The organism is Bacillaceae bacterium S4-13-56, assembly GCA_040191315.1.
Taxonomy (GTDB): Bacteria; Bacillota; Bacilli; order Bacillales; family JAWJLM01; genus JAWJLM01.
The window spans coordinates 1-53,710 of sequence record JAWJLM010000031.1 but is presented as its reverse complement, the minus strand read 5'-3'; the positions used below and the strand labels follow the sequence as shown (position 1 = coordinate 53,710).

The following is a 53,710-nucleotide window of genomic DNA, read 5'->3' as shown; positions in this document are numbered from 1 at the left end:
TCCAATATGTTCTTTACACTTTCTTTGTACATTCTTCCCGAATTTATGTAGTTCGTATTCAGAAAATCCATAGAGCGAACGAATATCTGACAGTTGCTGATCCCGTTCTTTAGTTTTAGGTTCTTTAAGGAGTTGACGATATTTTTTATCCGACTTCACGACTTTGTTTCTCTTTAAGGCTTCCCCTAGGCAAGAATTATAGACTTGTCTAGCGATTTTAAACTTCTTTTCCAATCGGTGTTGTTGCCAAGGTTGGATATAGAGTGGAAGTTCAATGGTATAAGTAGGGGTTGTCCTTTCTAACTTCTTTTCTTTTGATTTTCAACATATCTTTTTATGGTTTCGGAAGAAACATTCCCTGCAGTGGACACAAAAAATGAACGCGTCCATAGGCTAGTCAAGTGCTGAAGGTGCGGGAACTCCTCTCTTATTTTTTTAGAAGTGAATCCTTTCATTTTAGCCATGATCTCTGAAGGACTTCGTTTTGGGGGCGCGTATAAAAAATATGGGCATGGTCCTTTTCGCATTCGATAGCCACAAATGTGTAAAAAAAATGAAATCTTCAAATACTTAAAGCACCACAAACCATCAGTTTGACATGTGGTACTCCGTATTTGACCTCACTCTCCTCAAGGAGTGGGCTTTCTCGTTTGGAAAATCTGTAAAAAAAGCTAGAGTTCTCTCTAGCTTTCTTTGTTTAACCATATGTTAATTACTACTTACTAAAATGTTCATTCATTATGTCATCGATTCCTTGGATTGCATCCTTCTCGTCTGATCCGTCGGCAATAACCTTTACAGTTGCACCTTTAGGAATGCCTAATGACATAACACCCATTATGGATTTAAGGTTTACTTTTTTACCATTATATTCTAATTCCAATTCTGATTGGTATCTACCAGCTTTATTAACCAAAAGAGTTGCCGGTCTAGCGTGAATTCCAGTATCACTTAAAATCGTATATACTCGTTCTTCCATTGGATTCATTCCTTTCCCATACTTTCAATTGTATCATACCTTATATTACATATCTTTTCCACTTTAAACTACAAATATGAAGGGTGGACAAGGTGCATCTTACCAAAAAGAAAAAGCCGAAAAATCGGCTTAAAAACGCAAATTTTTATTAGCGTAGACTCCATCTAGCCATGCTTCAATTTGATAAAGACGATTTTTGACTTCTAGTTGTTTCACATGATCACTGTAGTCATTCAAAGCCGAAATAAGAGCAGTGCGCTCATCCTCTAACCCTTTTAACCATACATCCAATTCTTGAACCTTTTTACTTTCCATCATAATCCCCCCCTAAGTTTATTTTAAACGCTTTCATACCTGTGAGAGCGTAATTTTTTCGAATTTTTTGTGAAAGTTAATCCTTTTTTACTGATTTGTTTTCTAGAAACCGATATGATACGTTATTAAGGTAGGAAATTAATGAGGAGGAAATAAAATGAGTGTGCATATCGGAGCAAAAAATGGAGAAATTGCTGACAAAATATTGTTACCAGGCGATCCGCTACGCGCTAAATATATAGCCGAAAATTTTCTAGAAAGCCCAACCTTATACAACGAAGTTCGCGGAATGTATGGTTATACAGGAACTTATAAAGGAGAAAGAATTTCTGTACAAGGGACAGGAATGGGTGCCCCTTCCATTTCAATTTATGTGAATGAACTCATTCAGAGCTATGATGTCAAAACATTAATTCGTGTTGGATCTTGTGGAGCTATACAGAAAGATGTCAAAGTGAGAGATGTAGTACTTGCCATGACTTCTACGACAGATTCCCAGATTAATCGTATGGTGTTTGGTGGTATTGATTATGCACCTACTGCTCATTTTGGTCTCTTGAAAAATGCATATGACTCAGCTATCGAAAAAAACCTTTCTGTTAAAGTGGGCAATGTTTTTACTAGCGATTCTTTTTATCGAGATAACCCAGAGATTTTTGCTTTGCTTGCAAAATATCAAGTACTAGCTGTTGAGATGGAAACTACTGCGCTTTACACAATTGCAGCTAAATATGATCGGAATGCTCTATCTGTTTTAACTGTAAGTGACCACATTCTTACTGGGGAAGAGACTACAGCTAAAGAGAGAGAAACTACTTTTAATGATATGATTGAAATTGCATTAGATGCAGCATTAAAACAACAATCATCTATCTAACGGTAGATGTTTTTTTGTCCCGCATGAATGATCAGTAATACCTCCCATCTCAAGTCTTTAAGGAAGCGAAAAGAGTAGGTGGGGGGTATTACAGTCCGTAAATGTCCGATTGGTCCAAAGAGCTTTAGGTCATACCCTTGGGTGCTAACAATCAGTGAGGGATGGCCACTGATTGAAGTCTCTTTATTTTTATTGTTAACCAATATATTTAAATAGTTGACAATAAAGACCCTCCTCGTATAGGATATTGTTTAAAGGGGTGGGGGAAATGGAGAAACTTAGAACAATTGATTTAACCTATGGGGCTGTTTTTATCGGATTAATGGCAATCGGTGCAAATATTTCAACATGGTTACCTTTTTTAAGTGTTCCTATTGGTGGAACCATGGTTCCGGTATCCTTGCAAACATTTTTCGCTATTTTAGCAGGTCTTCTGCTTGGTAGTAGGCTTGGAGCTTTTTCTATGCTTGCTTATTTGTTGGTAGGTGTTGCTGGTGTCCCGGTCTTTGCTCAAATGAAAAGTGGCTTATTTGAAATCGTTGGTAACACAGGAGGGTTCTTGATTTCCTTCGTGTTCGTTGCATGGATTGCTGGAAAAGTTGTAGAGTGGAGAAAAAATGAAGAAAAGTCAACCTTATTCCTTGCTTCATTTGCAGGATTAATTATGAATTACGGCATTGGAACGAATTTTATGTACATAGCCTTAAATACTTGGTTGGATGTAAACATATCTTTTTCTGCAGCTTGGATAGGTATGGGGCCCTTTTTTGTAAAAGACTTTGCACTTGCTATTTTGATTGCAGCATTTTTACCAAGTTTTATTACAAGACTTCGACAAGCAACATCATTACCACAATTTTATACGAAAGCAAGTTAAGACCGGGCTATAATCGCCCGGTCTTCTTGTTCTATTAACTGATTTCCTCTTCCCGTTAGAGACTATTCGTCCGTACACACTTTATATTTACCAATTTTCTCTCTTCACAGGCAATTATTCGTTAATAGAGGTACCCTATCTTGAGAAATGCTTATTTCTGTCCTTTTAAAATATAAGCTGCCAACGATTTAACCATGACACCTGTTGGGCCTTTTGGACCTAAATCATATTCTTTATCTGACGTGGAAGTCCCTGCAATATCTAAATGAATCCAAGGAGTGTTTTCAGCAAATTCAGCAAGAAATGACCCTGCCATGATTGGATGGGCTTTCCTTCCTGGTGAATTATTCAAATCTGCTAACTCACTTCCCCGAACTTTTTCTTGATATACAGGTAGGTATGGCAATTGCCAAATGGGCTCATCCGTCCATTTAGTAATTTCTTCAAAGGACTGATAGTACTCTTGATCATTCGTCATGGCCCCTGTTATCCAATCCCCTAAGGCTACAATGACTCCGCCTGTTAGTGTTGCCACATCAATCAACCTACTTGCCCCATGATGTTTTGCATAAGTGATGGCATCTGCTAAAGCAAGCCTTCCTTCAGCATCAGTGTTTAACACTTCAATTGTCTTTCCGCTGAAAGAGGTAATCACATCATCCGGCTTAAATGCAGAACCACTAATCATGTTATCGGTTGAAGGTATAACCGCGACTACATTTTCCTTTGGCTTTAATCTTCCTATAATCTCCATAGCCCCCAATACGGAAGCTGCTCCTCCCATATCGCTCTTCATGCCAACGATACCTTCCTTACTTTTGAGAGAATAACCACCAGTGTCAAAGGTGATTCCTTTCCCTACTAATCCAAGGACGTCCTCCCATTTTTCCTTTCCTTGGTACTTTAGAACAATCATTTTAGGAGGCTCTACAGACCCTTGGTTGACAGCTAACAACGCCCCCATTCCTAAACGTTCTAAATCTTCCTTTTCTAAAATTTCAATGCCTAGTCCTAGATCATGAGCAAGGTGTTCCGCAAAATGGGCCAAATCGGTTGCAGTAAGGAGATTACCAGGAAGTTGTACTAAGTATCTTGCTGTATTAATTCCATCAGCATAAGTATGCCCTTCATCAAGTGCCTTTTGAATAGGCTTATCTGTAATTACAGAAATTGATTCAAAGCCAAAGGGTGGTTTTGAATTATTGGTTTTATAATTGGGGAAGTCATAAATAGCTGTTAATGTAGCTTCAGCAAAGAGTGTAGACACTTCTTCCTCTGAAAATTGGTCACTGACAAAACTATCCAAAACAAAAGAAAACTGCGTAATACGATCCTTTTTTAATTCCTTGGCTAAATGTCCAATTGCCTTTATGTAAGATGATCTTGTTAGCTCTTTTTTCTTCCCTAGTCCTAATACATAAATTCTTTTTGGTTCAATTCGACCAAGGGTGTATACTTTGGTAACTGCCTTATAATCATTCGACAAATCTCCATGCTTCACATACTCATCTAATACTTCTCCTAATGCAGAATTAATTTCTTGATACACTTTTTGTTGATGGCGATTTTCATGGTAGAGCCCGATAACAATGGCTTGGGTTGAATCAAAAAGTTGCTCTTTTGGTTTAACTGTAAACATGAAGACCCTCCTCGTAATGAAAAATTGGAAAAGCGTTCCTTGTGCTAGACCCTTTTAACGTATGTTATAATGTTGAAAAAGAATTACTACTTGAATGTTGAAGTGGCAGTAAAACGTAGAATCTTACACGTCGGTATAACTCTATGATAATGGAAATAGGATTTAAATTACAAATGTGGACACTTAGCAACATAATTTAGCTTTATATTTTAGAGAGGATGTTATCAATTTCATGGAGCTTTTTGAAAATATCCCGCTGTTGGCAGCTTTATTTGCCATCGTTTTTGCACAAGTTGTCAAAATTCCTATTCACTTTTTTACATCAAAACAATTCAAACCTGGATTAGCTTTTAGTACAGGGGGAATGCCTAGTAGTCATTCGGCAGCTGTTACTGCATTAACAACTTCCATTGGATTTGAAAATGGTGTGGATTCACCATTGTTTGCGGTTTCCACTATATTTGCAATTATTGTTATGTTTGATGCAACTGGAGTACGAAGGCATGCAGGAGAGCAAGCCATAGTAATTAACAGGTTAGTAAAAGACTTCCAACACTTTGTCGAGGAAGCTAAAATATGGAACCAAAAAAAGGAATATGAAAAACGACAAGAGTTAAAAGAATTATTGGGTCATCAGCCTATAGAAGTGTTCTTTGGAGGTATTACTGGCATCCTTTTGGCATTGATTATGTATTCCATTTAAAAAACCATCCCAGTTTGGATGGTTTTTTAGCTTTCTCTTATTTGTTCTCTAAACACTTGTAATGACTCTGTTTCATTTAATGTTTGTAAATCATCTTCTGTAAGAATTCCATTTCCTTTTTTCACTATATACACAGTCGTACGTTTTTTGCCCCATTTATCATAGACATCCTCTACCGTGTCATAGTAAAGATCGATTTTATCCCCCTTAATAGCCGAACCTTTGTCAGCTACAACTCCATATCCGTAACCAGGAATATAAAGGATTGTACCAATTGGGAATACAGATAGGTCTGCCGCTATTGTAGAATATAAATCTCTCTTAACTCTCACGCCAGAATAAGTAATTCCATATTCTGGGTGTCCTTTGCTTTTTCCCGTAGATTCTATGCCAGCTGTATAACCAGTTGCAACAACAGATGTTTTTGGATATTTTGTAAAATCAATGGCATCCTCTATAGATTCTGGCTCTTCTACTTTTTCACTAGAAATATATCTTTTCATAGCATGAATATTATTATATTTCTGCTTCTTGAATGCTAAATCTCTATTGTAATTTTGTGTCAATACTTCATAAGCACCGATCTGATCTCTCTGATTTTCAAACCAAAACTTTAAATCTTCCCCAGCTACGTTTGAAATAGAAGTATAGGTCGAGAATAAAGCAGCAAAAAATAACGCCGTGAAAAAGCAATGTTTACCCAGTGATTTTACCACTTTCATCTTAACACCTCTTTCCATGTCATCCTTTCCAAAATTTGATTTTTTTATACATTTGGAAATTCAAGGAAAAAGGTGTTCGGAAAAATCAGCTTATCTTCAAGTCCTAATAGCAAAAGCCTTAGTTACACTTATGCAGATAGGAAAGTGCAAGCGCCCTTGATCATCGACGTAAGGCGGTGAGGCCCACAGGATGTGGGTCACGTAGGCGTTGCCACACGATGTGGCGGTTTTAGCCTACGATCCTCCGAGATAAAGGAAACACGGTTCACGAGGGCTCGCATCCTGCGAGTCAGTTCGGTGTTGCGACAAATGTTTTCGGTGGGCCGAGTAATCGGATGTCGCGTTTTTAACCGAACCTCCTTCATCGATGTTGACTTATCGATGGAGAGGAGGGAACCGTCTCTAGTCGATAGGGCGCTGGAGCTAGACAAATTTTATACTTTCTCCTATCTTGAAAAAAAAACTCGCCCTAGGGCGAGTGCTAAAACATTTGATATCCTTGTTTTCTTAGGAATTTTATGACGAATCCTGATATGATGGTACCTGCTAATCCAGATGAAAGAATAAAAACATCTGCTGCTTTCAAGTTTATGACGTGATCCCACAAATCCGAAAAAGCATACAATGTATCTGTAAAATAAGAAGAAACAGGTACGGTATCAATTATGAAAATAAGAATGATTGGAAAAAAAATAGCCATTAGCCATGTCTTCCTTAGTAACATGTTTAAAATAAAAGATATTCCAAAAAACAAAACAAAAAATAAGAGCATCGAAACAATTAATCTCGGTAGTATCAATGATTTACCCCTTTCTATGGACGAAAAATTTTATAACGTTTGTATTCAAACTGGTGACCTGGATTTACTTGATTAAATTCTGAGACATGTTCCTTCTGATCTCTAAGTAAAAATTTGATCAACCTCGACGTATGAGTTTCGAATAAAAGTTCTTGAGGTGACAAATATTGGATGATGCTTTTCTCATCACTTTCCTTTAGCTTTCCACCTACTGGTTTCAATGAAAAAAGAATTAAATGATCACTAATTCCATCTTTTAGGAGACCTGTACGTATTCCAACAATCCCCGATGCAACAGACTCAATGCCTGTCTCTTCCCGAACCTGTCGTATGGCCGCCTCATCCAAAGTTTCATCATCATTAACAAAATCTGTTGGTAAGGACCATTGGTTAATTAAACTCCCAAACTGTTTTTTTACCACTAGCCATTTGTTTTCTTCGCTTATCACAATTCCGGCCACTTGTAGCCAAATACTTTTTGAATCCCCTACCATACTAATCCCCCTAACAAAAGATTACCCTTTACTGAAGATTAGTTTACCACATAATTTATAGCCATTCGATTAGAAATCTCGGGATTCGTCAATTTTTGGTGAAGACATTTCTCGCGCTTATCTGTTAAAAAAGCAAAGATAGATTTAAACTACCTTTGCTTTTAAATTTAATGAAAAATATTAAATTTCCCCTTCTTAAGAAGTAATCCTAATCCACCCAATTTAAGCAAGTATCGGTTATCAATGATTTTTTTCATGACAGAAGCAGTCCAACCAAATAGCTTTTTCCCACCAAATACAACTCCAATGGCTTCCCCTTCTCCTAACGATGCAACCGTTCCTTGTATATTTGGCTTAAGTGTTTCCAACTCACTACCACCACGAACTAACACCTTAATATTATGGGCCACAGTATCTGCCATTTGGATAGCAATTTGTGCTGTCGGAGGGTAAGGGCGATCAATTTCTTCATTAATAAGTAATGCACAATCCCCAACGATAAAAATGTCTTCATGGTTCGGTACTCTTAGATGTGGATCAACCTTCACGCGACCACGCATAGTTTCAAGATCAGATTCTTCTACTATTGAATTCCCACGTACACCTGCAGCCCAAATAACAGTTGCAGATGGAATTTCTTCTTGGATCCCATCCTTTTCAACAATAAGACCATTTTCATTTGCTTCTTTGATGGCAGTTCCAATCTTAAATTCTACCCCTTTTGACTCCAATAGGTTCATTGCATACTCGACTAGTGCAGGATCAAAGCCAGGTAGCGCTGTTGGGGCTGCCTCAACATTAATAATACGAACCTTTTCGCGTGGTATATCATATTCTTTGCATAACTCAGGTACACGGTTAGCCAATTCACCAATAAATTCAATTCCTGTAAAACCTGCTCCCCCTACAACGATATTCAATAAATCCTGACGCTCTTCGGGAACGTTATTGTATTTAGCAAAACAATACTCAATATGCTGTCGAATTAGACGTGCACTATTAATTGTGCTAATTGTAAAGGCATGTTCCTTTAATCCCTTAATGCCAAAGGTCTCTGCTTCAAATCCTAAAGCTATGACTAGATAATCGTATGTTAACTCCCCATTATCCAATACTACTTTCTTTTCTTCTGGATGAATGGATGTAACAGTATCCTTTATAAATTCAACCTTGTTAAAATCGACAACATCCTTAATTTTTATTCTTGTACGATCATGATGTAATGTACCTGCACTATTTTCGTGTAACCATGTCGTTTGGTAGTGGTAATCATGTTTATTAACTAGTGTGATTTGGGCTTCATTAACACCCAACTGCTTCTGTAAATTAACGGCAGACATGATTCCACCATATCCAGCACCTAGAATGACAATTTTAGGTTTTTGCATTTCGTATCACTTCCATTTTAAAAGTTTTGATCGTTCTTGAAAGCAAATGTTTGTGACTCAATTCACGTACTAAAAGGTTAGAAAACATGGCATTTTAGCTTTTGAGGTCCTTAGTGCCCTTATGAAAATAGGGAAGTTTATATTCACCTATCTGCGAAAAAAATATTATTAAATAAGTGTGAATTTGTCACAAAATCGTAACATCTTTCCTACCCAACATAATAGTCGTTTTTAAATGAATTTGCAAGCCAAAGGAAGGGATTTCAAATATTCAGTTAATCTCCTTTAGTTTGCACATATTAATGATTGATACAACACGGAATTAAATTTTATGTTAAAATAAAAACGATTTCATTTCATATTACTATAAAATGACTACAAAATGAGTTGGGGGTAAGAGTTGTGTCAGACAAAGTTTATGATGTTACTGTTATTGGAGGAGGACCAGTAGGATTATTCACAGCCTTTTATGCTGGTATGCGTCAAGCAAGTGTGAAAGTCATTGAAAGTCTACCACAATTAGGGGGACAGCTTTCCGCTTTGTATCCAGAAAAATATATTTATGATGTAGCTGGTTTTCCAAAGGTACGTGCCCAAGAATTAATCGATAACTTAAAGAAGCAAATGAGTAAATTTGAACCTACGATCGTTTTGGAACAAGAAGTAGAAAATATTGATAAACTTGAAGATGGAACTTTTAAGCTAACCACTAATAAAGGAGAACATCTTTCAAAAACCATTATCATCACTGCCGGTAATGGCGCTTTCCAACCAAGAAAAATTGAAATTGACGATGCCAATCAATTTGAAGGAAAAAACTTGTATTACCACGTGGAAAACATGCAACAATTTGCTGGTCAAAACGTCATGATTTGCGGAGGCGGAGATTCTGCAGTTGATTGGGCTCTCATGTTAGAACCTATTGCCAAACATGTAACTATTGTGCACCGACGTGATAAATTCCGTGCCCATGAACACAGTGTGGAACTTCTTGAAAATTCTAAGGTCAATATTATGACACCATATTTTCCTGAGCAAATCATTGGTGATGATGAAATTAAGCAAGTAGTTCTAAAAGCTGCCAAAGGTGAAGAAACTAAAACAATTGATGTAGATGCATTGATTGTAAACTATGGATTCATTTCTTCCTTAGGTCCAATTAAGGAATGGGGATTAAATATCGAGAAAAACAGCATAGTTGTAAATTCCAAAATGGAAACTAATATTCCTGGGATTTATGCAGCCGGTGACATTTGTACTTATGATGGAAAAGTAAAACTTATTGCTGCAGGATTTGGTGAGGGACCAACTGCCATAAATAATGCAAAGGCATATATGGACCCAGATGCTAAAGTACAACCTAAACACTCTTCCAGTATGTTTTAAATCTTATAATTATCTAATGAGTGGCTTGGAAAATATCCAAGCCATCTTACATTTCTTAAAAAGGTTGAAATCATAAAGTGAAACTTCAATCAGGCCCCCACTGATTGTTAGCACCCAAAGGGTATGACCTAAAGGCCCTTGAACCAATCGGACATTTACGGGCAATATATAAACTGAGACAAACATGTATTTTAAAAAATGAAATCTTCAAATACTTGGAGCACCACAAACCATCGGTTCAACAGTGGTACTCCATATTTGACCTCACTCTCATCCCACACCTAAAGGAGTGAGCTTTCCCGTTTGGAAAATCTGTAATCCTTTTGCTCTAACGGCCTGAGGACAAGCCTTTCTGTTTCAGAAGTAATATCAAATTTCCCATTTTTTAATCACATCACAATAAGAAAATAAAAAACACACGATTTTATATGTTTTCTCGTGTGTTTAAAATTTTCATTTTGTTTAGCAACCTTCTGGTGACCCTGCTTCTGTTGCCGTTCTAAACGAAGAACCACATCCACAGGAAGCAATCGCATTCGGATTATCGATCGTAAATCCGCCACCCATCATATTTTGTTTAAAATCAATCGTTGTACCTTCAATGATTGGAACATCTTCTTTTTTTACAACTATCGAAATCCCATTTGAATCAAAGGTGACATCATCTTCTTCAACGTTTGCATCGAATCCTAATTTATAGGATAGACCACTACACCCTCCACCTTGGACTCCAAATCGAAGGTGAAGTTGATCTCCTTCCTCTTCTTTAAGCATTTCCTTCACTTGTAAACTTGCATTTTCACTAATTGTAATGACCATCAACTAACCCTCCCTTACTTTATTTTATAGTATACAGTGAAAATCCGTCTCCATCAATTTTAACGATTGGGATACCATTGGTAATTTCCTTTAGCGACTGTTGTGGCTGCCCCCGTCATCCATACCTGGCCATCTAAGTCCCATTTGATGATCAAATCTCCACCAGCCAAATGAACCGTTATATCTTTATTTCGATGAGAAAACCCATTTAGAATAGAAGCAATCGCAGCTGCACACGCCCCAGTCCCACATGCCTGAGTAACCCCTGAGCCACGTTCATAGACACGGAAATTGATTTCATCGGGCTGAACCACTTCTACAAACTCAGCATTTACTCCTTCTGGAAAACGAGGATCTAATGAAACTTTTGCTCCAATGTCATATAAAGGAGCTTGATCAATATCATCAACAAAGAAAACAGCATGAGGGTTTCCCATGGAAACAGCTGTTATATTAAGATGGTTTTCTCCAATTTCAAACTTTTCATTTATAACTTCTTCGCTTTCAGGTCCTATCATAGGGATGATGGCTCGGGTAAGACGTGGTTTACCCATATTAACAGTTACTTCTTTAATAACTATGTTGTCTTGAACATGAACAGTCGCTTGAACAACTCCAGCTAATGTCTCAATCTGAAAGCTTTCCTTTGAAACAATATTGTTTTCGAAGGCGTATTTTGCTACACAGCGTAAACCATTTCCACAATTTTTGCCTTCCGATCCGTCCTTGTTAAAAATCCTCATTCGGACATCAGCTTTCTCAGACGGCATGATTAAGATGAGACCATCTGAACCAATTCCTGTATAAATAGACGAAACATCTTGAGCTAAATGAGAATAATCTTTTTCGTCTAGTTTATCGAATGAAAAAACATCAATATAAATATAACTATTACCTAACCCGTGCATTTTAGTAAAAGGAATGTTCATGATTTGCTCCCCTTATTCTTAAATATGTATAACATTATATTATTTAAATTCAAAAATTGAAAAGAATGGTTGTGATTGTAATACTCTTCTAGTACGTATAAGTTAGGCCAACAGAAAGGAATCTCTCAATAGAAGCTACTATTTATCCATATATGGTTAGAGTGTAAAGGCTCCCAAATTGGGAGCCTTAAAACATAGGATTATCTTCTATATATTGATAAATGTTCTTAACCAGCTCTTCTGGAGTTTCTCCTACAACTCTATCCCCATTAACTAGTGCAAAAAGAGATCGAGAACAAAGACCGCAATGACTCAAGCATCCATATTCTATGACATCTAAATTCGAATCCTTTTCTAGTTCCTCAAATGCCTTGTGAGAACCACTAGCTAAGTTATTGCTACAAAATTCTATAATAGGGTTCATTCTTTCACCTCTTGTTGCCCTCTGTATTACAAGGTATCATATCACACTTACTAGTATGTTACTAAACAGATTACATGATAGGTTTTAGACCTTTATCTTCCAGTTCCTTGAAAATGGTTTTTAATCGAGGGTTCCCTTCCCCTACAACTTCATCATTGACTAAAACTAAAGGATAGAAGAATTCTTCATCAGCTACTCTTCTTGCCATTTGATTATAGGGAGCTTGATTAGGAGGATTATAAATATCCACGTATTTATAAGTAATACCCGTTTCTCCAAACTTGCGGGCAATCGCTGCTTGAAGCCATTCATATGTTTCTTTTGACCCTGGGGCATTCACACAACTTGCACATAGTTGATCTGCCCCATAAACGATAATTTCTATACCCATTTTATAATCTCCCATCCATTACATTTATTTTATTTATAGAAAATACCTATATTTTCATTTTACAAAAAATTAAAAAGAAGATAAAATGAAAAGTGTTCTCAATTAACATTAAAAAATGATACTGATTCATAGATTTTTTTAAAGGAACCTATTATAATAAAGAAATAAGAAAGGGGAAGATGGATGATGCAAACACAGGTTCAGGATGTAATAAATAAGTTACGTCCATTCTTACTCCGTGATGGCGGAGACGTGGAGTTAGTGGATGTTGAAGATGGCATTGTTCGCTTAAGATTAATGGGAGCATGTGGAAGTTGCCCAAGCTCTACAATTACCTTAAAAGCAGGAATTGAACGCGCACTCATCGAGGAAGTACCTGGTATCCGAGAGGTTGAGCAGGTTTTCTAATGGAAATAAGAAAAGCACAAGTGCCCTTGACCATCGACGTAAGGCGGTGAGGCCCACAGGATGTGGGTCACGTAGGCGTTGCCACACGATGCAGCAGTTTTAGCCTACGATCTCCTCTGAGATATAGGAAACACGGTTCACGAAGTGAATCGATGTTGACTTATCGAATGAGAGGAGGGAACCGACTCTAGTCGATAGGGCGCTGGAGCTAGACAAATTTTATACTTTCTTATCTTTGTAAGAAAAGCAAACAGCTGGCAATTAGCCAGCTGTTTTTTCTAGTAAGTTCACACTCCCACAGTTAAAGAAATGGGATTCTAAAATGCTATTCCCTTCTCAGTCCATTTCTGTTTTGAACTAGCCTTTGTGCCATGACCTCATCCTGCTTCGTTCTATTTGCCTTTGAGAAATATGTACCTAACAGGCGGTGTTGCTGTGGCCACAACACTAGATTTAGGATGCTTTCTTGTTTTTTTTCTTTTCTGATAATCCTTATCGATTTGAGAGGAAGGAACCGACTCTAGTCGATGAGCTGCCCCTTGAAACAAGAAAATTACTTGTTTCGAGGGACGCTTGTATTTTTCTTAATCCCCTTCTTTACATACCTCTACTCCTGTTTGACTTACATTCATTTCCTCAATCAATATATCAGGAAACGATGCCTTCCACCGAGTAATGTTCTCCTTAACGACTTGAGGAGAAACAAAACTGATCATCGTTGGACCTGCACCACTTAAAAATGTACCAAAAGCTCCTTCCTTTTTCATAAAGGATTTAATAGCTAAAAAATCTGGCAAAATAGACTTTCGATACGGTTCGTGGAATATATCCATTTCCGACATTTCACCAACCATTTTCCAATCAGCATTTTTTATTCCCGCAACAAGTAGATTAGCAACTGCACTACCACGGATTGCATCACTATGTAAAAGTTCTTTAGGTAAAATTTCACGAGCTTCCTTTGTTGGGACATGGTAGGCAGGAACAAATACCACTAAAGAGACACCAGGACATAAAAATCGGTCATAAAAGAGTTTTCCTTCTACCCATAAAGCAATAACTCCTCCACCTAAAATGGCTGGTGCCACATTATCCGGATGTCCTTCATAGTCAGTCCCGATTTTAACTTTTTCTTCCGGTGACAATCCCAATTGATGTGCCTGATTGGCTAATTCTATTCCAGCTACAATAGCCGTAGAGCTACTTCCTAGCCCTCTTGAAAGAGGAACTTCACTTTTAACAGATACTCGATAACCCTTCTTCCATTCTGGACAACCAATCCATTTTTCAGTAAAATGAAAGGCTTCATAAATTAAGTTATCCTTTCCACGAGGAAGTTGAGACAATTCTTGGTCTTTTGAAAAAAACTCCCACTCTTCCTGTTCCTTCGCTTCGATTTCAAGATACCGATTAATGGCTAATCCGATTGAATCAAATCCAGCTCCTAAATTTGAAGTGCTTCCTGGAACTCGAATCTTCATGCCTCGATTCCTTTCTTAATTTCATCATAAATATCATCTAAGCTTCCTGATAGCACTCTTGGAGTTAAGGAATTCGTTTCAATCGCCGTAACCGGATCTTTCAGGCCATTTCCAGTGAGCACACAAACAACAGTAGAACCTTTTTGAATGTGACCTGCGTCTACCGATTTCATAAGTCCGGCAATAGAGGCACAAGAAGCTGGTTCAGCAAAGATCCCTTCATTCTGAGCAAGCCAATGATAGGCTTCCACAATTTCTTCGTCTGTCACTTCATCAATGATTCCTCCAGAAGAGTCCCTTGCATCAACGGCACCCTTCCAGCTCGCAGGATTTCCGATTCGAATAGCAGTGGCAATCGTTTCTGGGCTTTCAATCACCTTATCTCTTACGATTGCTGCTGATCCACTTGCCTCAAAACCCATCATGCGTGGAAGTTTGTAATCGAATTTTTCATGGTAAGCTTTAAATCCTTTCCAATAGGCAGTAATATTACCTGCATTTCCAACAGGTATGCAAAGATAGTCTGGGGCATCCCCTAGAACATCACAAATTTCAAAGGCTGCAGTCTGTTGCCCATCAATACGATAGGGGTTCACAGAATTCACGAGAGTAACGGCATCGTTTTCAGCAATTTGACGAACCACTTGAAGAGCCTGATCAAAGTTCCCCTTTATTTCAAATACTTCTGCACCATACATGTATGCTTGAGCAAGTTTTCCTTGAGCGATTTTTCCTTCTGGAATAACAATAATACAGCGGAGCCCCGAACGAGCTGCATAAGCCGCTGCTGAAGCTGAAGTGTTTCCAGTAGATGCACAAATAACAGCCTTGGAGCCCTCTTCTACGGCTTTAGCAATAGCCATAACCATACCGCGATCCTTAAAAGAGCCAGTTGGATTCGCTCCTTCAACCTTTGCGTAAGCCTCTATCCCTAGTTTTTCAGAGAGCCGATTTAAATGAATAAGAGGTGTATTCCCTTCATTCAAGGTTATTTTTGGGGTATTTGAGCCAACTGGCAATAAATCCTTATATTCTTCTAAAAGTCCTTTCCATTTGCTCATCCTATTAATCTCCCTCCACTCGATAACAGCTTTTAATTTGATGGACGACTTCTTTATTTTCTAATTTCTTCATAATACTTTCCATTTGCCGCTTACTAGCTGTATGTGTAATCATAATGACCTCAGCTGCCTTTTCATCGGGAACTGGCAATTGGAGAATTTTATCGAAACTAACACCAGTTTCTGTAAAGATGGTTGTAAGAGCTAGAAATGTTCCCGGTTGATCCTCAACTTTAAGCCGAATAAAAAACTTGGCATAGATTTCATCCAAACTTTTTAGTTGTTTATTATACTGAGGAATGATATAAGAATTTCCAGTCACCCCAAGTCTCAGGTTTTTAACAACGGCAATTAAATCAGAAACAATAGCAGTTGCAGTTGGTAGCTTTCCAGCCCCTGGGCCATAAAACATCGTTTCACCCACCGCTTCCCCATATACATAAACAGCATTAAACTCATCCTTGATTCCCGCTAGTGGATGATCAATGGGGAGTAAAACGGGCTGAACACTAACTTCCAACTTATCATCATCCTTAGCCGCTATACCAATTAGTTTGATACGATACCCAAGCTGCTCTGCGAATTTAATATCCTGTTCATTAATATGTCGAATACCTTCAATTTCTACATCATCAAGATCAACATTAGTAGAGAAGGCTAATGTCGCTAGGATTGTCATTTTCCTAGCCGCATCAAGTCCATCTACATCTGACGTTGGATCTGCTTCTGCATAACCAAGATCTTGAGCTTCCTTTAAGACATCTTCAAACACTCGTTGTTCATCGGTCATTTTGGTTAAAATATAATTCGTTGTTCCATTCACAATTCCCATTAATTTTGTGATGCGATCAGAGGCAAGGCCTTCTGCCAAAGCACGAATGATTGGGATTCCTCCAGCTACACTAGCTTCATAAAAAATATCTACCTGATTCTCTTTAGCCAATCTTAATAATTCCGAACCATGGACAGCCATTAAATCTTTATTGGCTGTAACAATATGTTTTCCGTTCTTAACAGCTCTTTTCAAGATTTCATAGGTTCCATTTACTCCACCCATTACTTCAATTAATATATCGAGCTCTGAATCTTCAAGAAGATCACTAGGCTGATCGGTCAATATATTTTCTTGTAAAGGGGTCTCCCGTTTTTTTTGAACGTCTTTAACTAAAATTTTTTTAAGGACGACTGGACACCCTACTTGGTGCATAATCTGTTCCTGATGATTTTGCAAGATATGAACGACTCCACTACCAACTGTTCCTAAACCAAGAAGACCTATTTTTATCTCTTCATCCCTCATTCGTTCCCTCTCCTTCGCTGCCTTTTGTCTTTTTTAAGTGCACACATGTATATATATAAAGGACATTATATCGATTTTAAGGAATAGTGACAAGAGATTATGACAAAACTACAGAATTTGATGTCATTGTTCTTAAAAATAATCTAATATTAACTCATTGTCTCATATCCTAGGTATTTGCATCAAAAAAAGCTTGCAGTTTATGAATAATACAACTGCAAGCTTTTTTTAAGGATTTACCTTTGTTTTAGGGGACATTCCCTTTAAGACAAGGGATATATTTTCTAGACATAATCGCACCATGCTTATTCGTGTTTCTTCAGAAGATGATCCAATATGCGGCAGAGCCACTACATTAGGTAAAGTGAGGAGAGGATGATCTGCTGAGATAGGCTCTTTTTCAAAAACATCAAGACCTGCAGCCCCAATTTCTCCTGAAGAAAGTGCTTCGAACAGCGCCTGTTCATCACACGTAGGTCCCCTTGAAACATTAATAAACACACTATCTCTTTTCATGAGTTTAAAAGCTTTTTCATCAAACAAACCTTTTGTATCTGGTGTTAAAGGAGTGAGACAAACTACGTAGTCTGATTCCCGCAAAAGGTCTTCAAAGGGTAAATAACGTGCTCTTAACTCTTGTTCTATCTCAAGCTTTCGCGAACGATTGTGATAAAGAATGTTCATTGAAAAACCCTTTGCTCTTCTCGCAACCTCTTGTCCAATTCTCCCCATGCCCACGATGCCTATCGTTTTATGATGAATATCCTTACCTGCTAGAAGCAAGGGGCCCCAATTTTCCCACCTATTTTCGCGAATAAACTGTTCTGCCTCTACAATTCTTCTCGCAGTTGCCATCAATAAGGCAAATGTCAAATCAGCAGTTGTTTCTGTTAATACATCTGGAGTATTTGTTACGATAACTCCCTTTTGTTCAGCATAAGAAACATCAATGTTATCATATCCAACTGCCATGTTAGCGATGATTTTGATTCGTTTTCCACGATCGATTAGCGATTCATCAATAGGGTCCGTTAACATAGTCAGAAGTCCGTCTGCCTTTTCCACTTCTGAATATAGAGTTTCAGAGTCTACAGGAATCCCTTCATGCGGCCACATGTTTACTTCAAACTCCACTAGAAAAGGCTCAACAACTTCATCAGGCAATTTTCTTGTAATAAAAACATAAGGCTTTCCCAAAAAGCATCCCTCCCATGACTACTTCTTTATCTAATCATATCATAGGAAAGCCTATTACCAATCTAAAATTGGAATCTTCCAATTCTCATAAGGGATATTAACAAAAGAGAAAAATCGTAATAGTTCTTTTTCATAATGGTTCTGCTTTTTTAACAGTTGAGCATAATTCCTTCCCAACCATTCAACGTCTGGATCATCATTCATGGCATCCACAATGACATCCATGAAGTGAGCAGGAAACAATAATCGCGAATACAACATTCTCCAAGAAAATACAGAGAGATCACGTTTTACAAAATAATGATTTAAAAAATGACGGATATCCTCTCCTTTTCTTTTATCATCTAACCATACTCCTCGAACAAACTCAGCTAAATCTCTAGTAGGATGGTCAAAAACAATCTCATCTGGAAAGACCATGCCTTTATTTTTTAATAAATGAAATCGTTGAAACGTAAACGTTCCTTGATCAGATTGGTCAAAGCGAGGATCTTTTTCCGTCTCGCCAATATACTGGATAGAATTTTCAGCAAGTGAAATCCAATATGGATATGTGTCCATCAGTAGAGAATCAAAGGTAGATGTAATGGAAAGCTGTTGTCTTCTTGCAATCCATTGCTCAAAAACGGCCAGTTTTTGCTCCCAAAGCGCCTTCCATCTTCCGTAATTCGAAAAAAAGTTTGGCATATAAGGATATTCCTGTCCAATTACATGAAATCGCGCAACAAACTCTCCTGGTGATACCTGATTTTGTAAAGCATCATAGGAGAAATAGCTAAACATATATTTCATTCCATCATGTTCCAAAAAAGGTTTTTCCCCATATAAAGCAGGTTGACCTACCGCGAATAATCCTCTCTTTTGAAAGAACTCACTTACCTCACGCCGTTCATACCATTCCTGCTCCTCCATATAAGTTACTCTGGGAGCATATAGTCCTTCCTCTGTCCGATAGAGCTGATTTCCCCCTATAGAAATAACATCCTTAACTTTTTGTCCGAATCCTTCTTCTATAATATCTTTCAACAAGAACCCTCCCCACACACTTTTCTACTAAATTTATGTATAGATACATTAGAATATGGCACGAATTACTAATAAAGAATAAATAACAAATAATAAAATTTGTCATAGACATAGAAAATAAACAAATAAATATAATGAATAACTTAGAAATGGGTGATTGGATGGAAAAGAAGATGAGTAAGTTAGAAGAAACAGCAAGGAAATGGATGGAGGAGCGAGGAGTAACACTAAAGGATATCGGAGAATTAGTTTATTTTTTACAATCAAAATATCATGAAACTCTTAGCATGGATCTGTGTATAGAAAATGTAGACCGAGTCTTGTCAAAAAGAGAAGTGCAGAATGCTGTCTTAACTGGGATTCAACTAGACAGATTAGCAGAAAAGAAGATGCTCGAAGCACCTTTACAAGAAATCATTGAAACCGATGAGAGCTTGTATGGGGTTGATGAAGTAATCGCTCTATCGATAGTGAATGTTTATGGCTCCATCGGTTTTACAAATTACGGATACATCGACAAAATGAAACCAGGCATTTTAGAATCTCTGAATGATAAATCATCTGGCCAATGCCATACGTATTTAGATGATATAGTGGGTGCCATAGCTGCAGCTGCATCAAGCAGACTTGCTCATGGAACTGTAGATGAAGAGTAACAAACATAGTGAAAAAACTGATCTCCTTGCAGGTCAGTTTTTTCACTTTTTTCAGATTATATGTGATAAAATGAGATGGAGTTTTATTATATTTAGGGGGCACTTAAATGAAACGCATAAAGTCTTGGATCCAGAATAAGTTATTTATTTTGTTGCCCGTCATATTACTAATGTTGTTTTTTTCCTTTTCTTTTTTCATAACACTGGACAAGATATCAGAACAACCGAGTGAGAATTTTAGCCGAAGCACACCAGTTGGGAAAATTACATCTAAAAATATCCCATGGGTAGAGAATCATCAAGATGGTAGTTTTTCAATTTATACTTATTTTGACCTATCCCCATATCAAATAGATGTGAATGCTGATTTATCTGTAGCTAACCAAAAAAAATTAGCTCTCCCTATTGATGAATGGGATACCATTTACAAGCTTGAAGACAAACTTTATTACCTTAAAAGAGGGACTCTTTATACAGAAAAAGGTGAGGAGCTCCTGAATGAAATTGAAACATCTGCTGGAAAAGAAAATGTTCTTCTACTTTCAAAAGGTCAAGCCGTTTACCAGCTTAACCTTAAGAATAATTCTGTGAGGAAAGTAATATCTGATATACCTACACACCGAGAAATTCTATTTCCTTCTGAAGACACGCTAGCTTTTATAAATCGTACAGAAAACAATGGAGAAATTCATATTTATCAAATAAAGAATGGAAATTATAACTTTCTAAAAACTGAAAATGTCAAAACACCGCCAGGAAGAAATATTAAAGAGGTGGATGTTTTAATCTCTAATAATAAAATTTCAATTGTTGTTGGAACCGTTCTACAAAAGCAAGCGGATCATGTATTCAACGCTTATTATGACACACATAATCTCGATGAAGATACTCAACTAAAGGAATTATCCTTGATTGATCCTGTCACGGGAGGAATATTTCTTGAATTCCAAGACTTTAGCATAATTAATGAAACAGAGGGAAAAGAAATTGTATTTACCGCATATGGCAATACAGTGACTAAAGATAAAGACGGATTAGGATTCAATATATATAAAGCAGTTATTTCAAATGATAATGTAGATGTAGTTAAGCTGAGTGATACCTTGGGAATTTCAGCTAAACCATTCCAAGCCAATGATGAGGTTCTTATCTGGATGGAATATAAGAATGGATATAACAACCTACTTGCTGGATCATCTAATCAAGATGCTATGAACAGATTAGGCCATGCGACGAAAGAAGATGCAACAATTGCTCTAGGGTTGGTCCTCAGTTCCTATACAAAATCATTCTTTATTTGGATTTTCACTGCTACTTGGTATCTTTTCCCTATGATATTTTTTGTAGTGATTATGGTATTTAAACGTGGTTTTTTGGATCAAGATTTACATTGGGTAACCTATGTAGCCGTAGCTTTATACATGATAGCTGCTTTATTACAACAGGATCGTGTCTTTACTCCAGGATTTGAAGCTAATGCACCTGCCTTTCTATCCTTTCCTGGCAGCTCTTATGTGTGGATATTTGTTAGTGGAATCATAGCATGGATCTTCTTACGTCTTTCTAAAATAGATTGGTCTACCCCTGTAAAAGCATTTTACTTTATATTTGTGCACATTCTTTTCCTTTCTGCATTAGCAGGACCATATTTACTATAATCTGCTTATAGTTTCGCTCCTTATCGAGCATAAAGGGAAGCTTCAATCAGTGGCGTCCCCACAGATTGTTATCACCCAAGGTACCTAAAGGCCCTTGAACCAATCGTATATTTACGGGCAGCCAATCATGAAGCAAGCTTTACCAACAAGGATGAAAATTTAGTTTTATTTTCATGGGAGATAATAAAACGAACAATATACCAAGTGAACTCTGAAAATATACGCAGACTCCTGGAAAAAGGTCTTCACTTTACTTCGTGCCAAGTCATTCGAGTAATAGTCTCTGTCCTTTGGGATGGGGAGACCCACAAGACTTTAGCTCTTAGGAGTTGCTCGCCAGTTGTCCACGGATAGCAAGCATAATCTGAAGTTTGTTTTTGCACCAAACATAATATTGTTCGTTTTTTATCATCTTTCTCCAGCCTCTTGTTAGTTCCAATCATCCAACGAATCAATCGTATACGTGGGTTGAACTTGATATTTTGATAAATGTTCTTTTTGTGTAACACCGGTAAACACTAACAATGTATCGATCCCCGCATTAATCCCAGCCAAGATATCAGTATCATAATTATCTCCAACCATTACAACCTCTTCTTTCTGTAGTTGGATTATTTTTAGAGCCTGTTCTGTAATAACAGATTCGGGCTTCCCTATAAAAATTGGCTGTTGTCCTGTAGATACGGTCACAACAGATGTAATCGATCCGTTTCCAGGCAGAAGCCCTCTTTCAGTCGGAAGTGCTACATCTCCATTTGTAGAAATAAACGTTGCACCATTCCTCACTGCTAAACATGCTCTAGCTAATTTCTCATAGGTCACTGCCCGATCAAGGCCAATAACTACAAAGTCAGCTTCTGGTTGGTCTGTTACAATATGACCCGTTTCTCGAAGGGCATGAAAGAGTCCTTCTTCTCCAACTGCATATACTGTGGCATTCGGCTTTTGGTCATGGATATAACTAGCTGTTGCCATACTAGTTGTTACAATCATAGACGGATCAGCTATAATATTATGATGAGACAAAACTTTCGCTACATCTTCTTGTTTTTTTGTCGAATTATTAGTGACAAACAGATAAGGAATACTTTGTTCATGAAGTCGTTTTACGAATCTTCCTGCGGCTTCTATTCTTTCTGAACCACGATACATTGTTCCATCTAGGTCAATTAAATATCCTTTATATTGATTCATATTAATTCTCCTTTTAAATCAGGTCTTTGCTTTATTTTGTGCGTAAGAAAAGAGAGATAGACATTTCTTCTACCTCTCCTATCATTAAACATTTCGCATTAATTTTCAACTGTCTTCTTAATTTTGAATTCACAGCACGCCTCACCTCGAACAATACAGGAAGCTGCTTTAATTTCTTTATGATCCAAAACCTCTTGAAATAAACCAACCTCGAGCTTGCACAGATTCTGGTAATCCTCCGCGATTCTTTCAACTGGGCAATTAAATTGTCTGAGCGAGTATTCTTGCTCATTCTCTGTTAATTCAACCATGTATCCACTATTCTCTTGAACTTCTGCTAATTTTTGAATACGCTCCCACAATGTCGGCTGAGTTAGATATTTTTTATATAAAGGAGCACTTTCTTGAATTCGATGGCGCAGCAAATCATGGACTTTTTCCTTTCCATCCATTTCTTCAATGGAGCGTAAGATGTCGAGAGAGAAGTTTTGATAATGATTGGGAAACACGTCCTTTGCTCTTTCATCTAAAAGATACAAACTTGAGGGCCTACCCATTGATTTTCGTACTAATTGGGAACGTATAAAATGATCATGTTCTAAAGTATGCAAGTGTCGTCTCACAGCCATCTCTGTGATTCCAAGACGTTCTGCCATCTCAGGTACGGTTAATTGTTTTTCTTTTTTTAACATGATCAGAATTAAATCCTTTGTTGATGTTTTTCCTCCCACTCTTCATCCCCTCCTTTTTCTTCCATTATATAAAAAGTTTCCATCATTAAGTTGTTATTTATATGACAATATTTCGAAAGTTAACTTTGATCACTATTTTTAAAAGCATGAACAGGTCCTAATTCCTCATTAACATACTTTCTTACAGATGACGAGTAAGTAGATAATACAGATACAGATTCCGAAAACTTTCTTGAAATTTCGTCATGATTTAAACTAATGTATTCCCTTAAAAGAATAGAACGGAGCTTAACTACAGTTTTATAAACGTCTGAATCCTGTCCCTTTAGCACTTGTTCATCTACGAGAATATCAATAATATCCTCATAACTACCTGGATCTCGCATAATGAAACCATCGATCATCATGTTACCTACATCAATAAATGCTTCAATCCACATATGAACAATTCTTTCAAGCCCTAACTTTTCAATGGAAGAAGAAAAAGTATGTTGACTTTTGAATTGATTTAAAATTTCATCCATATAGGTTAGTGTAGAATCTATTTTAGCACGATCAATGAAATACATGTTTTTTCTCATCTCCTTTTCAATGTTTAATCATATCATAATTTACCTTTATCCAAAGGTTTGTTATGATAAAACATATGTCAAATAAGAACGGTGGTAAGGGGGATTGAAATGAGCGAAGAGCGTTTCTTTTTGTATGATGAAAACAATTCTGTTGATAGTCGTTTTGTAAGCTTCGTGGGTGAATATAATCGATTTGATTTAGCGATAATAACAACTGACAGATATTTTGGGAAAAAAATAGTTCTTGATATTCAAGGAAATCGTTTTGCAATTATTGGTCAAGATGACGTAGAAGAACCAGGTTACCTTGAGCATGCGTATAATTTATCAGAAGTTGAAGCTGATGAACTTAGGGATTTCTTAAAAGAAGTCATTTAGAAAAGCGCAAGTGCCCTCGACCATCGACGTAAGGCGGTGAGGCCCACAGGATGTGGGTCACGTAGGCGTTGCCACACGATGTGGCAACGCCTACGATCCTCTGAGATAAAGGAAACACGGTTCACGAGGGCTCGCATCCTGCGAGTCAGTTCGGTGTTGCGACAAATGTTTTCGGTGGGCCGAGTAATCGGATGTCGAGTTTTTACCCGAACCTCCTTCATCGATGTTGACTTATCGAATGAGAGGAGGGAACCGCCTCTAGTCGATAGGGCGCTGGAGCCAGACAAATTTTGCTTTCTTATCTTGTTAAAAAACAACCCAGCTGGGTTGCTTTTTTTATACTATCAAAAATATAACTTAAGTCGGTCGATAGTACATGAAAAAAATGAGGCTTTTCCTATTAGGACTTATAATCTCAGTTTTTCTAGTTTTAAACTATTCTTCCACTAGTTCTGGTGGACATTCCACCTGCTTGACCACAAAATAAGCACATCCAAAATTACAATACTCATAAAGGTATTCAGGTAAGGTGCTTATTTTAGTATCAAAGGTTGCTTTTGAATTTTGATCATCGAAAAATCCCTTAAGCCTTAATTGACCATAGCCCCAGTCACCGATTATAAAGTCATACTTAGATAAAATATCACTATACCGCTCAACAAAGGGCTGTTCATCAAAAGCCTCTCTATAATTCTCAATGACCTCGTAACATTTCCCTTGAACTTGAACTACACTCATTGTAATCACCTCTAGCTTTGTCTTAGTTTACCACATTTTGACCTAAAAGGTGAACATTCTCCTGTAGGAATTTCCTTGGATGAAACATTGATTCCGACAAATGATAAAACAGAGAGGAGAAAAGTATATATTTAGCGGGAGGTTTTTCGGATGAATAAAGGGTATAAACGATTGGCCACTTTTCTGTGTACTTCCGCTATTCTGGCAACGGGCTGTGCCCAGGATATGGTGGACGAAGGGCAGGATTCCTTTAATGGACACGAAGATCCATTTATAGGAAACAACAATATTCAAGAAGGGTATAATCCTTCTGTAGTTAATTACCAAAGAGAAAATGATGTATCTCAAGATCGATTTGGATATGTACGTTACGATGTAACACAAATTGATCGAGAAGATCAAAATTTCGAAATGGTCATTGATCGAGAAAAAGCAGCTGATATGATCACAAGAATGTTGCTTACTTTAGATGGCTATAACGAGGTAGCAACCCTTGTTACAGATGAAGAAGTTCTAATTGCCTATGAGCCAAATGGAGATGGAAATTTAGATCGCGAAAAACAACTTCTAAATACAAAAAGAACAGCCTACTCCGTAGTTCCTGGGTGGTATGAAGTTTATGTAACGGATAGAGACAATGCTTATCAAGACTTAAACCGTCTAAGTAGCACTTCAACACGTTCTAACAATTATGAAAATGTTATAGAAGAGACGATTCGTCGAATGATCACCACAACTCCCCAAGGGGAGGAAGGGAACGGACTTAATAGAGAAATGGAACAGAGATACAACACTTCCCCAATGCAATAAGACACCTCATGAGGCTTACCGGATTGGTAAGCCTCTATTTTTAAGTCTTATTTCCAAAAATCCTCACTTATGTTTTTCTATATTTTTCTCACACTAAAAATAGTTCTTATCCCTAAGGAGTTGAATCGATGCTTATTTTCCGAGGAAAAATTACATTAGCTATACTCTTTCTTTTTTTATTGATTTCACCAACCACATTTCAAGCAAATGAAAACGAAGATGAAGCTGCAAAACGAATGGCCTTATTCAAAAAAATGGAAACCATAACTCAAATCCCATGGTACTATTATGCAGCCATCGATCAGTATGAACGACAAATCTATAAAGAAAAAATCTCAGATGGTGTGATTTCTATACAAATTCCAGAAGATAAATGGGCAGGTCCATTAAATCCTTCTCAAACTGATAAGCAAAAAGAGTATCAAATTGCTTTTTTTGAAGGTATGGGAAGAGATGGTGACGGCGATGGTTTTGCTGACCGTACAAATGATGAAGATATTTTGGCCTCTATTGGTCATTATTTTTTACAGTACGGACGATCAAAGGATGATATCAAAATTGCCCTATGGCACTTTTATGAAAGAGACTTAAATGTCCAAGGGATAATCTACAATGCGCGTGTGTTTAAAGCTAATGACTCCATCGTTTTAGAAGACCGTGTCTTCCCTCTTCCTAAAAATTATAATTACAGTTATCGTAGTACATGGGGAGACGGGAGAGGATTTGGTGGACGCAGAATTCATGAAGGGACCGATATTTTTGCTAATTACGGAGTTCCTGTTCGATCAACTACTTATGGTGTTATTGAAATTAAGGGTTGGAACCGCTTTGGTGGTTGGAGAATTGGAATTCGTGACATTCATAATATCTACCATTATTATGCACACTTAAATGGATTCGCAGACGGTGTTGAGGTTGGACAAATCGTCAAACCTGGAGATGTTATTGGATCAGTAGGTGCCACAGGTTACGGTCCTCCCGGAACAAGCGGAAAATTTCCTCCACACCTTCACTATGGTATGTATAAAGATAATGGATACTCCGAATGGTCCTTTGATCCTTACCCATTCTTAAGAAAATGGGAGAGGATGGATAAATAAATGGAGAGCAAGGTGATTCCACTAAATGTTAATTAAGAGGAATCACCTTTTTATTTATTTTCTACATAGAAAAAGCCCGAAGTCCCAGATTACAGGACCTCAGACTTTACTAACACATATTAAGTTTGCTTTGCCTTCTTTACTGCATGAACAACCGAGGCAGTTAATCCTCCCCAAATAATGACCATACCGATGACCATCATAATCACAGCTGAACCTGTCATTATTGAGCCACCTCCTTAGATTGATCATTGTTAACGTCATAGTTCAAGTCATTATTTGGCCATTTTTTAAGTGTTAATAATGCACCTATAAACATAGCCCCAATAGCAACTAGCCATCCATAGTTAAACAAATATTCAAGTGGGTATCCACCATAGAATACTCGTTCCCCTGTCTCAGGATTAATTGATCCAACAATATCAGTCTTAAGATTTTGAATCATCATGTATCCAAGAACTACTGGTGTAATTATTCCTAAACAAGCTCTCCACCATAGACCCAGTTTTATATCTGACATAGTATCTGCGTGGCCTTGTAAATCTTTTAATGATTTTGCAAACCAAGCAATTGCAACTACTTCAAATAAACCTGATAAAGCTACACCATAATTATTTATAAAATAGTCTACAGTATCTAATAAGTTAAGTCCGCCTTGATTCGCAAAAAACATGGATAGAATCGCAGCAAGTCCTACACCACTTCCAACAGCTGCTCCACGTGAGATATTAAATTTTTCTTGAAGACCAGCAACATAGGTTTCTGATATGGAAACCAGAGATGATAAACCAGCCAAAACAAGTGATCCAAAGAATAGTACTCCAAAAGCACTAGACCAAGAACCCATCTGATTAATAATTTCTGGAAATACCATAAAGGCTAGGCCAACACCACCACTTACAACATCTGCTACTGCCTGATCTGTTTGACTTGCCATAAACCCTAAGGTTGCAAAAACACCAATACCTGCTAACAATTCAAATGAAGAATTTGCAAAACCAGTTATAAAAGCATTATTTGTAATATCTGATTTCTTTGGTAGGTAAGAAGAGTATGTGATCATAATCGCAAACGCAATCGATAAACTAAAGAAGATTTGACCATATGCTGCTACCCATACTTTACCATCTGTAATTCTTGACCAATCTGGTTGGAAGAAAGCATTCAATCCATCCAAGGCACCTGGTAAGGTTACAGCTTTAATTACTATAATTAAAAATATAACTAAAAGTGCAGGAATAAAAATCTTATTGGCAATTTCAATACCTTTCTTAATACCTAATCCTAAAATAATAAATACTACTGCCCACACTCCGAGGAGTGGCAACAAAACTCCTGAAACCATTGAGCCAAAAACTCCAGCATCTGCTAAGTTTAAGTAATCTCCAACGAAAAATGCAGTTGGATCATTCCCCCATTTGGTTCCAAATGAAAAGTAAGCATACATTGCTGCCCATGCAATAATAACAGGATAATAACAAGAAATAACGAATGAAACCCCGACCTGCCACCAACCTATCCATTCAAGGCCTTTATTCAAGCGGCCATAGGATTTTGGTGCTGATCCTCTAAACTTATGTCCTATTGTGTATTCCATAATTAATAACGGAATACCCGCGGTAAGAAGAGCAAATAAATATGGCAAAAAGAATGCTCCACCTCCATTTTCATAAGCAGTAGCTGGAAAACGCCAAATGTTTCCCAAACCAATTGCAGAACCCATAGCTGCTAGTAAAAAGCCAGCACGAGTCCCCCACTGTGCACGTTCATTCATGCCTAAACCTCCCCATTGTTTTTTCCTCTTAATGGAAGTATTAAGAGAATGTTTAAAATTTTTATTTTTTTCTGACTTATTAATATTTAGATTATAACTAGTACATTTATGCTTGTCAAAGGAAGTTTTTTGTTAATTTCAACGAATTTCCCCGAAAAGTTAGGAAAATGCGAGTGTGTTCTTTAATAGTTATGTGAGTTTTGCTTGATGAATTTAGTTTTGATATGGGGTTATAGTCTATTAGGAGGAGTGATTGGATCGTACTGATCTTTCTAGCTGATAATTTGTTCATTTACTTTCTTATGGCACGCGTCTTCTTCCTGATTTTGCACATATCATTTCGAAAAACTTCCGTGTATCTTTCCTGTTTTGCGACAACAGACTTTAGTCTCCCCTTGAAACAAGAATTTTCTGGGAAAAAGCTTTAGTAGCTTTTCCTTGCTGCAACTAGTTGGGGCAAAACCGAGATGGACTTTAGCGAATTTTTTTCGTTAAGCTAGACAGATGTTATACTTTTCTTGTCTTGTAACAAAAGGGATACCCTAACTAGGGCATCCCTCAAAAATATATTTATATTGCTACTTTTGAATTTTTAGAGTGAATGACAAGCGCAATTCCCAATATTAAGACTACTGGTACAACAAAAGCCAATAAAAAGCTTCCGCTTACACCTAAAACAATATAACCAGTAGCTGAGGCTCCTGCAGCAATCAAAGCATATGGTAGTTGAGTAATCACGTGATCCATATGATTGGATCCAGCTCCTGTTGAAGACAGAATGGTTGTATCTGATATTGGGGAGCAATGGTCACCAAATACAGATCCAGCTAGAACAGCTGCTAAAGTTGGTAAGAAAATGGATGGATCCACAACTGCTGCAACATCACCAGCAATTGGAATCATAATTCCAAAGGTTCCCCAAGATGTCCCCGTTGCAAATGCCATAAATCCAGCGGCGATAAAAATTACAAGAGGTAAATAGGCAGCATCCATTGCTGATTCTTGAACGACTTGTCCAAGATATTCGCCTGTTCCAATTAGATCAATAATGGTTCCGATCATCCATGCTAATACCAAAATGTAAATCGCAGGTAACATGGATTTCGCACCCTCTGATAAAGTTTTGCCAAGGTTAGCTTTAGGTGACGTTTGTAATACATATAGGACAACTCCAACAATAACGGTAATTAAGCCTCCAACAAATAAAGAGAAAAGAACATCTGTATTTTCAAAAACAGACAACCACGTGACTGCACCCTCTGCATTTTGAACACCAGTGTAAATCATTGCACCAACTGTAGCCACAATTAAAATAATGATAGGTAATAACAGGTGATAAATTTTTCCGTTCGTATGTTGGAAAATATCTTCACTAAGATTTCCAGGAATATTAGAGCGTTCAGGGTTAATAACTTCTCCTGTTTTAATCGCACGTTCTTCATGCGCTCTCATAGGTCCAATGTCCATTTTGAGGAATGCAGTCAAAAATACCAATAATAAAGCAGTAACTACATATAGATTCATCGGAATCATTCGAATAAACGCTTCAAACGATCCATATTCTGTTATCTCATGAGTTACAAGGGATGTACCTATTAAACCAATAATAGTTGCGCCCCAACTTGATATCGGTGAAACGACACAAATTGGTGCAGAAGTTGAATCAATAAAGTAAGCTAATTTCGCACGAGACACTTTATGTCGGTCCGTAATTGGGCGACTGACTTGTCCAACGGCTAAACTATTAAAATAATCGTCGATAAAAATAATGAGACCTAGAACTGCAGGTACAACCTGTGCACCTGTTCTGCTCTTCACATGAGAAACCGCCCATTTACCAAAGGCTTGATTTCCACCGGTCGCACTGATAAGGGCCGTTGTCATTCCTAAGAATATTAGAAACGCAAACAAATACCATGTACCACTATTCAAACCATCCTCTGCAGACCAGAATAGTGTGTAAAAGGTCGTCCAAATTTCTTGTAATGATTGGACTGGAGAAAAATCGTGAATAAAAAATGCGCCTACTACAATTCCCGTTCCAAGTGACAAAAGAACTTTTCTTGTCGAAAGGACGAGGATAATCATAACGAGCGGTGGCACTAGTGAAAAAATTGTTCCTTCCATGTTTACCCCTCCAATTTTTTTATAACCGCTTATTCTTAGAGGAGAGGCCTTTTACTCAAGGAGCTTATGAACGCAAAAAAGGCAATGATAGAAAATAACTATCATCCCCCTTTAGTAAGTATGATCCGGTTATCTCCATCACGATCAGTAGCGCTCCACGAAATAAAAATAGTAATTACTTCGTGACAGTGTCCTCCTTCTTAAAGATGACACCAATATAAAAGACGTTGACCCTCTTTTATACTTCGGCAAATCAACCCTTTCTGAAGTGATCATAGTTGTCATTCTCCCACTTCATACTTATGTGATTCGCGCCTCTACCTCATCGAATAGATAAGGTTTATTCAGATATAAAATCAAAGGTATTTTAACACATTTCGACAATCATGGCAAATCTCCTTCAAGTGAATTATCAAAAGGTAACGTTACATCAGGATTGTTCCCTTCACTTCCGCCATTATAGTAATAGGGAACGTCCATTGGGATAAACCCAGAATCAATAGGGATGTCTGTTGTAACTACAGTTTCATCTGTGGCAAAAGGAATGACGATTTGGACGGTAACTGCTAAACTAATGGATAAATCATAGAAAACAGAGTTTATTGCCTTTGCTTCCATTTTCCTAACAACATCTGACTGCACGGAACCAATAACTTTAAAAGTAACCGGAACTCTAGGCCCGAGGTTTGCAAGTATACTATTATTTGTTGCCTGACCAATAGGAATCCTGGTTATTGTCGGATCTCTTTTTTGACTATTTCCCTCCAAACTATCATCATCGATATCCAGAGAATTACTTGATGGATCAGCCTCTCCCTGTTCAAGACGATGCAAGTAATTTTGAACCCGATTTGTAGTTGCCCGTAAAACTTCATTGATAATGACTGAGTTCCACCTTACAAATACAGGTTCACCTTCGGAATTCTTTTCTATGATCACAACCTCTTGTGGTTGTAATTCATCAGCTATTTTTTTACTAACTGCCTCATTAATTGCTTCCTTAGCATATTGCTCTGTTTTTGTTTTTGCAATGCTCATTAAGGTTGGTTCAATTCCTTCATTTATAACCCATAAGCTGACCCCTGTTGTGATTATAAAAAAAAGAGCGGTAATGACAAACACCTGTCCAAAAGAAGGTGGTCCACCCTTTGTTTTAAATCGACGGTACTTTCTCACATAAATACCCCCTCCATTAAATGCATATGCAAAAAGGGAAGGGGGTTTTCCTATTTTAAAATTAAATTTTTACTGCTTTTGCTGGGATGGTTGTATCGCAATCTTTAATAATTATATTTAATTCTTTCGAGAGATCAATCTCATAATGTTGCGATAAGCGTTTACCATCTTTCTCCAACACTCTAACTATAGGACGATCGCACAAGTGAGGATTCTGCCGTGCAATAACGCCTTGACTACCATCACTTAAAGCAACTCCAAGTCCATTAGGATAGACTGCCACACTTCTTCTAAAGGATTCCACCATCTCTTGATCAAATAATGTACCTGAACCTGCATAAAGGATTTCTAACGCTTCATGAGGCAGCATTGCTCCCCTGTAGACTCGATCACTAGTGACGGCATCAAAGACGTCTGCTATCCCTATAATTTTAGCATAAGGATGAATAGCGTCCCCTTTAATCCCTCTTGGATAACCTGAACCATTTATCCTCTCGTGATGCTGATAGGCACAATGTGCAGCAACTAGAGGGATATTTGCTGCCTTACGTAACACCTCAAAGCCGTCCTCTGAGTGCTTTTTGATTATGGAAAATTCTTCATCCGTAAGTCTTTCCTTTTTTAAAAGAATTTCTTTAGGGACCAGCATTTTACCTACATCATGTAAGATAGCACCAAATCCAATTTGTTCTAATTGCTTTGCGTTATAATTCAATTCAGTTCCTAATGCTATAGAGTATATCGTTACATTTAAGGAATGAGTGTAAATATAATCATCATATGTATAGACATCCGATAACAAAGAGATAACTTGTTTATTACTATTAAATTCTGTTAAAATGCTGCGAACCACTTCCATCATTTTCTTCTCTGTTTTTTCAAAGATATAGGATTTTGACAAATTTCCATTATCTCTAATCTGTCCAAGAGATTCCTTGATTGAGGTCATTGCATTTTGTCTTACTTCTTCTGAGATTGGATAATGATGCTGAATATCATCGGTATCTGGGTCTTCTACATAAATATATGAAATTTTCATCTCCATCAACCGCTCTATCATTTTCGCAGTAAGTGCCACTCCTTGACGAATTAGTACACGACCATTAACATTATAAATTGGTCGACTTAGCTTGTCACCTACTTTCAATGACTCAATTCTAAATAGCCTCATTCTATATCCCCTAACATAATTGGTTTAATAGACATTGTTTTACTTCTATTATAACGAAATATTTTACAAAAAAACTCATTTTTTTCATGAATAGCAAAAAAGAACCTGATTTTAGGGTAATCCCCAACAGGTTCTTCCATAAAATGATAATTTAACGCATATTTCTCCCTAATTACTTTCATCCACTAAACGTAGCAATGCTTCTCTTCCAATCATCCCTGGTTCCCAACCGTATTTTCTTTTCGCTTCTACAGTAACTTTATTTAAAGGTGCTTCTAAGAGATCTTCGAGACTTCTTACCCCAATCGCTCTAGCTCCTACTATTTTTCGATCTAGTAATTTCTCATTTAATAAATCCACATCAAGCGCACCACACATTATATATCCATTTTCATTTGAAATTGTTAATAAATTGGTTTTAGGTAGTTTTACAGATACACCTTTAAACATGTGCCCATTAATTATGATTGGTTCAAGCTGTATCATAGCATCATCTCCCTCCTCTTTTACTATATGGGTATAGGAGAGAAATGTGCTAGTCACATTACTCATTTAACAATGCAATTTTTAATAGGTCGCGCAACATCTCTGGTAAAAAATATTGTTTATCTGGTGCTCGAACAATCTCTGGAAAGAAGTAACCAAAAGTAAAAGTGTCCGGTACACAAAGGGAAAGTCTTTGATTTGGATCAACAGGTGCCCCTCTATATTGTATATGTTTAACCCTTTCTTCTCCGTCTGAGTCTATGCTAGTTTGAACATCTATTCCAGAAAACATCATCCGACCAATAACCTTCCCACGGAAACCAAAACCTTTTAATTCGAAATTCTGAATTTCCTTCGTAAAAGCGACTCGAACAATCTCCTTTAACTCTTCTCCAGTAACATTGATTTTACAAGGATTGATTGGATGTGGACATATTCGTAGTAGATCGAATTTAGAAACAGGACCAGATGGAAGGCCCTCTAAAAGGACTCCGCCATTTAACATAGCCACATCCGAATCTGTCCATTTTTTCATAACCTCTGTTAAAAGCATAATAAGTTCATTTTCTTCAAACCAGTTAACTTGTAAATCTTTTTTTAAATTCATGAAAGGATGATTAAGTTCAGATACTGCCTGTTCACTCAATTTTTTTAGCATTTGTTCCGTTAGTTCATCCTTTTCCTCCGTTTCAATTGAAGTTGCATAAGCTTCAGCCTTTTCTACCAATTGAGTTTCTGGATTCCATGTAAGATAGGCTTCACCGGTATATAAACCGAATTTACCAGCTGCAGTTAAAAGAGTATTTCCAACTTTCTTTCCCTTTTTCAGAAGATGATGTGTATGCCCACCAATAATCAGGTTGATTTCCGGAAACTGGCGTGCAATTTCTTCATCTTCATTGATTCCTAGATGCGAGAGAAGGATAATGATATCAGCCTTTTTCTTAAGGATAGGAATGTACTTTTCCAGTATCTCTAATGGTTGAAAAACATCCCAACCATTTGGATGATAGAAAGGCGTAAATGGAGCTGTTAGACCAATAATTCCAATCTTTGTTCCAAGCTGTGTATTATAAATTTGATAAGGGGTTAACCATGAAGGCTGCGGTTCAGTCTGTGACGAGATATTTGCACACACAACATCAAATTGCGCCTCATCATAAAGATGATAAAAATCTCTCCCCTCTAATGTAATCCCCTCGTTATTTCCGATCGTCACACAATTATAATTAGCTTTATTTAGTATCTGTACGTTACTTTTTCCTAAGCTTTCCTCAGAGATGGGGTGAAATCTATCCATATGATCTCCCACATCCAACAAAAATCGCGTTTCATTCGGTTGAAGTGGCCTCTTATATTCCCTTTTCCATCGTCCGATGATAGAAGGCCAATTTTCAAAATGACTATGTAAATCGTTCGTATAAAAAATTGAAATTTTCTCCACAACCATCCACTCCAAATATTCATGATCTATCTTTATTTTATCATGGATTGTTCATAACTCTTATAGATAAGTATTCTACATTAATCGTTTACATGCAAGAATTGAGGACGTTACCGCTATTCCGGAGAGTCTTCTTGATGTGAATTCGGGGCGGCGCGCGTCTATTTGCGGGATTTGCGCGTCTATTTTGCTTGGTGGCGCGTCTATCCGAATTCCGTGCGTCGAATTTGGGGCGGCGCGCGTCACTTTGCTGGATTTGCGCGTCTATTTTGCTTGGTGGCGCGTCTATCCGAATTCCGTGCGTCGAATTTGGGGCGGTGCGCGTCACTTTGCGGGATTTGCGCGTCTATCTAGCTTGCGGCGCGTCTATCCCTATTCCGTGCGTCGAATTCAGGGCGGCGCGCGTCACTTTGCGGGATTTGCGCGTCTATTTTGCTTGGCGGCGCGTCTATCCCTATTCCGTGCGTCAAATTTGGGGCGGTGCGTCTATTTGCGGGATTTGCGCGTCTATTTTGCTTGGCGGCGCGTCTATCCCTATTCCGTGCGTCGAATTCGGGGCGGCGCGCGTCACTTTGCGGGATTTGCGCGTCTATCTTACTTGATGGCGCGTCTATCCCTATTCCGTGCGTCGAATTCGGGGCGGCGCGCGTCACTTTGCGGGATTTGCGCGTCTATTTTGCTTGGCGGCGCGTCTATCCCTATTCCGTGCGTCGAATTCGGGGCGGCGCGCGTCACTTTGCGGGATTTGCGCGTCTATTTTGCTTGGCGGCGCGTCTATCCCTATTCCGTGCGTCGAATTCGGGGCGGCGCGCGTCACTTTGCGGGATTTGCGCGTCTATTTTGCTTGGCGGCGCGTCTATCCCTATTCCGTGCGTCGAATTCGGGGCGGCGCGCGTCACTTTGCGGGATTTGCGCGTCTATTTTGCTTGGCGGCGCGTCTATCCCTATTCCGTGCGTCAAATTCGGGGCGGCGCGCGTCACTTTGCTGGATTTGCGCGTCTATTTTGCTTGGCGGCGCGTCTATTCCTATTCCGTGCGTCGAATTCGGGGCGGCGCGCGTCACTTTGCGGGATTTGCGCGTCTATTTTGCTTGGCGGCGCGTCTATCCCTATTCCGTGCGTCAAATTCGGGGCGGCGCGCGTCACTTTGCTGGATTTGCGCGTCTATTTTGCTTGGCGGCGCGTCTATTCCTATTCCGTGCGTCGAATTCGGGGCGGCGCGCGTCACTTTGCGGGATTTGCGCGTCTATTTTGCTTGGCGGCGCGTCTATCCCTATTCCGTGCGTCAAATTCGGGGCGGCGCGCGTCACTTTGCTGGATTTGCGCGTCTATTTTGCTTGGCGGCGCGTCTATTCCTATTCCGTGCGTCGAATTCGGGGCGGCGCGCGTCACTTTGCGGGATTTGCGCGTCTATTTTGCTTGGCGGCGCGTCTATCCCTATTCCGTGCGTCAAATTCAGGGCGGCGCGCGTCACTTTGCGGGATTTGCGCGTCTATTTTGCTTGGCGGCGCGTCTATCCCTATTTTATCCAAACCGCACATCATCTCAATAAAAAAAGTGCAAGGGTCCTTGACCAGCGACGTAAGGAGGTGAGGCCCACAGGATGCGAGTCAGTTCGGTGTTGCGACAAATGTTTTCGGTGGGCCGATTATCACAGACCAACGGTATCGCGTTTTAACCATACAGGATTAATTCTGATACTAAAAAAAGAGCTGCCCCCAGACAGGTGCAACTCCTTTTCAATATAAAAGATTAACCGATAGAACCTTCCATTTCGAACTTGATTAATGACGGGGTTTAAACGTTTATAAACAATTATACAAATGGCGATAAATCAACGTTTTTAAGATTTATAGTTTCATAGATTTTTAAACCTTTCCAATCTGTGTCGGCACAAATTACAAATATTGAATAACCTTTTGGATTGGTCTTTTGATCAATCCTTTTCTATAATCATCGATAAAGTCACAATAGACTATTTCTAGGATATTCTCAAGAGTAATACTGTGGTCCTGATAAATTCCTAACATATCTCGAAGGAGAAACTCTCCTCTTAGCGCATCTTTATGTTCAATCCTGGTCCTTATCTCCTCATAACCTCTTAATTCTTCAAAAAGAACTCCATTATACATCCTCAGATTGATACGGCTTGATTGATGTTGGACTTAAATCCCCAGCTTTGAGTCTTGTAAATACACTATGGATATTATTCGTTCTTTTCACATACTCCAAAAAGTCTTTATATAATAAAGAAGTTAAATTTCCTATGTCAAAATCCTTTTCAGTTTCATAAGCTATATCTTCAGCAAATGAGACACCTCTTAAATAAAGGTACTTTGGGACGTAAAAAGAGAAAGTATGCATAGGATTACGAGGGTAAAGCATTCTGTAAAATAGTCTCCCAACTAACTTCATTGATTCTGATTCCCTACGATTGGCTAATATCCACTCTTCTTCCTCAATCACATTCACCTAACTAAATTGCATTTGTTTCCCTCCAGTCCTTTATTTTTGGACCAAGCTGACGATCAATATAATGCTTAACAACTCGATGGGTCGTCTTTCTATATGACAAATCCCATTCTGTAGATAAGGTCTTTACCATCTCAAAAAAACCATTTTCCAAAACTACATGGACGAAGGATCCATCCTTCGGGTATTCCTTGTCTTCTGAATCTTGCTCGCGAATAAGCTCCTGTTTTACTACCTGCGAAGCAAAAGCTGTGATACTCATATGATGATCCATAGCTTTTAATTTGAGCAGCTGCTTATCTTCTTTGGAAAGTTTAAGCTTAATGTCATGCTTTTTATCTGATCGAGTTTTACGAGTTTTTTTTGTTGGAGTTTTTTGCGTATAAATTTTAGGTTTAACAGCTACAGTTGGTCTCTCAAATAAAGTTGACTCTCTCACTTTACATCTCTCCCTTCTTACAAATTTAAGTGAAAAGTAAAAAAAGCTCATGGTCGTTGGTCTCTTGGTCGTTTGGTCACTCCTTTTTTGGATGGGGAGAAGGTTTATAAGACCAGGTTATCCATGTAATTGGTATCCTCCTCAATTACTGGATCTGTATTTACTTGCTCAAAGTTAAGTTGAGTTAGAATCAACCTCCCCTCTCTATGCAGACGGATTAAACTCCTCAAAAACTCACCTATTCCTTTCCCTCCAGTTTGGTCAATTACATATTTGTACAGATCCGCCTGCTCTGGAATTTCTTTATTTAAAGGACACTGTAATCTTTCATATTTATCGGCCATATTGATTCCTCGCTAATACGTATAATCCCTTTGCTGTGTCAAAATCGGGATCATCCGATAAGTAAGCTTTAGGGTAGTATTCTTTAACAAAATCGAACATAACTCTATGACCACCTCCCAATACCAAGGTGTCATTCATTGGCTGATAATCATTGGACAATTGAGAATAGATAGATTCCATGAAAGCACATGGATTTTTAGCAATTTCTTTAGAGTTTTCAATCCCATACGGAATGGTTAAACTCTTTTCATTTATGAAATAGCGATCTTCAAAAAAAAATACATTTGTGGTAGTAGAGCCAAAGTCAAATCCCTGGACAATCCCTCCTCGAGGTTGAGCAAAGAAACCAGTTCCACCTTCTACCCATATCCCAACCTCTTCGATATTAATCTTTTTTCCCTCACCGTTAATTGGAATCCTATGCTCTCCTTTAATTAGTTTTTTGAGAGTTTTAATCTCAGATTTATCTTTGTTGCCTATAGGTGTATTAAGTACAATCTTAAAATTGTCATCTTTAAAGTTATCCAATCCACAAATGAGATTGATAAGAGTAGTATAATGCACCTTTGAAGTGTTTCGGTACTGAATGTGGAACTTCCCCTCTCTCTTGGCCAGATCCCCAACAAAATATTTTTGCTTATTGAAATCGACTAAAAAGTCTTTTCCATCCTTTAAATCGTGGAGTATTTTAGAATCGTCATGTCTAATAATTCTAGATGAATGAACATGCTTATTGAATCCAGACACCAACCTCGTTCGATACTTCCCCACGTCACCACCAATGATAGTCGTCATCCTATCTATCCCTCCTATTTATTAATGGGTTAATAACACTAAACTAGTAAATTCAAAGATTATTAACCTGTTAATAAATGCTATGGGCTATGGTTTCATAATATGACCAAATTTGGTCACTATTTTAACCTTAATTGATTAGAGGATAAAACAAATTTGAATAGAATTAGTAACAAGGGTGATATAAATGGCGAAAAAGTATAGATTTAAAGGTGAATATGCTGAAGAATTGATTAAGAAAAAATTTGTAATGGATTATATAGCAGAAGAATTAAAAGTACATAAGAACACAGTTAAGAGATATCTTAGAGGATATACACCTATTCCAGCTACTACACTTGCTACATTAGCTGCGTTATTAGATAAGGACATCAAAGAACTCTTAGAGGAAGTGATTGAGGATGGATCTTGAGGAATTACATGAGAATTACGACTGAAATAAAGCAATGGGAAAGCTATTATCTTTGGCAATTTATTTAATAGATGAACAATCGGACTATACGATAAAAGACGCTCGTAATAAGATTATAAAAATCATTGAATTAATGGATGAATTTGAACCAATGTCAAAGGATGACTTTGGTGTTTTGATGCATAAATACGAATGGGGAAAATTAAGCAGGACCCTGTGAGTTTAGCCCTTGATAGTTTGGATGATGGATCGGAATACTCGAGGGAAAGTGCGGATGAAAGGTTCCCAAGCATGATAACTTATATAAAGACTGAGGGAGCATATGAATAAAATTAATTATAGGAAATATTTAGAAGAAATAATGTTAAAATAAAAGAAGAACAAAATTTTAGGAAACAACATTAAGAATCTATTAAAAGTTTATAAATACAAAATAAGGGCGGTGAATGTTAATGCATACTTCAAAAAAGAAGGTATTATTAGTATTATTGTTTTTCTTAAGTGGTTTTTTTGTCTTTCAAGAAAACGTCTTTGCCAATGAAGAGATTTCTATCGTAATTAATGGCGAAAAGCAGCAATATGATCAACCACCGATTGTTAAAGATCAAAGAACACTTGTTCCATTAAGGGGGGTTTTTGAAAGTCTTGGAGCTACCGTTGAATGGAACCAAGAACAGAAAAAGGTTACCGCACATAAAGGTTCTACAACAATTGAATTAACCCTTAATTCAAAAGAAGCAAAAATTAATGGGGTGCAATATTTATTGGATGTACCAGCAATTGCACTAAACGGAAGGACGCTTGTACCAATAAGATTTATAGGTGAATCTTTAGGAGCAAAAGTCGGATGGATACAAGACACAAAAACAGTAACCATAAATACAAGCAATACTGATACAAATATAAAAATAGTCCCTCCTCCAGAAGGGGTAGTTGCACTAGCATCTAATGATCAAGTTAAAGTGAATTGGATTATTGACCAAAATGTTGACTACTATCACGTATATTTTAATTATTCAATGGAAGGCGCATACTTACCTTTTTTAGAAAATAGTAACAGTAAGGCTAAGTTTGAAGTAGGGGCAATTCACACCGGAGTAAACCCTGGAGAGACTTGGTACTATAAAGTTACTGCAGTAAAAAACGGGGTTGAGTCTGATTTTAGTAATGTTGTTTCAGCAACTTTGCCAATAACTCCCACACAACCAAACTATCAAACTACTTTAATTCTTATTGCAGATAATCATAAAGGTACTTATTTGGGAAAACTGACAACTAATAAATATGATAGTGAAAGTATCTTCAACGAATATGGGGCATACGGAAGCCCTTATCGTAGTAATAGTATATGGAATGAATATGGTACTTATGGAAGCCCGTATGCGACATACAGTGCATTTAATGAATATTCTCAAAACCCACCAATCATATATGATCTTAATGGAAACATATATGGGAGAGTGACCACCAATCCTTATATACAAGATGGTATTAACCCTAATATCCTATACCAGTTATTAAAAGAGGCAGGTTATTAAATAAGAAATAGCCCTCACATTTGTGGGGCTATTTCTTTTCTAAAATCTTAGATAAGGATCCAACATCTAAACTAAGAATTCCAGTAAAGGATAAAGTTGAAATCAAAAAGGAAATCAAATATTTCTCCCTGGAAGAATTGAATCAACTATTAGACTTCATGGAGACATACAGACACCAACGATTTTCTGAGTATCGATTATACTACATGCTCATGTATTTTTTGAGTCAAACCGGATTAAGGATCAGCGAAGCTCTGGCTTTACGATGGACTGATATTGAAGGAAATAAATTAACAGTAGAAAGGCAAACCAGCAGGGACGATAACAACAATGTTAAACTCACATCATTAAAAAACACATCGTCCTATCGAACCATTACACTTGATGAGGTTCTGTTGAAAGAGCTTAAAAAGTTTAAGTTAGAACAACACCAGGTCATTCTAAAGTACAAATCGTTTAGACAAAATGAAGATGGTATTATCTTTCAGAATTACTTGGGTAACTATCTAACTCCATCAACCATTCGAGACACTATTAAAGAGTATTGCAAAAAAGCAAAAGTACCTTACAAAGGCACTCATGGATTCAGACATACTCATGCAGTGCTACTTTTAGAATCAGGAGCAAGCATAAAATATGTATTCAAGCGGTTAGGCCACAAAACGATCAAAACAACGGCTGACACATACCTGGATATCACTGAAAAAAATGAAGAAGAACTCAAAAAATTCTCTTCCTACACCAAAAGATAAAACGGGATCGGCACAAAATCGGCACGACCCCGTTTTAAACATCATCATATCATTTGTTAAACCCCGTCACATCAAGGGTTTTTAATTTTTAACCAATAGAACCTTCCATCTCGAACTTGATTAAGCGGTTCATTTCAACCGCATATTCCATTGGAAGTTCTTTTGTAAATGGTTCGATGAAGCCCATTACGATCATCTCTGTTGCTTCTTCTTGCGTTAATCCACGGCTCATGAGGTAGAACAATTGCTCTTCTGATACCTTAGATACTCTGGCTTCATGCTCCAAAGAAATATTATCATTAAGGATTTCATTATATGGGATCGTATCTGAAGTAGATTTATTATCCATAATTAACGTATCACACTCGATATTAGAACGTGCGCCATCAGCTTTTCGTCCAAATTGAACGATTCCACGGTATGTTACTTTGCCACCATGCTTAGAGATGGACTTAGAAACAATAGTAGAAGATGTGTTTGGAGCTAAGTGAAGCATTTTTGCTCCAGCGTCTTGATGTTGCCCCTTACCAGCAATAGCAATGGACAATGTCATGCCACGAGCACCTTCACCTTTAAGAATAACAGCTGGATATTTCATGGTTAATTTAGAACCAATATTCCCATCTACCCATTCCATTGTAGCGTTTGCTTCACAGACAGCACGCTTTGTTACTAGGTTAAATACGTTATTTGCCCAGTTTTGGATGGTAGTATAACGGCAGTATCCACCTTTTTTAATAATGATTTCAACAACTGCACTGTGGAGCGAGTTTGTTGTATAAACTGGAGCTGTACATCCCTCAACATAGTGTACGGATGCATCTTCATCCACAATGATTAACGTACGCTCAAACTGCCCCATATTCTCAGAATTAATACGGAAGTATGCTTGCAGCGGAGTGTCTGTTTTTACTCCCTTTGGTACATAGATAAAAGATCCACCTGACCAAACAGCTGAGTTTAGGGCAGCAAATTTGTTATCTGATGGTGGAATAGTTTTACCAAAATGCTCCCTAAATAAATCCTCGTTTTCTTTAAGCGCAGAATCTGTATCCTTAAACACGATTCCCATTTTATGAAGATCTTCTTTCATATTATGATAAACTACCTCAGATTCATATTGAGCAGAAACCCCAGCCAAGTACTTTTGTTCAGCTTCGGGAATTCCAAGTTTATCAAAAGTTCGTTTGATCTCCTCTGGAACCTCATCCCAAGATTTCTCTGATTTCTCAGATGGTTTTACGTAATAAGTGATCTCATCAAAGTTTAAACCTGTAAGATCTCCACCCCATTGAGGCATTGGCATACTATAAAAATGTTCCAATGATTTTAGACGAAAATCTAACATCCACTGCGGTTCATTTTTTATTTTAGAAATTTCCTCAACAATAGCAGGTGTCAATCCGCGTTCCGTTTTGAAAATGGACACGTCTCTCTCATGAAACCCGTATTTGTATTCTCCAATTTCGGGAGCTTTTTTAGCCATTCCTATGACCTCCTTTTCGTTATTCCTTCTCGTGAACGCCCTTTTCCATAGCCTTCCAACATAACGTCGCACATTTAATTCGTGCTGGGAATTTTGCTACTCCTTGAAGAGCCTCCAAATCACCCAAATCCAAGCCTTCTGTATCATACTCTTTTCCTTGCATCATATCAGAAAATATTCTAGACAATTTTAAAGCTTTTTCTACCGGCTTTCCTTTGATGGTTTGCGTCATCATAGAAGCAGAGGACATACTGATGGAACAGCCCTCCCCATCAAATTTTGCATCCTTGACATGACCATCTTCAATTTGAAGCTGTAATTGAATCCGATCCCCACATGTAGGATTGTTCATATCAATGGATAGATGGTTACCTTCGACTGACCCACGGTTCCTTGGATTCTTGTAATGATCCATGATGACTTGACGATACAAGGTATCTAAATTATTAAAAGACATCGCTAAAATACTCCTTCGTCTTTTTTAATCCTTCAACAAGTCGATCAATATCCTCTTCTGTGTTGTATAAATAAAAACTTGCTCTAGCTGTTGAGGAAACCTTTAACCATTTCATCAATGGTTGTGCACAATGATGTCCTGCTCGAACAGCAATTCCTTCTGCATCTAATACAGTAGCCACATCATGAGGATGAACATCGGCTAAATTGAAAGTCACTAAACCTGCTCTTTCCTTTGGACCATAAATCGTTAGGTCTGGGATAGTTTGAAGTTCAGCCATGGCGTAGGCTGTTAATTTCTTTTCATGATCTAAAATATGGTCTAGACCAATTTCCTCTAGGAAATCAATTGTTGCTCCCAAACCTATAGCTCCAGCAATAATTGGTGTTCCCCCTTCAAACTTCCAAGGGAGTTCTTTCCAAGTGGAGTCATAAAGTTCAACGAAATCAATCATTTCTCCACCAAATTCTACTGGCTCCATTTTTTCTAACAGTGCTTTTTTACCATATAGTACCCCAATCCCAGTAGGACCACACATTTTATGTCCTGAAAAAGCAAAGAAATCACAATCAAGCTCTTGTACATTAATACGCATATGAGGAGTACTCTGTGCTCCATCCACTAATAGTACTGCACCATTACGATGGGCAATTTCAGCAATTTCTTTTACGGGATTAACCGTTCCTAATACATTGGAAACTTGCATCATTGCCACTATTTTGGTGTTTGAAGTAATGACTCCTTCAGCATCTTTTAAAGTAATAGTCCCATCCTCTTGCAATGGGATGTATTTTAATGTGGCACCCGTAGCTTTGGCTGCTTGTTGCCAAGGAATAATATTACTATGGTGTTCCATTGGTGTGATAACAATCTCATCGCCTTCTTTAAGGTTTGCCCTTGCGTAACTGTAGGCAACAGTATTAATAGAAGTTGTGGTACCACGAGTAAAAATAATTTCTTCCACATGCTTAGCCCCAATAAAGGCTCTAACCTTTTCTCGAGATTTTTCATAACCATCAGTAGCTCTAGTTCCTAAGGTATGAACTCCACGGTGTACATTTGAATTGTACTCTTTGTAATACGTTTCAATAGCCTCTATGACTTTAAGGGGTTTTTGAGATGTAGCAGCACTATCCAAATATACTAAAGGATGACCATTAACTTCTTGGTTGAGTATAGGAAACTGCTCTTTTATTCCCTTAATGTCCATCATTTACCGCACTTTCCTTTCAATAACCTCTTTAAGTTGTGATTTTACGGATTCAATAGGAAGTTGATCAACAACAGGTGCTAAGAAACCATGGATAACCAAGCGTTCAGCTTCTTGTTTTGTAATACCGCGACTCATTAAATAATATAATTGAACAGGATCTACACGTCCTACAGATGCTGCGTGTCCAGCCGATACATCATCTTCATCAATAAGAAGAATTGGATTAGCGTCCCCACGTGCATCTTTACTTAACATAAGAACACGGGATTCTTGCTCTGCACTTGACTTTGTTGCTCCATGTTCAATCTTTCCAATTCCATTAAAGATAGAACTTGCTGAGTCTTTCATAACTCCATGTTGTAAAATATATCCATCGGAATGTTTTCCAAAATGAATGATATTTGATACGAAGTTTTGCTTTTGATTTCCTCGCCCTACAGATACAGACTTTGCATCTGCACTAGAATTATCTCCAAGCAAATGTGTAACGTTTTCAGAAACTGTATTTCCGTCATTCATTAAACCAAGTGACCATTCAATTCTAGCATCACGATGTGCGTTTCCACGACGGTTAACATAGGTTGTGGTTCCTTTTGAAAAATTATCTACGGCCCCGTAGGAAACCTTAGCTTGATCATGAGCAATAACCTCAGTCACAATATTAGCAAAAGCTTCTTCCTCATTATTAAAGGAAATATAATTTTCTACATAAGTTACTGAGCTTCCCTCTTCTGCTACAATGATCACGTGATTAAATAAGGCAGCTTGTGGGTCTTCTTGCCAGAAAATTGATTGAAGCGGCTTTTCTACTTCCACATTTTTTGGAATATAAACAAAAGCTCCGCCATTCATTAATGCGGCATGAAGAGCCGTTAAACGATGCTCATCATAGGAAACAGTTTCTTTCATATAATAGCGTTGAACAAGGTCAGAATGCTCCTTAAGTGCAGTCGCCATATCTGTAAAAATAACACCTTTGTTCTTCAGGTCATCAGATAGAGATAGATAAGCTGCTGTATGGTTACGCTGAATAAATAAATTTGCTTTCGCGAAATCATCCTTTGACAACAACCCCTGGATTTCAGCAGGAAGGTCATCAAAAGACTGAACAGATTGTCCCTCAACGTAGTGTTTGAAGCGTGAGAAGTTCCAATCTGTAATTTTTGTTTTTTCAGGCTTTGGCAAAGCCAATTGTTCTGCCTTTTCAATTGCCTGTTGACGTAGTGAAGTCATCCACCGTGGTTCGCCGCGGCCGGTTGAAAAGGATTCGACATAGGATTTTTCGTATGGTAGTACGGTTTCTACGCTCATGCTATCCCCCCTCTTACGCTTCTTGGCCAACAGTTTCGTCTTCAATACCTAATTCTTGTTTGATCCAGTCATAACCTTCTTCTTCAAGATGTTGTGCAAGCTCAGGTCCACCGGATTTTACTACACGCCCTTGCATCATTACATGAACATAGTCTGGAGTAATATAGTTTAATAAACGCTGGTAGTGAGTAATGATTAAACATCCAAAATCCTCATTACGTAACTTGTTAATTCCCTTAGAAACAACTTTTAAGGCGTCAATATCAAGACCTGAATCAATCTCGTCAAGAATTCCAATCGCAGGCTTAAGCATCATTAATTGTAGAATTTCATTACGTTTCTTCTCTCCACCCGAAAAGCCTTCATTTAAGTATCTTTGTGCCATATTTTTATCCATCTCTAAGTAATCCATATTATCGTCCATTTCTTTTATGAACTTCATAAGAGAGATTTCTTCACCTTCTTCACGACGTGCATTAATAGAAGAACGTAAAAAGTCTGAGTTTGTCACACCAGTAATTTCGCTTGGGTATTGCATAGCAAGAAATAGTCCAGCACGTGCACGCTCATCTACTTCCATTTCTAAAACGTCTTCTCCGTCTAACAAAACCGATCCTTTAGTAACTTCAAACTTCGGATGACCCATAATAGCCGAAGCTAGAGTGGATTTTCCGGTACCGTTTGGACCCATTACTACGTGAAATTCTCCACCTTTTATGGTAAGGTTAACACCTTTTAAAATTTCCTTTCCTTCAATGGAAACATGTAAATCCTTAATTTCAAGAGTAGATCCCGCCATAATAATACCTCCATTTTATCTATAATTTTGTTTCATAGAATTTTTTTATTCTCATTCTATTCTCATTACAATCTTATATCATCTATATTGTATTATCAACTAATTTAGCTAGAAATACAAACTTTTGTAGACCCTTAGCTTATAAGCCCTTTGATATCAATATTACTCCTTATTTAAAATAACTATGAATAAAAAATAACTATAAAAAATATTTAAGATAAATAACGTGATAATATTAGAAAATCCAGCATTTACTAAGCCATTTTTATAACGAATGTCTTAGTGACCCTTATGCAGATAGGAAAAGTTTTTTATTTCTTCCTATCTGCAAAAAAAAGACAGACGAACTCAATAAATGAGGCCGTCTGTCTTTTTCCTTCTACTTTTTATCGGTGAGCCTGACGCTCAAAATCTGCTGCATAACTTAAGCTTTTTTGATATTCCATTTCTCTACGCTTTTCGATTTTTATTCGTTGATCAAGCTTTCGACTGTACTCCTCATAGCCAATTCCGTGGGATTGATGCATTGCCTTCTCCATGTCATTGGTGTAATTCAAATCCAATTGGTTTTGAATAATAAATCCTTCCCTTCAAGAGTTTTTACATGATCAAGTATAGCAACGATCAATTCTTTCATCAAAACTGATTTGAAGAAAAATATCCCCAAGGAATAGCATTTGCAAAGCTGTGCCTTAAGCTGTGTATGCTTTTTAGCAATATTGTAAGATTTTCTGCCTCATTCTTCGATATCCTACATTTTTGCTATTTAATGATAAGGATAAAGTGAAACTTCAATCAGCAGGGTCTCCACTGATGGTTAGCGCCCAAGGATATACCTAAAGGTTCTTGAACCATTCGGTCGCCAACCATGAAGCAAACTTCACCAATAAGGATGAAAATTTAATTTAATGTTTTATTTTCATGGGAGTAAAACCCCTACCTACTCTTCCTGTTTTACTTAAGATTTGGGCTGGGTATTACTTCCATTCGTGCGAGAAATAATACAATACTCCTTTTGTGAAGCTATCCCAATAGCTAACCCCATTAATTACTTATGCTTTTGAGAAATCTTCCCTCTTAAAGCCATCTTTCGTATGACTAGCTACATCCGGCATATTTCTGAAAAAATCCATTCTCTTCCTTATAATATGGTAAAGCTAATTCGGTTGAATTTACAGCACTCTTTCCTTCAAAAAATCCTCCCATTGAATAATGGATATAGGTAGTTTGACCTTAACCATAGTATTCTATCCAAGGGAGGAATCTTCCATATTATTCGCTTACAGGTACAACTGCACCTTCATACTTTTCATTAATAAAGTTTTGAATTTCTTCAGAACGTAAAACATCTACAAGCTTTTGAATAGCTTCTGATTCTTTATCTTCACTGCGAACAGCAATCACATTTACGTAAGGTGATTCTGAACCTTCGAGAATAAGTGCATCTTCCGTAGGAATTAATCCCGCTTCAATTGCATAGTTAGTATTGATCGCAACTAGAGCATCTTCTTCTCTCTCATAATATTCAGGAAGGAAGCCTGCATCAATACTTGCATCAAACTCAAGGTTTAATGGGTTTTCAACAATGTCATCTTCAGTTGCTTCTACTTTATTTACATCATCTGAAAGCTTAAGGATTCCTTCTCTTTCAAGTAAAGAAAGAATACGGCCATGGTCCGCGATGGAACGGCTCATAATGACAACTGTTCCCTCTTTAATATCATCTACGCTTTTAATATTTTTAGAATAAATACCCATTGGTTCAATGTGAATTCCACCAGCATTCACAAAATCATAACCGAAATCCGCAATTTGTTGTTCTAGGTACGGGATATGTTGGAAATAGTTTGCATCAAGACCTCCATTGCTTAAATCCTCATTTGGAAGAAGGTAATCTTGGTATACTTCAATCTCAAGCTGAACACCTTGCTCTTCTAGTAATGGCTGTGCTTGTTCTAACACTTCTGCATGAGGAACGCTAGTTGCACCAACTTTAAGAGTAACTAAATCTTGTTCTTCTTGCTCTGTTCCTTCATTTGTGGCTGTATTATTTTCTTCGGATGCTTGATTTGCTGCTGCATTATTTTCTGTGTCTGCACTGTTTTCATCACTTGTTCCACAAGCAGCTAATGCCAGGATAAATAATGCACTAATTACTGTTAACCATACTTTTTTCATGTTGTAACTCCCCTTTTTGATTAATTATCTTTTATCTAATTTATTAGAAATGAAATCTCCAATAAACTGAAAAACAAATACAATAAATACGATTAATATCGTACATGCTACAACAACATCAAAATCACGTCGTTGGAAGCCTTTCATGTAGGCTAAGTCTCCTAACCCACCTGCTCCAATAACTCCAGCAACTGCTGTATACCCTATTAAAGAAATTGCTGTTACTGTAATTCCTGAGATGAGAGCTGGCATTGACTCGGGTAATAGCACCTTAAAAATGACGGTTGAAATTTTCGCACCCATGGCTTCGGCAGCCTCAATGACTCCTTTATCCACTTCTTTTAAAGCAATCTCGACCATTCTCCCATAAAAGGGTGCTGCCCCAACAATAAGTGCTGGAAGTGCTGCCTTTGGTCCGCGAATCGTTCCCATTAACCAATCCGTAAAAGGGAATAAGAGCAATATCAAAATAATAAAAGGGATGGCACGAAAGACATTTACCACGACTGCCGTTATTAAATTTAAAACCCTATTCGTAAGTCCACCTTTAGCCGTCAAAAACAATAATAATCCTAATAAAATCCCAAGAATAAAGGTACCTACTACAGAAATACCAGTCATATATAACGTGTCAATGGTCGCTTCATATAAATCTTCTGAATCTACATTTGGAAATAGTTCACTAAGCATTGGTCTTCACCTCAACTTCCACTGAGGTCTTTTCTATATGACGGATAGCTTTTTCTATCTCTGTTTCTTCTCCTTCAATATGAACAAACAAGGTACCATAAGCTCCTTCACGTGTTTGCGTGATTTTCCCTTGCAATATATTGATGGTAATATCGTAAGTTTTTATTAATTCACTTATCAGAGCTTGATTAGCCTTAGACCCAACAAAGTGGAGCCTTACAATTTTTCCATAATCGTAGTGCTCAACTAAAGAATCTATAATATCCTGTTCATCTGGATCCCCCATCACCTGAGAGACAAACTTCCTAGTCACAGGTTTTTGAGGGTGAAGGAAAATATTCATAACATCTCCTTGCTCCACAATATTCCCTTCCTCCATGACAGCTACCCGATGACAAATCTTTCGAATCACATGCATTTCATGAGTAATTAGAATAATTGTTAAACCCAATTTCTGATTTATACTTACCAAAAGGTCTAAAATGGAATCTGTCGTTTCCGGATCAAGAGCAGATGTTGCTTCATCACATAATAAAACCTTTGGTTCGTTAGCCAAAGCTCTTGCAATCCCGACTCTCTGTTTTTGTCCTCCACTTAGCTGACTTGGGTATGCATTTTCTCTCCCCTTTAGACCGACTAAATCAATGAGTTCATCGACACGTGCCTTTCTTTCAAAGGGAGGGATGCCTGCAATTTCTAGTGGGAAGGAAATATTTTGACGTACTGTTCTAGACCAAAGCAAGTTGAAATGTTGGAAAATCATTCCTATATCTTGTCTGGCTAAACGTAATTCCTTACGTTTCATTTTGGTGATATCTTTCCCGCCTATTTTTACAGACCCATGGGTAGGCTCTTCCAGACGATTAAGCAAACGAATAAAGGTACTTTTCCCGGCCCCACTATAACCAATCACGCCAAAGATTTCTCCTTGTTTAATTTCAAGGTTTAGATCATTTACAGCACGGACCTGCCCTTTATATGTTTTAGAAAGCGATTGAATCGTTATCATGTAAAGGGTCCCTCCTTTCAATTACTTTTAACCTTTTTCTCCAAAATATCCTTGAGTAGGGATGAGGACAAAACAAAAGCGCCTTTCTGCACAAGAGAACAGAAAGGCGCTGAAAATACGCTCAGTCGTTCTCTCATCTGCCAAAGTCATTCGACTTCGCAGGAATTGGCACCATTTCAAGCAGATGCTTGACGGTTGCCGGGCTTCATAGGGCCAGTCCCTCCACCTCTCTGGATAAGAGAAAGTTATTAAATTGAATATTTGAATTTTAATACTCCTGCATCATAGCACGCGAAAAAAATGATTGTCAACAGATTTTTTAAAAGCTTTTTTAGCCGTCAATTTTCATTTTTTAGAGAAATACTGATTTAGTCACTTTGTAAACGGTTAATTTTCTCGAAAATTTCTGGTATGGAATAAAAGGTGTAAATGCTTGATTTTAATTCATTATCTTTAACTAGTAATAAAGAGGGTACTTTTGTAATTTTAAATTTTTCAATTAGATTTGGGCTAACCATGCCATTTATTTTAATGATTTTCATGGGAGCAATCATTTTTTCTAATACTTCAAGCTTACGTTCCTCTACCCTACATGTATAACAAAAAGGACTTACAAAAAATAACAATGTCAACTCATCAGGATAGTTAGTCATTCTTTCAAGGGCTTGTTCTTCTGAAATTTCAATCATAGGAATCCTCCTATTTTAACCATTCGGTTTTCACTTTTAAATTTTTACTTAGTAGAGCCACAGCCAAATGATTTAGAGGTGTTGTAGCTACTTCACGAAAGGATTTATCAATGAAAATATGTTGTGCATGTGGAAGCTCTCTTGACAATTGTTTTCGAAGTTTTTGTCCTGATTCATCCTCATCTACTAAGATATATACATCCAATTCGTCCAACTGATACTCTTCTATCATCTCCTCAAGCCGTTCAACTCCCAATGTTCCATAAGTACAAATAACATCTATATCCTCTTCGAGGATTTTCTTTACTTGTTTGAGGTCGGTTTTTCCTTCCACAATAATGATCCTTTGATCTGCTTCCATCATAGGAATCCTTTCTTTTAAAAAAAATAATGCACAAAAGTAGCAGTGTAAAACACTGCTACTTTTATCCTTTTAACACCAGCCTTGATCGCAATCCACATACTGTCTTGCTTTAGGCGTTTGATAATTATTTCTTTCTTTTCGGGGAGCTTTAACAACGTCACGTTGTTTTTTATTCATCCACTTACCATTTGGATTGGTTCTCATGAAAATCACCCCATTTCTATTTTACCCAGAAAATGAGGGGATCTAAGTGGAAAAATTTACTCCTTAGTGATGACCTTTTCATAATCTTCTGCTGATAAAAGATCATCAAGTTGGGAAGAATCACTTAGCTCAACTAGGATCATCCACGCCTTTTCATATGGGGATTCATTTACAAATTCAGGGCTATCTTCTAATTCTTCGTTAATAGCCACTACTTTTCCACTTACAGGAGCATAAAGCTCAGAAACGGTCTTTACAGATTCGACACTTCCAAAGGGCTGATCAACTTCAATTTCGTCCCCTACTTCTGGAAGTTCAACAAATACGATATCACCAAGTTCAGATTGTGCAAAGTCTGTGATCCCAATGCGTACTTGTCCACCTTCTTCTTTCACCCATTCATGCTCTTTTGAATAACGTAATTCTTTTGGTAAACTCATCTTTTACCCCTCCATTATGTAATCTTCATTTTCCTACTTTATAGGGAATATCATTAAAACCAAAATATTCTGCTCACAGATTTGTTGCGATGACTAATACAAAGAAACTCATACTCATTATAGCCAAGTACTAGCAAATTTATCCTCTTGAAAACCTACTGTTACTTTATTCCCATCTGTCACAATCGGACGTTTCAAAATCATCCCATCCGAAGCTAGCCACTCCAACATTTCCTCTTCAGAGGCCGTCTTCAGTTTATCCTTTAGGCCTAGCTCACGGTATTTCATCCCACTAGTATTAAAAAACTTTTTTATAGGCTGATCACTTTGAGCTATAAGGTTTTGTATTTCATTCTTTGTGGGTGGCTTTTCAACAATATGTATAACTTTATAATCTAGTTGATGCTCATCTAACCACTTCTGAGCTTTCCGACAAGTGCTGCATTTTGGGTAAGCATATACAGTTAACCCCATTCTTCACTTAACCCCCCATTATTTACATATCCAACCCTATTTTAACACAGGCGGATTAGCGTTTCATAATTTTTTGGAGAGATATATTGTCTTTTCTTTTTAACGTTGCTGAAACTGAATCATGTCATCTATTTAATTGTGTTTCGTGGGTTGGTAGCTACTGAATTCTAATTAATAAGTGCTCTTTTATTGAGTTTCGTGGATAGACCCTCGCTGAAACTCTATAATAAGCGCTCTTTTGTTGAGTTTCGTGGGTTGATCCCTGCTGAAACTCTATAATAAGCGCTCTTTTGTTGAGTTTCGTGGATTGACCCTTGCTGAAACTTTATAATAAGTGCTCTTTTGTTGAGTTTCGTGGATAGACCCTCGCTGAAACTCTATAATAAGCGCTCTTTTGTTGAGTTTCGTGGATTGACCCTTGCTGAAACTTTATAATAAGTGCTCTTTTGTTGA

At 37.6% G+C, this 53,710-nt stretch carries 60 protein-coding genes, 1 pseudogene and 2 riboswitches; of the genes and pseudogenes, 14 read left to right on the top strand and 47 right to left on the bottom strand.

Annotated elements, in window-relative coordinates; all coding sequences use genetic code 11:
* Positions 1–299 precede the first annotated feature (299 nt).
* The 3 genes and pseudogenes from tnpA to RZN25_09990 all read right to left on the bottom strand — a co-directional run bounded on the left by tnpA (position 300) and on the right by RZN25_09990 (position 1,294).
* Positions 300–538: pseudogene (tnpA, locus tag RZN25_10000) on the bottom strand (IS200/IS605 family transposase).
* Positions 539–715: 177 nt separating this feature from the next.
* Complete coding sequence (locus RZN25_09995; protein ID MEQ6377152.1) at positions 716–979, bottom strand: phosphocarrier protein HPr; 264 nt, start codon at positions 977–979, stop codon at positions 716–718.
* A 129-nt stretch (positions 980–1,108) separates the two neighbouring features.
* Complete coding sequence (locus RZN25_09990; protein ID MEQ6377151.1) at positions 1,109–1,294, bottom strand: hypothetical protein; 186 nt, start codon at positions 1,292–1,294, stop codon at positions 1,109–1,111.
* Between the two features lie 157 nt (positions 1,295–1,451).
* Here RZN25_09990 and deoD point away from each other — a divergent pair, with 157 nt between their 5' ends.
* Positions 1,452–2,171 carry a purine-nucleoside phosphorylase gene (gene deoD / locus RZN25_09985; GenBank protein MEQ6377150.1) on the top strand — a complete coding sequence of 240 codons (720 nt, stop codon included), beginning with the start codon at positions 1,452–1,454 and terminating at the stop codon, positions 2,169–2,171.
* A gap of 268 nt (positions 2,172–2,439) precedes the next feature.
* Positions 2,440–3,048 carry a biotin transporter BioY gene (locus RZN25_09980; GenBank protein MEQ6377149.1) on the top strand — a complete coding sequence of 203 codons (609 nt, stop codon included), beginning with the start codon at positions 2,440–2,442 and terminating at the stop codon, positions 3,046–3,048.
* 151 nt (positions 3,049–3,199) lie between these two features.
* On the opposite strand, the gene RZN25_09975 is transcribed toward RZN25_09980, so the two are convergent.
* Positions 3,200–4,687 (bottom strand): leucyl aminopeptidase, encoded by a 1,488-nt coding sequence (locus RZN25_09975; protein MEQ6377148.1) that lies wholly within the window; start codon positions 4,685–4,687, stop codon positions 3,200–3,202.
* A gap of 232 nt (positions 4,688–4,919) precedes the next feature.
* Between RZN25_09975 and RZN25_09970 the strand changes: the two genes are divergently transcribed.
* Complete coding sequence (locus tag RZN25_09970; protein MEQ6377147.1) at positions 4,920–5,390, top strand: divergent PAP2 family protein; 471 nt, start codon at positions 4,920–4,922, stop codon at positions 5,388–5,390.
* Positions 5,391–5,416: 26 nt separating this feature from the next.
* On the opposite strand, the gene RZN25_09965 is transcribed toward RZN25_09970, so the two are convergent.
* From RZN25_09965 to RZN25_09950, 4 genes are all read right to left on the bottom strand, one after another.
* Positions 5,417–6,112 (bottom strand): 3D domain-containing protein, encoded by a 696-nt coding sequence (locus tag RZN25_09965; GenBank protein MEQ6377146.1) that lies wholly within the window; start codon positions 6,110–6,112, stop codon positions 5,417–5,419.
* Between the two features lie 481 nt (positions 6,113–6,593).
* Positions 6,594–6,884, bottom strand: coding sequence for a YuiB family protein (locus RZN25_09960; GenBank protein MEQ6377145.1), 291 nt, complete (start codon positions 6,882–6,884; stop codon positions 6,594–6,596).
* A 41-nt stretch (positions 6,885–6,925) separates the two neighbouring features.
* Complete coding sequence (locus tag RZN25_09955) at positions 6,926–7,405, bottom strand: NUDIX domain-containing protein (protein ID MEQ6377144.1); 480 nt, start codon at positions 7,403–7,405, stop codon at positions 6,926–6,928.
* 167 nt (positions 7,406–7,572) lie between these two features.
* On the bottom strand, positions 7,573–8,793 hold the full coding sequence (locus RZN25_09950; GenBank protein MEQ6377143.1) for an NAD(P)/FAD-dependent oxidoreductase: 1,221 nt from the start codon (positions 8,791–8,793) through the stop codon (positions 7,573–7,575).
* Positions 8,794–9,195: 402 nt separating this feature from the next.
* Here RZN25_09950 and RZN25_09945 point away from each other — a divergent pair, with 402 nt between their 5' ends.
* Positions 9,196–10,179 (top strand): NAD(P)/FAD-dependent oxidoreductase, encoded by a 984-nt coding sequence (locus RZN25_09945; GenBank protein ID MEQ6377142.1) that lies wholly within the window; start codon positions 9,196–9,198, stop codon positions 10,177–10,179.
* A gap of 462 nt (positions 10,180–10,641) precedes the next feature.
* On the opposite strand, the gene RZN25_09940 is transcribed toward RZN25_09945, so the two are convergent.
* The 4 genes from RZN25_09940 to RZN25_09925 all read right to left on the bottom strand — a co-directional run bounded on the left by RZN25_09940 (position 10,642) and on the right by RZN25_09925 (position 12,742).
* The gene (locus RZN25_09940) at positions 10,642–10,998 is read right to left on the bottom strand and encodes an iron-sulfur cluster assembly accessory protein (protein MEQ6377141.1); all 357 of its coding nucleotides are present in this window, start codon (positions 10,996–10,998) and stop codon (positions 10,642–10,644) included.
* Between the two features lie 59 nt (positions 10,999–11,057).
* Positions 11,058–11,930: a diaminopimelate epimerase gene (gene dapF, locus RZN25_09935; GenBank protein MEQ6377140.1), complete on the bottom strand. Its 873-nt coding sequence runs from the start codon at positions 11,928–11,930 to the stop codon at positions 11,058–11,060.
* Positions 11,931–12,114: 184 nt separating this feature from the next.
* Positions 12,115–12,351 (bottom strand): YuzB family protein, encoded by a 237-nt coding sequence (locus tag RZN25_09930; protein ID MEQ6377139.1) that lies wholly within the window; start codon positions 12,349–12,351, stop codon positions 12,115–12,117.
* Positions 12,352–12,421: 70 nt separating this feature from the next.
* Positions 12,422–12,742, bottom strand: coding sequence for a YuzD family protein (locus tag RZN25_09925; GenBank protein MEQ6377138.1), 321 nt, complete (start codon positions 12,740–12,742; stop codon positions 12,422–12,424).
* A gap of 186 nt (positions 12,743–12,928) precedes the next feature.
* On the opposite strand from RZN25_09925, the gene RZN25_09920 reads away from it, so the two are divergent.
* Positions 12,929–13,150 carry a NifU family protein gene (locus RZN25_09920; GenBank protein ID MEQ6377137.1) on the top strand — a complete coding sequence of 74 codons (222 nt, stop codon included), beginning with the start codon at positions 12,929–12,931 and terminating at the stop codon, positions 13,148–13,150.
* A 584-nt stretch (positions 13,151–13,734) separates the two neighbouring features.
* Here the strand turns inward: RZN25_09920 and thrB are convergent.
* The 5 genes from thrB to RZN25_09895 all read right to left on the bottom strand — a co-directional run bounded on the left by thrB (position 13,735) and on the right by RZN25_09895 (position 19,215).
* A complete protein-coding gene (gene thrB, locus RZN25_09915) occupies positions 13,735–14,631 on the bottom strand; it encodes a homoserine kinase (GenBank protein MEQ6377136.1) in 897 nt (298 codons plus the stop codon).
* Complete coding sequence (thrC, locus tag RZN25_09910) at positions 14,628–15,692, bottom strand: threonine synthase (GenBank protein ID MEQ6377135.1); 1,065 nt, start codon at positions 15,690–15,692, stop codon at positions 14,628–14,630. Before thrC ends, thrB begins: the two co-directional genes overlap by 4 nt.
* A gap of 4 nt (positions 15,693–15,696) precedes the next feature.
* Positions 15,697–16,992 carry a homoserine dehydrogenase gene (locus RZN25_09905; GenBank protein MEQ6377134.1) on the bottom strand — a complete coding sequence of 432 codons (1,296 nt, stop codon included), beginning with the start codon at positions 16,990–16,992 and terminating at the stop codon, positions 15,697–15,699.
* A 228-nt stretch (positions 16,993–17,220) separates the two neighbouring features.
* Complete coding sequence (locus RZN25_09900) at positions 17,221–18,189, bottom strand: D-glycerate dehydrogenase (protein ID MEQ6377133.1); 969 nt, start codon at positions 18,187–18,189, stop codon at positions 17,221–17,223.
* 54 nt (positions 18,190–18,243) lie between these two features.
* The gene (locus tag RZN25_09895) at positions 18,244–19,215 is read right to left on the bottom strand and encodes a hypothetical protein (GenBank protein MEQ6377132.1); all 972 of its coding nucleotides are present in this window, start codon (positions 19,213–19,215) and stop codon (positions 18,244–18,246) included.
* Positions 19,216–19,376: 161 nt separating this feature from the next.
* Here RZN25_09895 and RZN25_09890 point away from each other — a divergent pair, with 161 nt between their 5' ends.
* Both RZN25_09890 and RZN25_09885 read left to right on the top strand, forming a co-directional pair.
* Positions 19,377–19,871, top strand: coding sequence for a phosphatidylglycerophosphatase A (locus RZN25_09890; GenBank protein MEQ6377131.1), 495 nt, complete (start codon positions 19,377–19,379; stop codon positions 19,869–19,871).
* Positions 19,872–19,978: 107 nt separating this feature from the next.
* On the top strand, positions 19,979–21,529 hold the full coding sequence (locus RZN25_09885; protein ID MEQ6377130.1) for a hypothetical protein: 1,551 nt from the start codon (positions 19,979–19,981) through the stop codon (positions 21,527–21,529).
* A 429-nt stretch (positions 21,530–21,958) separates the two neighbouring features.
* Here the strand turns inward: RZN25_09885 and RZN25_09880 are convergent, their stop codons facing one another.
* The 3 genes from RZN25_09880 to RZN25_09870 form a co-directional block, all read right to left on the bottom strand.
* The gene (locus RZN25_09880) at positions 21,959–22,723 is read right to left on the bottom strand and encodes a TIGR01457 family HAD-type hydrolase (GenBank protein ID MEQ6377129.1); all 765 of its coding nucleotides are present in this window, start codon (positions 22,721–22,723) and stop codon (positions 21,959–21,961) included.
* Between the two features lie 98 nt (positions 22,724–22,821).
* On the bottom strand, positions 22,822–23,454 hold the full coding sequence (locus tag RZN25_09875) for an HTH domain-containing protein (protein MEQ6377128.1): 633 nt from the start codon (positions 23,452–23,454) through the stop codon (positions 22,822–22,824).
* 80 nt (positions 23,455–23,534) lie between these two features.
* Positions 23,535–23,984 carry a DUF86 domain-containing protein gene (locus RZN25_09870; GenBank protein MEQ6377127.1) on the bottom strand — a complete coding sequence of 150 codons (450 nt, stop codon included), beginning with the start codon at positions 23,982–23,984 and terminating at the stop codon, positions 23,535–23,537.
* A 111-nt stretch (positions 23,985–24,095) separates the two neighbouring features.
* Between RZN25_09870 and RZN25_09865 the strand changes: the two genes are divergently transcribed.
* Positions 24,096–24,365, top strand: coding sequence for a DUF3055 domain-containing protein (locus tag RZN25_09865; GenBank protein ID MEQ6377126.1), 270 nt, complete (start codon positions 24,096–24,098; stop codon positions 24,363–24,365).
* 435 nt (positions 24,366–24,800) lie between these two features.
* Here the strand turns inward: RZN25_09865 and RZN25_09860 are convergent, their stop codons facing one another.
* Positions 24,801–25,103: a YutD family protein gene (locus RZN25_09860; protein MEQ6377125.1), complete on the bottom strand. Its 303-nt coding sequence runs from the start codon at positions 25,101–25,103 to the stop codon at positions 24,801–24,803.
* 150 nt (positions 25,104–25,253) lie between these two features.
* Between RZN25_09860 and RZN25_09855 the strand changes: the two genes are divergently transcribed.
* Both RZN25_09855 and RZN25_09850 read left to right on the top strand, forming a co-directional pair.
* Entirely contained in the window at positions 25,254–25,913 is a 660-nt protein-coding gene (locus tag RZN25_09855) for a YhcN/YlaJ family sporulation lipoprotein (protein ID MEQ6377124.1), read from the top strand.
* A gap of 128 nt (positions 25,914–26,041) precedes the next feature.
* Positions 26,042–27,013: a M23 family metallopeptidase gene (locus RZN25_09850; GenBank protein MEQ6377123.1), complete on the top strand. Its 972-nt coding sequence runs from the start codon at positions 26,042–26,044 to the stop codon at positions 27,011–27,013.
* A gap of 119 nt (positions 27,014–27,132) precedes the next feature.
* Here RZN25_09850 and RZN25_09845 read toward each other — a convergent pair whose 3' ends face one another.
* From RZN25_09845 to RZN25_09790, 12 genes are all read right to left on the bottom strand, one after another.
* Positions 27,133–27,237 (bottom strand): methionine/alanine import family NSS transporter small subunit, encoded by a 105-nt coding sequence (locus RZN25_09845; GenBank protein ID MEQ6377122.1) that lies wholly within the window; start codon positions 27,235–27,237, stop codon positions 27,133–27,135.
* On the bottom strand, positions 27,237–28,787 hold the full coding sequence (locus RZN25_09840; GenBank protein ID MEQ6377121.1) for a sodium-dependent transporter: 1,551 nt from the start codon (positions 28,785–28,787) through the stop codon (positions 27,237–27,239). The genes RZN25_09845 and RZN25_09840 overlap by 1 nt, the downstream gene beginning before the upstream one ends.
* Positions 28,788–29,357: 570 nt before the next feature.
* Positions 29,358–30,914, bottom strand: coding sequence for a Na+/H+ antiporter NhaC family protein (locus tag RZN25_09835; GenBank protein ID MEQ6377120.1), 1,557 nt, complete (start codon positions 30,912–30,914; stop codon positions 29,358–29,360).
* A gap of 140 nt (positions 30,915–31,054) precedes the next feature.
* Positions 31,055–31,242: riboswitch (Lysine riboswitch) on the bottom strand.
* Positions 31,243–31,298: 56 nt separating this feature from the next.
* Positions 31,299–32,090 (bottom strand): sporulation protein YunB, encoded by a 792-nt coding sequence (gene yunB / locus RZN25_09830; protein MEQ6377119.1) that lies wholly within the window; start codon positions 32,088–32,090, stop codon positions 31,299–31,301.
* Between the two features lie 61 nt (positions 32,091–32,151).
* Positions 32,152–33,261, bottom strand: a complete 1,110-nt coding sequence (locus tag RZN25_09825; protein ID MEQ6377118.1) for an HD-GYP domain-containing protein — start codon at positions 33,259–33,261, stop codon at positions 32,152–32,154.
* Positions 33,262–33,429: 168 nt separating this feature from the next.
* Positions 33,430–33,747, bottom strand: coding sequence for a DUF1805 domain-containing protein (locus tag RZN25_09820; GenBank protein ID MEQ6377117.1), 318 nt, complete (start codon positions 33,745–33,747; stop codon positions 33,430–33,432).
* 58 nt (positions 33,748–33,805) lie between these two features.
* Positions 33,806–35,197 carry a bifunctional UDP-sugar hydrolase/5'-nucleotidase gene (locus RZN25_09815; GenBank protein MEQ6377116.1) on the bottom strand — a complete coding sequence of 464 codons (1,392 nt, stop codon included), beginning with the start codon at positions 35,195–35,197 and terminating at the stop codon, positions 33,806–33,808.
* Between the two features lie 1,891 nt (positions 35,198–37,088).
* Entirely contained in the window at positions 37,089–37,322 is a 234-nt protein-coding gene (locus RZN25_09810; protein MEQ6377115.1) for a hypothetical protein, read from the bottom strand.
* Positions 37,315–37,656 carry a hypothetical protein gene (locus tag RZN25_09805; GenBank protein ID MEQ6377114.1) on the bottom strand — a complete coding sequence of 114 codons (342 nt, stop codon included), beginning with the start codon at positions 37,654–37,656 and terminating at the stop codon, positions 37,315–37,317. Before RZN25_09805 ends, RZN25_09810 begins: the two co-directional genes overlap by 8 nt.
* A gap of 10 nt (positions 37,657–37,666) precedes the next feature.
* Positions 37,667–38,101 carry a hypothetical protein gene (locus RZN25_09800; GenBank protein ID MEQ6377113.1) on the bottom strand — a complete coding sequence of 145 codons (435 nt, stop codon included), beginning with the start codon at positions 38,099–38,101 and terminating at the stop codon, positions 37,667–37,669.
* 104 nt (positions 38,102–38,205) lie between these two features.
* Positions 38,206–38,445 carry a hypothetical protein gene (locus RZN25_09795; protein MEQ6377112.1) on the bottom strand — a complete coding sequence of 80 codons (240 nt, stop codon included), beginning with the start codon at positions 38,443–38,445 and terminating at the stop codon, positions 38,206–38,208.
* Positions 38,435–39,241: a hypothetical protein gene (locus tag RZN25_09790; protein ID MEQ6377111.1), complete on the bottom strand. Its 807-nt coding sequence runs from the start codon at positions 39,239–39,241 to the stop codon at positions 38,435–38,437. The genes RZN25_09795 and RZN25_09790 overlap by 11 nt, the downstream gene beginning before the upstream one ends.
* 187 nt (positions 39,242–39,428) lie before the next feature.
* On the opposite strand from RZN25_09790, the gene RZN25_09785 reads away from it, so the two are divergent.
* The 4 genes from RZN25_09785 (at position 39,429) to RZN25_09770 (ending at position 41,943) form a co-directional block, all read left to right on the top strand.
* A complete protein-coding gene (locus RZN25_09785; GenBank protein ID MEQ6377110.1) occupies positions 39,429–39,653 on the top strand; it encodes a helix-turn-helix domain-containing protein in 225 nt (74 codons plus the stop codon).
* Positions 39,654–39,705: 52 nt separating this feature from the next.
* Positions 39,706–39,873, top strand: coding sequence for a hypothetical protein (locus RZN25_09780; protein ID MEQ6377109.1), 168 nt, complete (start codon positions 39,706–39,708; stop codon positions 39,871–39,873).
* A 232-nt stretch (positions 39,874–40,105) separates the two neighbouring features.
* Positions 40,106–41,191, top strand: coding sequence for a copper amine oxidase N-terminal domain-containing protein (locus RZN25_09775; protein MEQ6377108.1), 1,086 nt, complete (start codon positions 40,106–40,108; stop codon positions 41,189–41,191).
* A gap of 20 nt (positions 41,192–41,211) precedes the next feature.
* Positions 41,212–41,943, top strand: a complete 732-nt coding sequence (locus RZN25_09770) for a site-specific integrase (GenBank protein MEQ6377107.1) — start codon at positions 41,212–41,214, stop codon at positions 41,941–41,943.
* 88 nt (positions 41,944–42,031) lie between these two features.
* Here the strand turns inward: RZN25_09770 and sufB are convergent, their stop codons facing one another.
* From sufB to RZN25_09700, 14 genes are all read right to left on the bottom strand, one after another.
* A complete protein-coding gene (gene sufB, locus RZN25_09765; protein MEQ6377106.1) occupies positions 42,032–43,429 on the bottom strand; it encodes a Fe-S cluster assembly protein SufB in 1,398 nt (465 codons plus the stop codon).
* Between the two features lie 19 nt (positions 43,430–43,448).
* On the bottom strand, positions 43,449–43,886 hold the full coding sequence (locus tag RZN25_09760) for an SUF system NifU family Fe-S cluster assembly protein (GenBank protein ID MEQ6377105.1): 438 nt from the start codon (positions 43,884–43,886) through the stop codon (positions 43,449–43,451).
* A complete protein-coding gene (locus RZN25_09755) occupies positions 43,876–45,096 on the bottom strand; it encodes a cysteine desulfurase (protein MEQ6377104.1) in 1,221 nt (406 codons plus the stop codon). The genes RZN25_09760 and RZN25_09755 overlap by 11 nt, the downstream gene beginning before the upstream one ends.
* A 3-nt stretch (positions 45,097–45,099) precedes the next feature.
* Positions 45,100–46,410 (bottom strand): Fe-S cluster assembly protein SufD, encoded by a 1,311-nt coding sequence (sufD, locus tag RZN25_09750; GenBank protein MEQ6377103.1) that lies wholly within the window; start codon positions 46,408–46,410, stop codon positions 45,100–45,102.
* 13 nt (positions 46,411–46,423) lie between these two features.
* Positions 46,424–47,209 carry a Fe-S cluster assembly ATPase SufC gene (gene sufC / locus RZN25_09745; protein ID MEQ6377102.1) on the bottom strand — a complete coding sequence of 262 codons (786 nt, stop codon included), beginning with the start codon at positions 47,207–47,209 and terminating at the stop codon, positions 46,424–46,426.
* A gap of 386 nt (positions 47,210–47,595) precedes the next feature.
* The gene (locus RZN25_09740; protein MEQ6377101.1) at positions 47,596–47,736 is read right to left on the bottom strand and encodes a hypothetical protein; all 141 of its coding nucleotides are present in this window, start codon (positions 47,734–47,736) and stop codon (positions 47,596–47,598) included.
* A 745-nt stretch (positions 47,737–48,481) separates the two neighbouring features.
* Positions 48,482–49,387: a MetQ/NlpA family ABC transporter substrate-binding protein gene (locus tag RZN25_09735; protein MEQ6377100.1), complete on the bottom strand. Its 906-nt coding sequence runs from the start codon at positions 49,385–49,387 to the stop codon at positions 48,482–48,484.
* Between the two features lie 24 nt (positions 49,388–49,411).
* A complete protein-coding gene (locus RZN25_09730) occupies positions 49,412–50,077 on the bottom strand; it encodes a methionine ABC transporter permease (GenBank protein ID MEQ6377099.1) in 666 nt (221 codons plus the stop codon).
* Positions 50,070–51,086 carry a methionine ABC transporter ATP-binding protein gene (locus RZN25_09725; GenBank protein ID MEQ6377098.1) on the bottom strand — a complete coding sequence of 339 codons (1,017 nt, stop codon included), beginning with the start codon at positions 51,084–51,086 and terminating at the stop codon, positions 50,070–50,072. Before RZN25_09725 ends, RZN25_09730 begins: the two co-directional genes overlap by 8 nt.
* Before the next feature lie 130 nt (positions 51,087–51,216).
* A riboswitch (SAM riboswitch) is annotated at positions 51,217–51,327 on the bottom strand.
* A 127-nt stretch (positions 51,328–51,454) separates the two neighbouring features.
* Complete coding sequence (locus tag RZN25_09720) at positions 51,455–51,775, bottom strand: thioredoxin family protein (protein MEQ6377097.1); 321 nt, start codon at positions 51,773–51,775, stop codon at positions 51,455–51,457.
* Positions 51,776–51,785: 10 nt separating this feature from the next.
* A complete protein-coding gene (locus tag RZN25_09715) occupies positions 51,786–52,139 on the bottom strand; it encodes a toprim domain-containing protein (protein ID MEQ6377096.1) in 354 nt (117 codons plus the stop codon).
* Between the two features lie 69 nt (positions 52,140–52,208).
* The gene (locus RZN25_09710; GenBank protein MEQ6377095.1) at positions 52,209–52,343 is read right to left on the bottom strand and encodes a hypothetical protein; all 135 of its coding nucleotides are present in this window, start codon (positions 52,341–52,343) and stop codon (positions 52,209–52,211) included.
* A 56-nt stretch (positions 52,344–52,399) separates the two neighbouring features.
* Positions 52,400–52,783, bottom strand: a complete 384-nt coding sequence (gene gcvH / locus RZN25_09705) for a glycine cleavage system protein GcvH (GenBank protein ID MEQ6377094.1) — start codon at positions 52,781–52,783, stop codon at positions 52,400–52,402.
* A gap of 117 nt (positions 52,784–52,900) precedes the next feature.
* Entirely contained in the window at positions 52,901–53,257 is a 357-nt protein-coding gene (locus RZN25_09700) for an arsenate reductase family protein (GenBank protein MEQ6377093.1), read from the bottom strand.
* Positions 53,258–53,710 lie beyond the last annotated feature (453 nt).

Excerpts from the sequence above, each read along its gene's own strand:
- RZN25_09950 (MEQ6377143.1), bottom strand. The coding sequence starts at position 8,793 with ATGCAAAAACCTAAAATTGTCATTCTAGGTGCTGGATATGGTGGAATC.
- sufC (MEQ6377102.1), bottom strand. The coding sequence starts at position 47,209 with ATGGCGGGATCTACTCTTGAAATTAAGGATTTACATGTTTCCATTGAA.
- RZN25_09715 (MEQ6377096.1), bottom strand. The coding sequence starts at position 52,139 with ATGATGGAAGCAGATCAAAGGATCATTATTGTGGAAGGAAAAACCGAC.
- RZN25_09925 (MEQ6377138.1), bottom strand. The coding sequence starts at position 12,742 with ATGGGTATAGAAATTATCGTTTATGGGGCAGATCAACTATGTGCAAGT.
- RZN25_09795 (MEQ6377112.1), bottom strand. The coding sequence starts at position 38,445 with ATGGCCGATAAATATGAAAGATTACAGTGTCCTTTAAATAAAGAAATT.
- RZN25_09965 (MEQ6377146.1), bottom strand. The coding sequence starts at position 6,112 with ATGAAAGTGGTAAAATCACTGGGTAAACATTGCTTTTTCACGGCGTTA.
- RZN25_09905 (MEQ6377134.1), bottom strand. The coding sequence starts at position 16,992 with ATGAGGGATGAAGAGATAAAAATAGGTCTTCTTGGTTTAGGAACAGTT.
- RZN25_09920 (MEQ6377137.1), top strand. The coding sequence starts at position 12,929 with ATGCAAACACAGGTTCAGGATGTAATAAATAAGTTACGTCCATTCTTA.
- RZN25_09880 (MEQ6377129.1), bottom strand. The coding sequence starts at position 22,723 with ATGAATCAATATAAAGGATATTTAATTGACCTAGATGGAACAATGTAT.
- RZN25_09955 (MEQ6377144.1), bottom strand. The coding sequence starts at position 7,405 with ATGGTAGGGGATTCAAAAAGTATTTGGCTACAAGTGGCCGGAATTGTG.
- RZN25_09865 (MEQ6377126.1), top strand. The coding sequence starts at position 24,096 with ATGAGCGAAGAGCGTTTCTTTTTGTATGATGAAAACAATTCTGTTGAT.
- RZN25_09975 (MEQ6377148.1), bottom strand. The coding sequence starts at position 4,687 with ATGTTTACAGTTAAACCAAAAGAGCAACTTTTTGATTCAACCCAAGCC.
- RZN25_09820 (MEQ6377117.1), bottom strand. The coding sequence starts at position 33,747 with ATGATACAGCTTGAACCAATCATAATTAATGGGCACATGTTTAAAGGT.
- RZN25_09960 (MEQ6377145.1), bottom strand. The coding sequence starts at position 6,884 with ATGCTCTTATTTTTTGTTTTGTTTTTTGGAATATCTTTTATTTTAAAC.
- RZN25_09760 (MEQ6377105.1), bottom strand. The coding sequence starts at position 43,886 with ATGTCTTTTAATAATTTAGATACCTTGTATCGTCAAGTCATCATGGAT.
- RZN25_09785 (MEQ6377110.1), top strand. The coding sequence starts at position 39,429 with ATGGCGAAAAAGTATAGATTTAAAGGTGAATATGCTGAAGAATTGATT.
- RZN25_09870 (MEQ6377127.1), bottom strand. The coding sequence starts at position 23,984 with ATGTATTTCATTGATCGTGCTAAAATAGATTCTACACTAACCTATATG.
- RZN25_09855 (MEQ6377124.1), top strand. The coding sequence starts at position 25,254 with ATGAATAAAGGGTATAAACGATTGGCCACTTTTCTGTGTACTTCCGCT.
- RZN25_09725 (MEQ6377098.1), bottom strand. The coding sequence starts at position 51,086 with ATGATAACGATTCAATCGCTTTCTAAAACATATAAAGGGCAGGTCCGT.
- RZN25_09980 (MEQ6377149.1), top strand. The coding sequence starts at position 2,440 with ATGGAGAAACTTAGAACAATTGATTTAACCTATGGGGCTGTTTTTATC.
- RZN25_09930 (MEQ6377139.1), bottom strand. The coding sequence starts at position 12,351 with ATGAACCCTATTATAGAATTTTGTAGCAATAACTTAGCTAGTGGTTCT.
- RZN25_09775 (MEQ6377108.1), top strand. The coding sequence starts at position 40,106 with ATGCATACTTCAAAAAAGAAGGTATTATTAGTATTATTGTTTTTCTTA.
- RZN25_09860 (MEQ6377125.1), bottom strand. The coding sequence starts at position 25,103 with ATGAGTGTAGTTCAAGTTCAAGGGAAATGTTACGAGGTCATTGAGAAT.
- sufD (MEQ6377103.1), bottom strand. The coding sequence starts at position 46,410 with ATGAGCGTAGAAACCGTACTACCATACGAAAAATCCTATGTCGAATCC.
- RZN25_09815 (MEQ6377116.1), bottom strand. The coding sequence starts at position 35,197 with ATGGTTGTGGAGAAAATTTCAATTTTTTATACGAACGATTTACATAGT.
- RZN25_09720 (MEQ6377097.1), bottom strand. The coding sequence starts at position 51,775 with ATGATTGAAATTTCAGAAGAACAAGCCCTTGAAAGAATGACTAACTAT.
- RZN25_09840 (MEQ6377121.1), bottom strand. The coding sequence starts at position 28,787 with ATGAATGAACGTGCACAGTGGGGGACTCGTGCTGGCTTTTTACTAGCA.
- RZN25_09790 (MEQ6377111.1), bottom strand. The coding sequence starts at position 39,241 with ATGACGACTATCATTGGTGGTGACGTGGGGAAGTATCGAACGAGGTTG.
- thrB (MEQ6377136.1), bottom strand. The coding sequence starts at position 14,631 with ATGAAGATTCGAGTTCCAGGAAGCACTTCAAATTTAGGAGCTGGATTT.
- RZN25_09810 (MEQ6377115.1), bottom strand. The coding sequence starts at position 37,322 with ATGTATAATGGAGTTCTTTTTGAAGAATTAAGAGGTTATGAGGAGATA.
- RZN25_09970 (MEQ6377147.1), top strand. The coding sequence starts at position 4,920 with ATGGAGCTTTTTGAAAATATCCCGCTGTTGGCAGCTTTATTTGCCATC.
- RZN25_09755 (MEQ6377104.1), bottom strand. The coding sequence starts at position 45,096 with ATGGACATTAAGGGAATAAAAGAGCAGTTTCCTATACTCAACCAAGAA.
- RZN25_09710 (MEQ6377095.1), bottom strand. The coding sequence starts at position 52,343 with ATGAGAACCAATCCAAATGGTAAGTGGATGAATAAAAAACAACGTGAC.
- deoD (MEQ6377150.1), top strand. The coding sequence starts at position 1,452 with ATGAGTGTGCATATCGGAGCAAAAAATGGAGAAATTGCTGACAAAATA.
- RZN25_09835 (MEQ6377120.1), bottom strand. The coding sequence starts at position 30,914 with ATGGAAGGAACAATTTTTTCACTAGTGCCACCGCTCGTTATGATTATC.
- RZN25_09825 (MEQ6377118.1), bottom strand. The coding sequence starts at position 33,261 with ATGAGGCTATTTAGAATTGAGTCATTGAAAGTAGGTGACAAGCTAAGT.
- RZN25_09940 (MEQ6377141.1), bottom strand. The coding sequence starts at position 10,998 with ATGGTCATTACAATTAGTGAAAATGCAAGTTTACAAGTGAAGGAAATG.
- thrC (MEQ6377135.1), bottom strand. The coding sequence starts at position 15,692 with ATGAGCAAATGGAAAGGACTTTTAGAAGAATATAAGGATTTATTGCCA.
- gcvH (MEQ6377094.1), bottom strand. The coding sequence starts at position 52,783 with ATGAGTTTACCAAAAGAATTACGTTATTCAAAAGAGCATGAATGGGTG.
- RZN25_09995 (MEQ6377152.1), bottom strand. The coding sequence starts at position 979 with ATGGAAGAACGAGTATATACGATTTTAAGTGATACTGGAATTCACGCT.
- RZN25_09700 (MEQ6377093.1), bottom strand. The coding sequence starts at position 53,257 with ATGGGGTTAACTGTATATGCTTACCCAAAATGCAGCACTTGTCGGAAA.
- sufB (MEQ6377106.1), bottom strand. The coding sequence starts at position 43,429 with ATGGCTAAAAAAGCTCCCGAAATTGGAGAATACAAATACGGGTTTCAT.
- RZN25_09890 (MEQ6377131.1), top strand. The coding sequence starts at position 19,377 with ATGGAAAAGAAGATGAGTAAGTTAGAAGAAACAGCAAGGAAATGGATG.
- RZN25_09730 (MEQ6377099.1), bottom strand. The coding sequence starts at position 50,077 with ATGCTTAGTGAACTATTTCCAAATGTAGATTCAGAAGATTTATATGAA.
- RZN25_09990 (MEQ6377151.1), bottom strand. The coding sequence starts at position 1,294 with ATGGAAAGTAAAAAGGTTCAAGAATTGGATGTATGGTTAAAAGGGTTA.
- RZN25_09845 (MEQ6377122.1), bottom strand. The coding sequence starts at position 27,237 with ATGACAGGTTCAGCTGTGATTATGATGGTCATCGGTATGGTCATTATT.
- RZN25_09850 (MEQ6377123.1), top strand. The coding sequence starts at position 26,042 with ATGCTTATTTTCCGAGGAAAAATTACATTAGCTATACTCTTTCTTTTT.
- RZN25_09885 (MEQ6377130.1), top strand. The coding sequence starts at position 19,979 with ATGAAACGCATAAAGTCTTGGATCCAGAATAAGTTATTTATTTTGTTG.
- RZN25_09735 (MEQ6377100.1), bottom strand. The coding sequence starts at position 49,387 with ATGAAAAAAGTATGGTTAACAGTAATTAGTGCATTATTTATCCTGGCA.
- RZN25_09740 (MEQ6377101.1), bottom strand. The coding sequence starts at position 47,736 with ATGCATCAATCCCACGGAATTGGCTATGAGGAGTACAGTCGAAAGCTT.